The following is a 47,582-nucleotide window of genomic DNA, read 5'->3' as shown; positions in this document are numbered from 1 at the left end:
GCGAATGGTATGCTGTCAGATGCCAGCTCGCCATCATGTTCGATGATCGTTTCCCAATGGCCTGAAAAAGTGCCACCGCACAAAATTCTACACAGTCTCATGCATCTTGAGGTAAATATTAGTGATCAAGCCCCTTAAAAAAGCCGTATTGCCGGTTGCCGGCCTTGGCACCCGTTTCCTGCCCGCAACCAAGTGCGTGCCCAAGGAAATGCTCACCGTTGTCGACCGTCCGCTGATCCAGTACGCCATCGACGAAGCGCGTGAAGCCGGGATCGAGGAATTCTGCCTCGTGTCCAGCCGGGGCAAGGATTCCCTGATCGACTATTTCGATATTTCCTACGAACTCGAAGACACGCTGAAGGCCCGCAAGAAGACCTCGGCGCTGAAGGCGCTCGAAGCCACACGCGTGACCCCGGGGTCCATGCTGTCCGTGCGCCAGCAGGAGCCGCTTGGCCTTGGCCATGCCATCTGGTGTGCGCGTGAGTTCATTGGCAACGACCCGTTCGCCATCCTGCTGCCCGATGACGTGGTGCAGAGCGAGAAGTCCTGCATTGGCCAGCTGGTTGAAGTCTACAACAAGACCGGCGGCAACGTGCTGGCCGTGACCGAAGTGCCGCGCGAGCAGACCGGCAGCTACGGCATCCTCGATGTCGGCGCCGATGACGGCAAGACGGTTGAAGTCAAGGGCCTGGTTGAGAAGCCCGACCCCAAGGACGCGCCCTCGACCCTGTCGGTCATCGGTCGTTACGTGCTGACGGCGGACGTGCTCAAGCACCTCGCCAAGCTGGAAAAAGGTGCAGGCGGCGAAGTGCAGCTGACCGACGCCATGGCCAAGACCATTGGCCACGTGCCGTTCCACGGTTACCGCTACGAAGGCAAGCGCTTCGACTGCGGCAGCAAGCCGGGCTTCCTTGAGGCACAGATCGCCTTCGCCCTCGCGCGCGAGGACCTGGCGGGCGACGTGCGGGAATTCCTCAAAAAGTATAAATGAGCTTCAGGCACCATTTTGACCCCACAAGCCTGCGGGAATACGACATCCGCGGGATTGTGGGCGAAAGCCTGACGCAGGACGACGCCTATGCCATCGGCCGCACCTTCGGCTCCATGGTGGCACGGGCTGGCGGCTCGATCGTCGCCATCGGTTATGACGGACGCCTGTCATCCCCCGCCCTTGAGCGCGCGCTTGGGGCAGGGGCCATGGCATCCGGCATGACCGTACTACGCATCGGGCGTGGCCCCACGCCGATGCTCTATTTTGCCGCGACCACGCTGGGGGCCGACGGCGCGATTATGGTGACAGGCAGCCATAACCCGCCCGACCATAACGGCTTCAAGATGGTGCTCGGCAACAAACCGTTTTTTGGTGAACAGATCCGCGAACTGGGGCGACTGGCCGCAAGCGGCGATGTCGTGGCCCAGGCCACTGGCGCCACGCGCGATGTGAACGTGATCCCCGCCTATGTAGACCGCCTGCTGCGCGACTGGGACGGCACGGACCGCCCCCTTAATGTCGTGTGGGACAGCGGCAATGGGGCTGCGGGCGAAATCCTGTCGCTGCTGGTAAAAAAACTGCCGGGCCGACACCGCATTCTCAACGCTGAAATTGACGGCACTTTTCCCGCCCATCATCCAGACCCGACCGTTCTGGCCAACCTCGAGCAGCTTATCGCCGCCGTAAAGGAAGAGGGGGCTGATCTGGGCCTGGCCTTTGATGGCGATGCAGACCGCCTTGGCGTTGTGGACAATACCGGCACCGTGCTGTGGGCGGACCAGCTTCTGGTTGTGCTGGCGCGTGACATCCTGCGCGACCATGCAGGCGCCACGGTCATTGCCGATGTCAAGGCAAGCCAGACCCTGTTTGAGGAGATTGACCGCGCAGGTGGCACGCCACTGATGTGGAAGAGCGGACATTCCCCCATCAAGATGAAAATGGCCGAGACCGGCGCGCCGCTGGCAGGCGAAATGTCAGGTCATTTCTTTTTTGCCGATCGCTGGTACGGATTTGATGACGGGTTATACGCGGCACTCCGCCTGCTGGGCATCGTCTCGCGCCTCAAGGGCCCGCTCTCGGATGTGCGGCTGAGCCTGCCTGCTGCCGTTTCCACGCCGGAACTGCGCTTTGCCTGCGCTGATACCCGCAAATTCACGGTGATTGCCGAAGTGGCTGCGCGGCTGGAACGCAGCGGCGCACGTGTCTCCACCATTGACGGCGTGCGCGTGACCACGCCTGATGGCTGGTGGCTGCTACGCGCCTCCAACACTCAGGCGGTTCTTGTCGCCCGGGCGGAAGGAACGAGTGCTGTAGCGCTGGACCGGCTGAAAGCCGCGATCACGGCGCAACTGGAAGCCTCGGGGCTTAACGCACCCGATTTTTCCGGCATGCTCCCCCCGCACTAGATGCGCCGTTGCGGGGTTTGGTCGTAAAGATCCGGCACTGATCTTTTTATGTTCAGTCCGTTGCCAGAAAGCGGCGCAGGCCCAGCCCCTGCGGGCGCTCATGCAACACGGAAGGCTGGTAGGCGATGGAAATGATCTCATGCGCCTGCTGCCACACGGCCACGTCTTCTGCACGATCGGTCTGCACGGTGGTCACGCCACAGCGGAGCAGGAACTCGTACTGGTCAGGCAACGGCGTGCCGGTGGCCCGGATCTCGCCGGTAAAGGACAGATGCTCACGCAGGGCGCGGGCCTGCGTAAACGCCCGCCCATCGCGGAAGCTGGGGAAGGTCACCGCCACCAGTCCCAGCCTGGGCAGGGCAGGGCGCAGCACGGCCACGTCCACATCTGGCCCGATGGCAACACCAAGCGGCGCATCCTTCGGGCGGGCCAGCCCTTCCTCCAGCCGTTCAAGCGGCACGATCACAGCACCGGCGGGCAGGGCTTCGCCTGCGATGGCCTGCGCCCAGCGGTCTTCGGTCACATGACCATTTTCAAGCAGGGGCATAGACGGCATCCTTGAAGCTGGCGGCGCCAAGGCGCCGGTAGGTATCGATAAACGCCTCGCCTTCATTGCGAAGCACCAGATAGGTGTCGATCAGTCGGGCAATGGCATCGACCGTTTCATCCTCCGGCAGCGCCGGGCCGATGATCTGGCCAATCGCCACGTCGTTCTCAGCCGAGCCACCAAGGGTGAGCTGGAAGAACTCCTCGCCGCGCTTGTCCACGCCCAGAATGCCGATATGACCCGCATGATGGTGGCCGCAGGCATTGATGCAGCCCGAGATGTTGATCCGCAGGGTGCCGATGTTTTCCTGCAGCTCAGGGTTGGCGAAGCGCGCGCTCAGCTTCTGCGCAATGGGGATGGAGCGCGCATTGGCCAGCGCGCAGTAATCCAGCCCGGGGCAGGCGATGATATCACCCACCAGCCCGATATTGGGCGTGCCCAGCCCGGCACCATCAAGCCTGAGCCACAGGTCGCGCAGGCGGTCCTTGCGCACATGGCCCAGCACCACATTCTGCATATGGGTGACGCGGATCTCGCCAAACGAGAATTCATCGGCCAGATCAGCAATCAGGTCCATCTGGTCGGCGGTTACGTCACCGGGAATGCCACCATCGGGCTTGATGGACACCACCGCGCTGATGAAGCCTTCATGCCGGTGGGCATGGGTGTTGGTGCGCACCCAGCGGTCAAAGCGGGCATCGGCCTTACGGTCAGAGTCGAGCTTCTGTGCCGCATCAGCCGGCGCATCCAGATCAGGAATGCCAAAGCGTGCGCGAATGCCCTCCACAATGGCGGGTTCCAGCCGATAATCCGCGCGGTTCATCTGGGCGAATTCGGCATCGACCTTCTCGCGGAACTGCTCCACGCCCAGCGCCTGCACCAGGATCTTGATTCGCGCCTTGTACATGTTGTCGCGCCGCCCATAGGCGTTGTACACGCGCACCACGGCCTCAAGGTAGGCCAGCAGGTCTTCCTCGGGCAGGTCATGGCACAGGTGCACGCCAATGATGGGTGTGCGGCCAAGCCCGCCGCCTACGAACACGTCGAACACCGGCCTGCCATTCGGACCGGGATGGGCGACCAGCCCGATATCATGGAAGCGTGCGGCCACGCGGTCATGCGGGCTGCCGCTGATGGCAATCTTGAACTTGCGCGGCAGGAACGAGAATTCCGGGTGCAGCGTGGACCATTGCCGCAGGATCTCGGCGTGGATGCGCGGGTCGAGCAGTTCATCGGCGGCGGCGCCGGCAAACTCGTCGCAGGTCACGTTGCGGATGCAGTTGCCGCTGGTCTGGATGGCATGCATGTTAACGCCTGCCAGGCGCTCGAGGATATCGGGCGTATCCTCAAGCCGTATCCAGTTGAACTGGATGTTCTGGCGCGTGGTGAAATGGCCGTAATCGCGGTCATACGTGCGGGCGATATGGGCGAGTTCGCGCATCTGGTCCGCACCCATCATGCCATAGGGCACGGCCACGCGCAGCATGTAGGCATGCAACTGCAGGTACAGGCCGTTCATCAGGCGCAGGGGCTTGAATTCGTCCTCGCTCAGGTCACCCGCCACGCGGCGGCCCACCTGCTCGCGAAACTGGGCTACGCGCTGCGACAGGAAGGTGCGGTCAACCTCGTCATAGGCATACCGGCCAACCGGCTGGGTTGCGGTGTCAGTGGACATGGGGCGTCTCCACGGGGGCGAAATCAGGGTGCACGGTAGGCCCGAAGGCACGGATGCGCTCGCGCACGGTCAGGGGCGTGATCTTTGTGGCCTCAGGGTCAAGCTGCACGCCATAGATGCCCACCACCGTGCCTGCATCAGCCGCTACCTTGGCCTGCTTTATGGCATCTTCCACCGCTGCGTTGTCAAACACGCGGGCCTGGCTGATCACTTCCGACCAGCCCTGCGGCGCAAGCCACACGATACGGCCATCAAGCAGCCGGTTGGCGGTAATGACGCTGGCGCCGGTCATGTCCCGGCGGTTGTTCCTGACATCCACTTCTGAACTGATCCCTTCAGGCAACGGGCCTGTAACTGCCTCAACTGCTGTAAATGGGTGCGCGGTCCATGCCCGCGCACCCATTTTTTTCCAATCCGGTAATGCAATACCGGCATGCCTGCAACAGGGCGTGCCGGTCGCACTCATCAGGATGTCTGGCGCTGTGCCGTCGCATCAAGACGGATGGCATCCGTGATGTAGACCGCCAGACGGGCGGCTGTCTCATCACGTGAGGCATCGGTGGTCCCGACCCGCAGATCGGGCTTTTCCGGTGCCTCGTAAGGGGCATCCACGCCGGTAAAGCCTTCAATCTTGCCTGCGCGGGCAGCGGCATACAGCCCCTTGGGGTCGCGCTGCTCGCAGGTGGCCTGCGGCGTGTCGATGAAGATTTCATGGAAACCTTCGCCCACGATCTGCTGCGCCAGCGCACGGTCGGCCACGGTGGGCGAGATCAGCGCCACGATCACCACCTGTCCGCTTTCGGCCAGGATGCGGGCGACGGCAGCAGCACGGCGCACGTTTTCACGCCGGTCGGCTTCCGAGAAGCCAAGGTCCGCGCACAGCCCGGCGCGTAGCGTATCGCCATCGAGCACCGACACGTCAATGCCACGGGCAAACAGGCGGTTTTCCGCCTCACGCGCCAGCGTGCTCTTGCCTGCACCCGGCAGGCCGGTCATCCAGAACACGCCACCACGGTGCCCCTTGGCCTGTGCGCGGTCCCACAGCGATACGGCGCTGCCGGTGGGGTGGATGGCATTGCGGCCTGCAACACTCTCGGCCACCCCGATCAGCGGCGCTCCACCCACGATCTGCTGGTTGCGGTCCACCAGCACGCCACGCCCGTCGGCCGTGCCCGGCACGAACGGGTCGAACAGCATGGTTTCCGACACGGCCAGCGTAATCTCGGCAAAGCCTTCGGGCGGCACTTCCTCGGCGGGGTGTTCGGTCAGGTCTTCCAGCCGCACGACCGAGTCAATGGCAGCAACCGTGACCTGATGCTCGGCCGTGGCAAGGCGCAGCCTGAAGCTCTCGCCCACACGCAGCGGCTCCTGGCGCAGCCAGAACAGGCGGGTGCGGATGCGGGCTGCACGCAGCGGCGCGTGATCTGCGGGGAACAGGAAATCGCCCCGGTCGGGGATCACGTCCGGCTCAAGCGTTACGGCCACGGACTGGCCTGCAACGGCGGCCACCTGCGGGGCGGTGTGCCAGCTTTCGATGCTGGCGATGCGGGCCTTGGCGCCATGCACGCCAATCACCACCTCATCACCCACGCGGATGCGCCCGCGCTCGATGCGGCCCACCACGATGCGCTTGGTGTCAAAACGGTAGACATCCTGCACCGGCAGGCGCAGCGGCAGGTCAGCGCGTGACGAAGGGGCAGGGACGGCGGCCAGCGCTTCGGTCAGGGTCGGACCCTTGTACCACGGCATCTTGTCCGAGCGCGAGGCCATGTTGTCGCCTTCGCGCGCGGATGCAGGCACGAACACGGTCGGCTCGATTTCAAGCTGGTGCAGAAGGGCCGTGATATCGCGCTCGGCGGCCTCGATCTTCTTCTGGTCGTAGTTGAAGATATCGACCTTGTTCATGAACACGATCACATGCCGGATGCCGATCAGACGCAGCAGCATGGCGTGGCGGCGGGTCTGCTCCTGCGCGCCCTCATTGGCGTCAACCACCAGCACGGCGGCCTCGGCATCGGCCGCGCCCGTAATCATGTTGCGCAGGAACTGGCGATGGCCCGGCGCATCGACGATGACGAACTGGCGCTTGCCCAGCTTGAAGGGGATCCGCGTGGAATCAACGGTCACGCCCTGGTCGCGCTCGATCTGCAGGCTGTCGAGCAGGAAACTCCATTCAACCGTCAGTCCGCGCTTTTTGCTGGACTCGATGATCTGCGCCACGCGCCCTTCGGGCAGGCTGTCGGTATCATACAGCAGGCGACCGATCAGCGTGGACTTGCCGTGGTCGACATGGCCCACGATCACGATCGGGGTAGCGGCATCCTGCGGGGCAGGGGTCGGGATTGTATTCATTGTCTGTAACTCCGTCCTGTCCGCTCAGAGGTAGCCGGCCACGCGCAGGCGCTCGAAAGCATCCTCGGATTCATGGTCCATGGCGCGGCCCGCGCGCTCGGATGTGCGCGAGGTTTCGAGTTCGGCAATCACCTCGGCCACGGTCGAGGCATTGCTCTCGATCGGGCTGGTAATGTCCTGATCGCCCAGCGAGCGATAACGCTTGCCTTCTTTGGAGAAATACAGGTCAACCAGCGGAATGCCCTCACGCTCGATGTAGCGCCAGATGTCGATCTCGCGCCATGACAGCAGGGGGTGAACACGCACATGCACGCCCGCCTCGTGCGGGGTGGCGTACTGATCCCAGAATTCGGGGGGCTGGTTGCGCACATCCCATTTGTGGCCCGAGCCACGCGGGCTGAACACGCGCTCCTTCGCACGGGTAGCCTGTTCATCGCGCCGGATGCCCGCGATCACGCCTGCCAGCTTGTATTTGTCGATCATTGCGGCGAGCCCCGCGGTCTTGCGCGCGGCGGAACGGGCGGCAGGCGGCAGGGTGGGGTCGATTTCCTCTACCGGCGGGCAGTCACCGAGCAGCAGCTCCAGGTTCCACTTCTTGGTGTATTCATCGCGGAATTTGTACATTTCCGGGAATTTCTTGCCGGTATCGACATGCATGACCGGAAATGGCACGCGCCCGAGGAAGGCCTTGCGCGCCAGCCAGAGCATGACGTTTGAGTCCTTGCCCAGCGACCACAGCATCGCCAGTGGCTTCAGCTTGCGATAGGCTTCACGCAGAATGAAGATGCTCTGGGCCTCGAGTTGGTCGAGATCGTCCATGGAATTACAGACCTTCCGTAACAGGAAAGAAAACGGGGGAAACCGGCTGCCCCGGCGCGGGGGAAGCGGAAAGGGGGATCATGTGCCCTGCCTGGCAGGCTTGCGCATGTGTATGCCGCATTCGGTCTTGGCTTTTCCAGCCCAGCGGCCTTCACGCGGGTCGGCCCCCTCGGCCACGGGGCGCGTGCATGGCGCACACCCGATGGAAGGGTAGCCACGCAGCGTAAGCGGGTGGCGCGGCAGGTTGCGCCGCGTGATCTCGGCATCAAGTTCACGCGGCGTCCAGGCAATGAGCGGATTGAGCTTGATCTTGCCACCCGGCGCATCCTCGACCACGGGCAGGCCCTGCCGGGTGGCCGCCTGCGTGCGCTTGCGCCCCGTAATCCACGCATCGAACGGGATCATGGCTTCATCAAGCGGCTCGACCTTGCGCAGTGCACAGCAGGCATCAGGGTCGAAGGCCCACAGTTCGGCTGTCGGGTCGCGCTTTTCAAGCTGTGCGGGGTTGGGGTGCAGGTCGCGCACGTCACTCAGGCCCAGCACGCGGGCAAGTTCCTGGCGGTAGGCCAGTGTCTCGGGGAAGTGCTGCCCCGTTTCAAGGAACAGGACCGGCACGGCAGGATCGATTTCAGCCGCAAGGGCCAGCATCACAGCCGATTCCGCCCCGAAGGACGACACCACCGCAATCCGGCCGCGCAGCCGCGTCAGGGCGACACGCAGCACGTCGGATGCGTTTTCACCCGCCTGCTTCAGTTCAGCCACAATATCCGCATCGATACGCATAATCTTCCCCGCACCCGATTTACACTAGGTTATGGCGTTCTTTTCACGCCACACCTACTCTTGGTGGAGTGTAAAATCAAGGGAAAGGCATGATTTATACATATTCTGATGCGTATTCATATATGTCCCCCGGCAGGGCAGCAGCAAGGGGCGCCGCACGGCGGCTAACGGCTCATGAGCACTACGATATCACTGTTTTCAAGCATATGGCGCGTCACGCCGCCGAGGATCATCTGCCGCAGGCGAGAGTGGGAATATGCCCCCATAACCAGCATGTCTGCATTGAAATCATGGGCTGCGGCAAGCATGTCCTCGCCAACGGGGCGTGTATCACTCCCGAATTCGTGAATATTGGCTTCGATGCCATGCAGCGAGAGGAAAGAGCGCACATGCCGCGCCTCCGGCCCCGGGCGCTGGTAGGCGGGGCTGTAGAGGATGCACACCGCCTCCGCCCGGCGCAGCAGGGGCAGGGCGTGATGGATGGCCGATGCCGCCTCTGACGTGCCATTCCAGCCGATGCAGATGCGCTTGCCTACGGTGGGGGGCGCGACAGGTGGCGCAATGATGACCCCGCGCCCGCTTTCAAACAGGATGGCGTGCAGGGTCTCGGATGAGGAGACATCTCCTTCCGGGTTGGGCTGGCGCAGCACCACGATATCGGACAGCCGCGCCTGAAACGACACCACGCTGCGCGTATGCCCGCTATGGGCGATGAAACTGGCCGAAAGCGCATGCATGCCGCCCGGCGAAAGCGGAGAATCCACCGCCACGACAGGAATGTGCTCGCGGCGCGTAAAGGCGTCGAACAGGCCACGCACCTCATGCAGGCGTTCTGCGCTTTCCTTCATCGCGGTGGCAATCATGTCCTGCACCATCACGCCGGACATGCCTTCACCCACCAGGGGGCCGACTTCCTGCATGTCGGTGCCGACATGCAGCACGGCGAGATGGGCATCGAACATGCGCGCGATCACGCCACCTACATGCAGCGCACTCTGCGCGTGGCTTGCGCCACCAAGCGGCAGCAATATCCTACGCACACACATCTGATTGGCCCTCCTGATCCGTTTCCCGGGTATCCGCATGGGTAGCGTTGCAGGCACCCGTTACCGGGCAAAACGGATCAGGTGGCATTAAGTTCTGCCCTCAGGGATAAAGGCGTTCGGTCCGCCATCCGTCTGGCGTGCGCTCCCACACGGCGCGGTCATGCAGGCGGTAGGGACGGTCCTGCCAGAATTCAAAGTGCTGGGGCACGAGGCGGAAGCCGCTCCAGTTGGCAGGGCGCGGAATGACGGCATCTGGGTCCGGGTAGCGGGCCTCGAGGTCCGCCACCGCTTTTTCAAACACGGCGCGGTCCGCTAGCGGGTGCGACTGGTTCGAGGCAATGGCCCCGAGCCGCGACACCCGGCTGCGGCTGGCGAAATAGGCATCGGCCTCGGCAGGAGTAACGGGCTCGACCGGCCCTTCGATGCGGATCTGGCGGCGGATGCTTTTCCAGTGAAACAGCAGGGCGGCGTGCGGGTTGGCCTTCAGCTCGGCAGCCTTGCGGCTGTTGAGGTTGGTATAGAACACGAACCCCCGCCGGTCAGCGCCCTTGAGCAGGATCATCCGCACCGAGGGCCGCCCTTCGGCCGTGGCGGTGGCCAGCGCCATGGCGTTGGGGTCGTTGGGTTCATGGGCCGTGGCATCTGCCATCCAGGCCGTAAACAGGTCAAACGGGTCGGCGGCAAGGTCGATCAGGGGAGAGGTCATGGGCTCCGTCCGCTGGGTGTTCCGCGCGCACCGCCCGGCCGGGCGACAGGATGCGAAACATATGGAAACATAAGGTAAGTTACCGTGTGACAAATATTAGCTACAATTATAGCATTCGGCATCTTGTCCGAAACGGCAGCTTGTGCAACCACGAGGCCGAAATTTCATCCGTCATTTACCAGTTTAAGGATAGCAGCATGTCAGACGGCGCGCCCAAAATCGCCATCAAGGGTTCATTGATGAAAGGCAAGCGGGGCCTTGTCATGGGTGTTGCGAATGACCGCTCCATTGCCTGGGGCATCGCGCGCGCCGTGGCCGAGCAGGGGGGCGAACTGGCCTTTACCTATCAGGGCGAGGCGCTGGGCAAGCGCGTGCGCCCGCTGGCCGAGACCGTGGGCTCGACGCTGGTGCTGCCGTGCGACGTGACCGATGACGCCGCAATGGATGAAACCTTTGCCGCCATCGAGAAGGAATGGGGCAAGATCGACTTCCTCGTTCACGCCATTGGCTGGGCGGACAAGCAGTTCCTGCGCGGGCGCTATGTCGACACCCCGCGTGACGCCTTCCTCAAGGCGATGGATATCTCGTGCTATTCCTTCACCGCCGTCGCCCGCCGCGCCGCCGCCATCATGAACCCGAATGGCTCGCTGCTCACGCTCACCTATCTGGGCGCCGAGCGGGTCATGCCGCATTACAACGTGATGGGTGTGGCCAAGGCGGCGCTCGAGGCCTCGGTGCGCTACATGGCGGTTGACCTTGGTGGTGATGGCATCCGTGTCAACGGCATCTCGGCAGGCCCGGTCATGACGCTCGCGGCCAATGGCATCGGCGATTTCCGCTACATCCTGAAGTGGAACCAGTACAACTCCCCGCTCGAGCGCAACGTGTCGCTTGAGGAAGTGGGCGGGGCAGGGCTGTACATGCTGTCCGACCTCTCGGGCGGCGTGACGGGCGAGATCCACCATGTTGATTCCGGCTACCACATTGTCGGCATGAAGAACCCCACCGCGCCGGACATTACGGTCGCGGGCAACTGATCGCGGGAAGTCTGCCCTCATGTCGTACAATACTTTCGGCCACATGTTCCGTGTCACCACGTGGGGTGAAAGCCATGGCCCCGCCATTGGCTGCGTGATTGATGGCTGCCCGCCGCGCATTCCGCTGGATGTAGGCGATATCCAGCCCTGGCTGGACCGTCGCAGGCCCGGGCAGTCCAAATTCACCACCCAGCGCCAGGAGGCCGATCAGGTCGAGATCCTGTCCGGCGTGTTCGAGGGGCAGACAACCGGCACTCCCATCTCGCTGATGATCCGCAATACCGACCAGCGCTCGCGTGATTATGGCGATATCGCCACCCGCTACCGGCCCGGCCATGCCGATGTGGCGTATGACACCAAATACGGCATCCGCGACTATCGTGGCGGTGGCCGTTCCTCGGCGCGCGAGACGGCCATGCGCGTGGCCGCCGGTGCCGTGGCGCGCAAGGTGCTTGGCGCAGGCGTGCATATTCGGGGCGCCATGGTGCAGGTCGGCCCGCACGGTATCGACCGCGCGCGGCTGGACTGGGCTCAGGTGAATACCAACCCGCTGTTCTGCCCCGACCCGCAGGCGCTGCCGGTATGGGAGGCGTATCTTGCGGATATCCGCAAGAAGGGGTCGTCCATCGGTGCGGTAATCGAGGTGGTGGCCGAGGGCGTGCCTGCGGGCCTCGGCGCACCAATCTATGGCAAGCTTGATTCAGACCTTGCCATGGCGCTGATGAGCATCAACGCCGTCAAGGGCGTGGAAATTGGCGAGGGATTTGCCGCAGCCAGCCTGACGGGCGAGGAAAATGCCGACCCCATGCGCATGGAAAATGGCCAGCTCCGCTTCGCCTCCAACCATGCAGGCGGGGTGCTGGGCGGTATTTCAACCGGCCAGCCGCTGGTGGCCCGGTTTGCGGTCAAGCCCACGAGTTCGATTCTGACACCTGTTCCTTCCGTCACGCGGGAAGGGGAGAATGTGGACGTGATGACAAAAGGGCGGCATGACCCCTGCGTTGGCATCCGCGCCGTGCCGGTAGGCGAGGCGATGATGGCCTGCGTACTGGCCGATCACCTGCTGCGCCACAGGGGGCAGGCGGGAAGCTAGGCTTCCCACCCCGGCTGTTCAGCCCTTCAGCTTCGCATCCAGCGTGATGGTCGCGTTGAACAGCTTGGAGACCGGGCAGCCCGCCTTTGCCTTTTCGGCCAGTTCCTTGAACTGCGCTTCGGTCGCACCGGGAATCTCGGCTTCCAATGTCAGTTTTGCATGGGTGATGGCGAAGCCCTCGCCCTGCTTGTCGAGCACGATCTCGGATTTCGCATCAAGCGACTTGGCCGTAAGCCCCGCGCCACCAAGAATGCCCGACAGCGCCATGGCAAAGCATGCCGCGTGGGCGGCACCGAGCAGCTCCTCGGGGTTGGTGCCGGGCTTGTCCTCGAAGCGGGTATTGAAGCCGTAGGGCTGGTTCCTGAGCACGCCGCTCTGGGTCGAGATTTCGCCCTTGCCGTCCTTCAGGCCGCCTGACCAGTGGGCTGTAGCAAATTTCGTGATCGCCATTGCGGTTCAGTCCTTTATGCAGTTGCAGTACGGGCGCATCCGGCACCCGGGGTGACGGTTATCCCTAGCACTGGGCAACCGGCCCGTGGCCCCAAAGTTGCATCACGATGCATTCGCCGCCTGTTGGGGTCTTGCAATATGCGCCCAAAACGGCCATATCCCGCCACGGCCCCACGTTGGGGCCAATTCGCACGTGAAGCCGAGACCTCTGGTGTCCTTGCAATACAGGGCGTGCTTCACGGAGGATAAACCAGATATAAGGATCTAGCCGACATGGCGATGCCTGAATTCACCATGCGCCAGCTGCTCGAGGCCGGCGTGCACTTCGGTCACCACACCCGCCGCTGGAACCCGCGCATGGCGCCGTACCTGTTCGGCGTGCGCAACCAGGTCCACATCATCGACCTGCAGCAGACCGTTCCCATGCTGGACCGTGCGCTCAAGGCGATCCGTGACACCGTGGCCGGTGGTGGCCGCGTGCTGTTCGTGGGCACCAAGCGCGCTGCCGCCGACCAGGTGGCCGAAGCCGCCAAGCGTTGCGGCCAGTATTACGTCAACCATCGCTGGCTTGGCGGCATGCTGACGAACTGGAAGACCATCACCGGTTCGATCAAGCGCCTGCGCGGCATTGACGAGATGCTGGAAAACGGCACCCAGGGCCTGACCAAGAAGGAAGTCCTGGACATCACCCGTGACCGCGAGAAGCTTGAGCGTTCGCTCGGCGGCATCAAGGAAATGGGCGGCCTGCCGGACATCCTGTTCGTGATCGACACGAACAAGGAAAAGCTGGCGGTTGAAGAAGCCAACAAGCTGGGCATCCCGGTTGTGGCCGTTCTGGACAGCAACTCCGACCCGCGTGGCGTGACCTTCCCGATTCCGGGCAACGACGACGCCATCCGCGCCATTGCGCTGTATTGCGAGCTGGTTTCGTCCGCCGTGCTCGATGGCATCTCCGCCGAGCTGGGTGCATCGGGCGAGGACTTCGGCGCGTCCGAGGAACTGCCGGTTGACCCCGCCGTGGAAACGGCCGTGACGGAAGCCGCCGCTAGCGCGGAATGAAAACGGGCGCCGGCGTGGCCCTGGCCCGCTGGCGCAACTGACACAGCAAGGACACGCCCCGCCCGCTTGCGGGGCGTGCGCCTGTCGTGAGGAGTATCAGCATAATGGCGCAAATTACCGCAGCGCTCGTCAAGGAACTTCGTGAGAAGACCGGCGCGGGCATGATGGACTGCAAGAAAGCCCTCAACGAAGCCGAAGGCGATATCGAGGGCGCGATCGACTGGCTGCGCAAGAAGGGCCTTTCGGCTGCTGCCAAGAAGTCCGGCCGTGTAACGGCTGAAGGCCTTGTGGGCGTGGCGCAGACTGATCTGAAGGCCGCCATGGTCGAGATCAACGCCGAGACAGACTTTGTTGCCCGCAACGAGCATTTCCAGAACTTCGTGTCCGAAGTGGCGCATGCCGCCCTGAGCGTGGGCGACGATCTGGAAAAGCTGAAGGCTGCCGTGCTGAAAAGCGGCCGCAGCGTTGCCGATGAACTGACGCACCTGATCGCCACCATTGGCGAGAACATGTCCATCCGCCGCGCACGCGTGCTGAGCGTGCCCTCGGGCGTGGTCGCCACCTACGTGCATGGCGCGGTCAACCCCGGCCTGGGCAAGATTGGCGTGCTGGCTGCTGTTGAGGCCCCCACCGCCAGCGAAGCGCTGGAAGACCTGGGTCGCCGCATCGGCATGCATGTCGCCGCCACCCGTCCGGCAGCGCTGGATGTGGACAGCGTTGACCCGCAGGCGCTTGAGCGCGAGCGCGCGGTGCTGGTGGAGCAGGCCAAGGCTTCGGGCAAGCCCGATGCCATCATCGAGAAGATGGTCGATGGCCGCATCCGCAAGTTCTACGAAGAAGTGGTGCTGCTCGAGCAGGTCTGGGTGCATGATGGCGAAAGCCGCGTGCGCAAGATCGTTGAGAAGGCAGGCGCCAAGCTGAAGGGCTTCGAGCGCTTCCAGCTCGGCGAAGGCATCGAAAAAGAAGACAACGACTTTGCCGCTGAAGTGGCGAAGGCCGCCGGCAACTGATCACGTTGCCGGTTTCCGGTTTTCTTTTAACAAGGGCGGGGGCTTCCTGATGGAATGGGAGGCACCCGCCCTTGTGCTTTCTGCCGCACCCTATGGCGAGGGCAGCGCCATCGTGCATGTGCTGACGGGTGAGCACGGCCTCTATCACGGTCTGGCCCGTGGCGGTTCATCAAGCCGGGGGCGCGCGGTCTGGCAGACCGGCAATCTGGTGCGCGCGCGCTGGGTAGCGCGGCTGTCCGAGCAACTGGGCAATATCTCGGCCGAGGTGGTACATGCCTCGGCCGCGCGTATCCTCGATGAGCCGCTGCCGCTGGCCATGCTGGCCTCGCTGTGCGCGCTGGCCGATGGCTGCCTGCCCGAGCGTGAACCGCACCCCGCCATATTCCAGGGGCTGGCCAGCCTGCTGGCGCGGATCAGCCTCGACCCGCAATGGGCGGTGGCCGGGGCCATGCCCGAAATCGTGCGCTGGGAACTGATGCTGCTGTCCGATCTTGGCTTTGGCCTTGATCTCGGTCGCTGCGCCCTTGGTGGCCCTGCTGATGACCTGCGCTGGGTCTCGCCCCGCACAGGGCGCGCGGTATCGGATGCACGGGCAGGGGAATGGCGCCAGCGCCTGCTGCCGCTGCCCGGTTTCGTGCTTCATCCTGATGAAGTTGGCACGCCCACGGACTGGTATGATGGCCTGCGTCTGACAGGGCATTTCCTGCAACGCGATGCGTTTGGCCAGCGCCACCGCCCGGTGCCCGAGGCGCGTGGCAGGCTGCTCGACCTGATCGCACGCGAGGCCGATATTGCGCCGCCGGAGCCCCCGGCGGAAGCAACACCCACCCCGCCCGGCTGATACACCATTGGACAAACCGTAAAGTTTCGCTATCTGTTCACCTGCGGGAGGAAGATTGCATGCCTGTGGACCCAACAGTCGGCCATATTGAAGATACCAAGCTGGCCGATGCGCTGAGCCAGCGCTACCTGGCCTATGCCATGTCGACCATCATGTCGCGCTCGCTGCCCGATGTGCGCGACGGGCTGAAGCCCGTGCACCGGCGCATGATCTACGCCATGCAGCAGCTCAAGCTTGACCCCACGGCAGGGTTCAAGAAATGCGCCCGCGTGGTGGGTGACGTGATCGGTAAATACCACCCGCACGGCGATGCCTCGGTCTATGAGGCGCTGGTGCGGCTGGCGCAAGATTTTGCCGTGCGCTATCCGCTGGTGGAAGGGCAGGGCAATTTCGGCTCGATCGACGGCGATAACGCCGCCGCCATGCGGTACACCGAATCCCGCCTGACCGCCGTGGCCAAGGCCCTGCTTGAAGGCATTGACGAGGACAGCGTCGATTTCCGCCCCACCTATGATGGCGAGGAGCAGGAGCCGGTCGTGCTGCCTGCCGCTTTCCCCAACCTGCTGGCCAATGGGGCGGCAGGCATTGCCGTGGGCATGGCAACCTCCATTCCGCCGCATAATGTGGGCGAGATCTGTTCCGCCGCCCTCGCGCTGATCCGCAAGCCATCCACCACCACCCTCGACCTGCTTGAACACATGCCGGGACCGGACTTTCCCACCGGCGGGGCCATTGTGGAGGATCGTGACGCCATCGCCCGTGCGTATGAGACGGGGCGCGGTTCCTTCCGCATCCGTTCGAAGTGGGAGGTTGAGCAGGGCCGGTTCGGCACATGGCAGATCGTGGTGACCGAGATCCCGTATCAGGTGCAGAAATCGCGCCTGATCGAGCAGGTGGCCGATCTGATGGAGCAGAAAAAGCTCCCGCTTCTGGCTGACATCCGCGATGAAAGCACGACCGATATCCGCCTGGTGCTCGAGCCCAAGTCACGCGGCATCGAACCCGCCGTGCTGATGGAAACACTGTTCCGCGCCACCCAGCTTGAAAGCCGTTTTGGCCTGAACATGAACGTGCTCGGCGCCGATCAGGTGCCCGGCGTGCGTAGCCTGAAAGAGGTGCTGCAGGCCTGGCTCGACCACCGCCACGACGTGCTGCTGCGCCGCAGCACCAACCGGCTGCAGGCGGTCAACCGGCGGCTCGAAATTCTTGATGGCTTCCTCGCGGTCTATCTCAACCTTGATGAGGTCATCCGCATCGTGCGCGAGGAGGATGACGCGAAGGCAGCCCTCATGGCGACCTTCAGCCTGACGGAACTGCAGGCTGACTCCGTGCTCAACATGCGCCTGCGCAGCCTGCGTCGGCTGGAGGAAATGGAAATCCGCGCCGAGCACGCCAGGCTGAGCGCGGAAAAGCAGTCCCTGCAGGACCTGCTGGCGCAGGAAGGGCTGCGGTGGAAGCGCATTGCGGCTGAAATCAGGGATATCCAGAAGAACTTTGGCAGTGGCGCGCTCGGCGCCCGGCGCAGCACGCTGGCCGAACCGCCGCCCGAGATCGATGTGGAAGCGGCATTACCGGTCGAACGTGATCCGCTGACGGTCATCCTGTCGCAAAAGGGCTGGATCCGCACCGTGCGCGGCCATGGGCAGGACCCGCAGGCCCTCAAGTTCAAGGAAGGCGACGGGCCGGGCATGGCGGTGGAATGCCACAGCAACGACCGGCTGTGCGTATTTGCCACCGATGGCCGCGCCTTTACGCTGCGCGTGGCCGACCTGCCGCGTGGCCGGGGCGATGGCCAGCCGCTGCGCCTACTGATCGACCTGTCGAATGATGAGGACATCATCACGATGTTCCCGGTTGATGACAGCGCAAAACGCCTGCTGGCCTCAAGTGCCGGGCGCGGCCTTGTCGTGGCGGAATCGGCCATGACGGCGGAAAAGCGCACCGGCAAGCAGATCCTGAACCTCAAGGAAAACGAAAGCGCGCTGGTCTGCGCACCCGCAGGCGGCGATCATGTGCTGGTCCTGGGGCAGAACCGGCGCATGCTGGTCTTCCCGCTCGACCAGTTGCCGGAAATGACCCGCGGCCTTGGCGTGATCTTGCAAAAATACAAGGAAGGCGGCCTGCGCGATGCGGTGGTGTTTACGGCGGCCACAGGTCTGCCCTGGCCAGACCCCAACCGCACCCGCTCCTTTGCCGATGTGAAGGAGTATGTCGGCAAGCGCGCCGATACCGGCAAACAGGCCCCCGCCTGGGCGACCCGCAAGCCAAAGAACTGAAAAAAGAGAAACTTCAGGGAACGCCGCCTTTCATTCAGAAGGCGGCGTTCGGAAACTTTTACTTTCCATCAGTATCTGATTGCGGCGGATGGAACAGGTCATCCGGCAGGAAGGCACTATCCTGTGGCTGCCTGGCATCAGGCTGGCTCAGGTCAAGGTCATGCCAGACACCGCGCGTCATGATCTGGGCGGGGCGGAAGCGCGCCTTGTAGGCCATCTTGTGGCTCTCGCTGATCCAGTAGCCCAGATACAGGTAGGGCAGGCCCAGCGCGCGGGTATATTCAATCAGGTGCAGCACCGCGAACGTGCCCAGCGAATGCGACGGCATGTCGGGATCAAAAAAATCATAAACGGCGGAGAGCCCGTCATCAAGCTGGTCCACCAGCGCCACGCAGACCAGGCGGCCGGCTCCATCACGGAACTCGAGCATGAAGGTCTCGACCGTCGTGTCCTCGATCATGGCGCGGTAATCGGGGAAGGTCATGGAGGCCATGTCGCCTCCATCATGCCGGGTAGCCTGATAGGCACTGAACAGGTTGAACTGCTCGGGTGTGGCATGGGGGGGCACGCGTGCGCTGCATAGCCCGTTATTGCGCCCGAGCACGCGGCGCTGCGTGCGGCCGGGCGCAAAGCGGGCCACCGGCACGCGGATGGGCGTGCACGCCGTGCAGTTGGCGCACACAGGGGCATAGGCGATGGTGTGGCTGCGCCTGAACCCCGCGCGTGACAGGCGGTTATGGAACGGCACGGCCTCAGGGCCGCCAATTTCGGTCACGACCTTGCGCTCCATGCGCCCCGGCAGATAGGGGCAGGGCATGGGGGCGGTGGTATAGAACAGCTGTGGATGCCGTGGCGATGTGTAGGTCATGCGCTCTTCACCAGCCGGAAAACGGAATAAAGGCAGCCCCGCAAACCGGAAAGACAGACTGCCCGTATGCTTATACGGTTATCATATCTTCCCGGTTGCAGGCATCAACTATCCGGCGATGGGCAAAAGGGCGTTTTCAGGCCGGATCAGGCGCGCAGCAGGCGGGCGGCGTCGAGCGCGAAGTAGGTCAGCACGCCATTGGCGCCCGCGCGGCGGAAGGACATCAGGCTTTCCAGTATCACGCGGTCACGGTCGAGCCAGCCGTTCTGTATGGCGGCCATCAGCATCGCGTATTCGCCCGAGACCTGATAGGCGAAGGTCGGCACCGCGAATTCCCGCCGCACGCGCTCGATCACATCCAGATACGGCATGCCGGGCTTGACCATCACCATGTCGGCCCCTTCGCGCAGGTCCTGCGCCACTTCGCGCAGGGCTTCATCGCTGTTGGCGGGGTCCATCTGGTAGGTTTTCTTGTCACCCGTCAGCAGTCCGCCCGAGCCCAGCGCATCACGGAAGGGGCCGTAAAAGGCGCTGGCATACTTGGCGGCGTAGGACATGATGCGGGTATTGACCAGCCCGCTGGCATCAAGTGCCGTGCGAATGGAGCCAATGCGCCCGTCCATCATGTCGGATGGGGCAATGATATCGATGCCCGCCGCCGCCTGATTGACCGCCTGCTTGACCAGAATCTCGACCGAGGGGTCATTGACCACGTAGCCATCCTCGATCAGCCCGTCATGGCCGTGGCTGGTATAGGGATCGAGCGCTACATCGCCGATCAGCCCGATTTCAGGGAATTCCTTTTTCAGCAGGCGGGCGGCCCGGCACATCAGGTTGTCGGGGTTGGTGGCCTCGGTCCCGGCCTCGTCACGCAGGGTGGTGGGGGTTATGGGAAACAGGGCGAGGGCCGGGATGTCAAGCTTCGCTGCCGGTTCCACATGGGCGGCCAGCCTGTCAAGGCTGACACGCTGCACGCCGGGCATGGAGGCCACGTCGGTGACGGAGTTGGTGCCCTCGGTCACGAAGAGCGGCCAGATCAGGTTATCGGTCGAAAGCGTGTTTTCACTAACCAGCCGCCGGGTGAACCGGTCATGCCGGTTACGCCGCAGCCTTACATGGGGAAACTGACCGATGCTCATCCAATCCAACTCCAGTGAGGTAAGGGGAGCCCGACTATGATCCGCCGGCCGCCTCCTGCCAAATGATGATGCGGTAACACTTACTCCCGGTTCTGCATGGCAGGCATGTCGTGGCCCAGCCTGCTGTGCCGCATGCCATACAGCCCGTAAACCACCAGCCCGATGGCCAGCCATACCACCAGCCGCAGCCAGGTCAGCCCATCAAGCGAGACCATGACCGCGAGGCAGCAGACAATGCCCGCGATGGGCACGATCATGCCGCCGGGCACGCGGAACACGCGCGGGCGATCGGCCTCACGCACGCGCAGCACCATCACGCCCACGCATACGATGACAAAGGCCAGGAGCGTGCCGATCGAGGTCATATTGGCCAGTTGCGTAATGGGCAGGAAGGCGGCCATGATCCCGGTCACCACCATGAAGAACAGGTGGCAGGCCACCGGCGTGCCCCAGCGCGCATGGGTGCGGCCAAACATGGGCGGCAGCAGCCCGTCGCGCGACATGGCGAAGAACACCCGGCTCTGCCCCAGCAGCATGAGCAGCATGACCGACAGGAACCCGCATATCACCCCCACCTTGACGGCGGCCTTGAGCCAGCCAAAGGGGGTCTGGTCGATGGCGGTGGCGACGGGGGCCGCATCGCCTGCAAGGTCGTGGTAATTGACCAGCCCCGTGAGCACGAACGAGAAGCTGATATAGACCAGCGTGCAGATAGCCAGCGTGCCCATAAGCCCGATGGGCATGGCGCGGCCGGGATTGCGGGTTTCCTGGGCCACGGTGGAGATCGCGTCAAACCCCAGATAGGCAAAGAAGACCAGCCCCGCCGCGCGCATGATGCCCGACAGCCCGTAATGCCCGAATTCACCCGTGTTGGGGGGGATGAAGGGCGTGTAGTTCGCGGTTTTGATATAGGGCAGGCCAAAACCGATTACGGCGGCGATGATGACCAGCTTGGCCACCACGATCACGCCGTTCAGCCGCGCGGATTCGGAAATGCCGCGCATGAGCAGGACGGAAAGGGCGACGATGATGAACACGGCGGGCAGGTTGGCCAGACCATGCACCGGCTGGCCATCGACCATGCCCACCACCTCGAAGGGCGAGGCCATGAAGCGGGGATCTATATGGATGCCCCAGCCCTCAAGCAGCGAGCGCATGTAACGCGCCCAGCTGACCGATACGGCGGAAGCGCCGACCGTATATTCCAGCACAAGATCCCAGCCGATAATCCAGCCCGCAAGCTCGCCCAGCGCGGCATAGGCATAGACATAGGCGCTACCCGCCGAGGGGATCATGCCCGCAAGCTCGCCGTAGCACAGCCCGGCAAAGGCGCAGGCGATGGCCGCCACCGCGAAGGACAGGATCACCGCAGGCCCGGCATTGTTGCCCGCGGCGATGCCGGTCAGCGAGAACAGGCCCGCCCCGATGGTGCCGCCCACGCCCAGGGTCAGCAGGCTGCCAATGCCCAGAACACGTTTCAGCCCGGCGTCAGGCAATGGGGCGCCGACGGGCAGCCTGCGCAGCAGGGCGCGCCTGATGTCCGTGCTCATGAGGTCACACCTGTCATGCCGTGGGTGGGTGCATGGGAGGGAACAACAGTCAAATCAGCCTCTCTCGGTCATTTTGGCGTTGTCTAAACGCCACGATATGGCGCACATAGCAGGCCTGTCCCCATAGGTGTCATGTCCGTTTGCCCAGCCGGAAATGACAGATGATAATTTGATGGAGAACCATACCGGTGTCGGACCCTATCAGCCAGAGTGACCTCAAGCAGTTTTTCCGCGCCCCCCTGACCGAAGCCGACCCCGATGTCGCCGCCATGATCGAGGCGGAACTGGTGCGTCAGCGCGATGGGATCGAACTGATCGCCAGCGAGAACATGGTCTCGGCCGCTGTCATGGCAGCCCAGGGCAGCGTGCTGACCAATAAATATGCCGAAGGCTATCCCGGTCGCCGCTATTATGGCGGCTGCGTGGAAGTGGACAAGGTCGAGACCCTGGCCATCGAGCGCGTGAAAAAGATGTTCGGCGCCGAATTCGCCAACGTGCAGCCCCATTCCGGCGCCAACGCCAACCAGGCGGCGTTCATGGCCATGGTCCAGCCGGGCGATACCGTGATGGGCATGAGCCTGGCCGCCGGTGGCCACCTGACGCATGGTGCGGCTCCCAACTACTCGGGCAAGTGGTTCAACGCCGTGCAGTACGGCGTGCGCAAGGAAGATGGCCTGCTCGACTACGAGGAAATGGAGCGCCTGGCGCGCGCTGAAAAGCCGAAGCTGATCGTGGCCGGTGGCTCCGCCTATCCGCGCATCATCGACTTCGCCCGCTTCCGCGCCATTGCCGATGAGGTCGGGGCGTTCCTGATGGTGGACATGGCGCATTTCGCGGGTCTCGTTGCCGCCGGGCTGTATCCCTCGCCGGTGCCGCATGCGCATGTCGTGACCTCGACCACGCACAAGACCCTGCGCGGCCCGCGTGGCGGCCTGATCCTGACCAATGACGCCGCTCTGGCCAAGAAGATCAACTCCGCCGTGTTCCCCGGCCTGCAGGGCGGCCCGCTCATGCATGTCATCGCGGGCAAGGCGGTAGCCTTTGGCGAGGCGCTGCGTCCCGACTTCAAGACCTATCAGGAAGCCGTGGCCTCCAATGCCCGCATCCTGGCCGAAACACTGGTCAAGGCTGGCTTTGACATCGTGACCGGCGGCACCGACTGCCACCTGATCCTTGTTGACCTGCGCCCCAAGGGGGTTACGGGCCGTGCCGCCGAGCGTGCGCTCGAGCGCGCGGGCATTACCGCCAACAAGAACGCCATTCCCTTCGACCCCGAAAAGCCTGCCGTCACCTCGGGCATCCGCCTCGGCAGCCCGGCGGCTACCGCGCGTGGCTTTGGCGCAGCCGAGTTCCGTGAAATCGGCCTGATGATCGATGAAGTGCTGACCGCCCTTGCCAAAACACCGGGTGAGGAAGGCTGTGAGAAGACGGAGCAGGCCGTGCATGCGCGCGTCAAGGCGCTGTGCGCCCGCTTCCCCATCTACGCCTGAACAGTGAGGCAGGCCTGCCCCGGTAGCCAGCCCGGGGCGGGCCTTACTCCGGGCCGCCCGCTGCCCGTGCGAAGCGCACCGCCGTATGTCCACGCGCGGGGCGCAGGTTGGGCATGACCAGCATGCACCGGTCATAAGGCGTGCGGATCTCGTCACGTCCGTCATGGGCGACAAGCGTGCCTCGTGCAGGCAGAACCTGCCCGCCACGGAACGGGGCCACGAAACGGAACGCGCCGGTACGCGCCGTCACCACATTCGTCACCACCATATCACGTCGTGGCACGGGCGTGCCGGTGGTGGCCGCCGGCAGGCCACAGCATGGCCCGATCAGGGACATAACAGCCTGCATGGCGCGGCTCACCGTGCTTTCATGCCAGTGCTGTCCGGCCTCCAGAAGGCAGGCGGCGGCAGGGCCATCACCGCTGAAGCGGGGATGGTCGATCAGCCTGCATCCACTCCGGTGCCCCTGATCGGCAACCGTCGTGCCCACGCCATCCACCCGTCGCGCCATCTGCCGCCCCGGCGCGGAAAGTCCGGACAGGACCAGCGGATCCCCTGGCCACAACATGGAATGCAGGTCGAGCAGCCTGTCCGCCGTCAGGATAACGGGCAGCAGCACCCGCGCGCGGTCGACTTCATGCGCGTTGCGGGTACTGTCCAGCGTGGCGGGCGACCAGACGCGGTTCATGTCTTCCTCTACGCAGCGTGCCCTTACGGGGTCACCTGGATCGAAGAGGTCCATGGCCTCGGGGTTGGCGAATACGAAGGACAGGCGGCCCGAACGCGGGCGGATGCGTGCGCGCAGCAGCCGGTCGAGCACGATCGCGCCCGAGAACTCATTGCCGTGGATCAGGCTGACACACACGATATGCGGCCCCGGCCTGCGCCCCTCGTAATGCATGACGCCGGGTATGCCGCAATTGCCTTTCCGCCATGGCGCAATGTCGGGCGGTGTGAGGTCAATGCGCCATCGGGGCAGGGGCTGGACTGGCGGCGGCAGGCGGTCAAGAAACGGGGTGGGGCGCGTCACGCGCACCGGCAGCGGCGTTTCATCCGGCCCGTATGTCATGCCCCGCGCAGCCCGTCGTGGCGCGGTCTGGACCTCTCACGGTGCAGGCCAGAAACATGCATGACATCGTGGTTCATCATGCCAGCAGTTTATCCGGCCCGCCTGCCACGGCAAGGCCACCACGGCACCCCGGGCATGACAAATGCATGACGGCGTGCAGGCTTACTCCGGCAGTGTTGCGATACGGATACGCTGGCCGGTCAGGCGTTCGATATCCTTCAGCGCCTGCCGCTCCTCGGGCGCGCACAGGGCCACGGCCATGCCGCGCCGGCCCGCGCGCGCCGTGCGGCCGATGCGGTGCACATAGGCTTCGGCAGGGGTAGGAATATCGTGGTTGATGACCAGGGCGATGTCATCAATATCGATTCCACGCGCCATCACGTCGGTCGCCACCAGCACGCCCACGCGGCCCTGACGGAAATCACGCAGCATGCGCTCGCGCCGGGCCTGCGAATGATCGCCATGGATGGCGACGGCGGGCGTAAGCGCCGAGACCGCGCGGGCAATGGCATCCGCCTCCTGCCGCGTGCGCACGAAGATCATCACGCGCTGCATGCCATACTGCCGCAGGCAGGCCAGCGTTGCCTCCGCCTTGTGGCGCATCGGCACGAAAATGGCATATTGCGCGATGCGGGGCGCGGGAGCCTGTTCGGCTGCCATGCTCACGCGCACGGGCTTGTGCAGCAGGCGGGCCGCAAGCTCGGCCATGGCGGGCGGCATGGTGGCCGAAAAAAGCAGCGTCTGGTGGCGTGGCGGCAGGGTGGCGGCCAGGGCCAGCATGTCCTCGGCAAAATTGGGGTCGAGCATGCGGTCGGCTTCATCGAGCACGAACTGCGTAATGCTGGACAGGTCCAGCTCGCCACCCCGGGCAAGGTCGATCACCCGCCCCGGCGTGCCAACCACGATGGCGACTCCCTCGGCCAGCGTTTTAGCCTGTGCTGCGCGCGCCGTGCCGCCTGTGGCCTGTAGCGCGCGCAGGCCGCTGCCACGGGCAAGGCCACGCAGCACGCCCGCCGTCTGGCCCGCAAGCTCGCGCGTGGGCGAGAGCACAAGACAGCGCACGCGGCTGTTATCGGCACTGTCATCCGCACCATCGCCCTGCATCAGCGCGGACAGGAGCGGGGCCGCGAAGGCAATGGTCTTGCCGCTGCCGGTGCTGGCAAGGGCCTCCACGTCCCGGCCCGCCATGATGGGGGGAATGACCGCGTTCTGGATCGCGGAAGGTTGGTGCAGGCCCATACGGGCCAGTGCGGCCACCACGCGGCCATCAAGCCCCATGCCGGAAAATGTCGGTTCTGTCTCGCTCATTGCTGCCCCATAGCGCGGGTAAGCCCGCGACAAAAGGGGCAGGGCATTGACGGCCTGCCCCATGTCCCGCCAGATGGGCGCATGCAAGCCCCTTTACGCCCCGCAACCATTATCGCGCCAGACCTTGCGGGCATGCGTTCGCAAACCTTTGGCCTGGCCCAGCGCGCGGGTCTTGCGCCTGAACTGCACGCCCTGGCGCCACGCGGCCTGTGGCGGCACATGCCCGCCGCGTGGTGGCCCGCGCCCCTGCGCGCCATCAGGCCGCTTGGCCTGCCCGATACGTATCGCGACAACCCGGTCATCACCATAGGCGGCAGCGGCGGCGCGGTGGGGGCGGCGCTCCGGCGCGAAGGTGCATGCGTGATTCAGGTGCAGAATCCACGTCTTTCACCCGCGCGGTTCGATCTGGTCATTGCCAACCACCATGACCGGCTGCGTGGCCCCAATGTCGTGCTCACGCGCACCGCACTGCATGGTGTGACCCCGGCGCTGCTGGCGCAGGCCCGGCAGGAATGGCGACCCCGCCTGGCGCACCTGCCACGCCCGCTGGTGTCTGTGCTGGTGGGAGGCGGCAACGGGCGCTTCCGCCTTGGCCCGGCAGAAGGAGCCGCCCTGGCAGGCGAACTGGCGGCCATGATGCAACGTGACCATGTAGGCATTGCACTCACGCCCTCGCGCCGCACCGACCCTGCCGTGTGCCATGAACTGCAACGCGCCTTTGCAGGCCCCGATGCGTGGGTGTGGGACCAGACCGGCCCCAACCCCTATCTCGGCCTGCTGGCCTGTGCCGATGCGATCGTGGTGACGATGGACAGCGTTTCCATGGTATCGGAAGCGGTAGCGACGTCGGTGCCCGTGATGGTGGCGGCACTGCCGGGCCGGTCGCGGCGCATCGGGCATTTTTTGCGTGAACTGGAACATGCTGGCCGCATCCGCCCCTTTGCCGGGCGGCTGGAAACATGGGGGGTAACTCCCCTTGATGATACCGAACTGGCGGCGCAGGCCGTGCGGCATTACTGTGGCCTTCCCTCCGTAGCCTGATCACCCTCCCGCCCGCACCGAAGTGGAACAAGACGGCACCCATGCTTAGCATTCGTACCTTTGACCCGCGCACCGGCGGCAACATGGCCTACCGGGCCCTGACCCATCCGCTCGCCGCCGAAAAACTGGCCGTGCTGAACCGCGAACTGGCCAAAGCCGACCCCATCGCGATTTATGACCCGCATGGCATGGTTGAAACCATTCTGCCCCTGCTGGGCACGCCCATACAGGTGGCAGGGTTATACACCCATGATTCGCTCAAGGTCGGGCAGACCTGCCACGGGCAGAAACTGCGCGCGCTGGCTGACCTGCCCGCCAGCACGGCCACGACCGTATGGGCGCTGGATTTTGAATCCGCCACCATGGAAAACCGTCTGGCGGACCTCATGCCTCCGGGTGGCACGCTGCACACGCTGGCGTCGATACGCCTGCCGCGGGATATGCTCTCGGTCGGGCATCACTATCTTGACCGGCTCAATTTCGGCACCAATTTTGCTTTCTTTCGCGAAACGGAGGAATTCTCCACCCGCCTGGTCACGGCCAATTACTGGGCCCGCTATGGCGCGCGCGCGGTCAGGCTATGGTTGCGGCTGTTCGATGAAAGCGGCACGGTGCTGCACACATGGGAGCAGCCCGTGCCACAGGGAGAGCAGGCCATCATTCTCGACAGCGCCGAGATCCGCCAGCGCTTCTGCCTGCCTGCATTTACCGGCCAGCTTTTCATCCATGCCATCGGCATCGCGGGGCATGACGTGGTGAAATACGCCTTGGAAACACGGGGCAGGGGCACGAATGCCAGCCTGTCGGTCACGCATGACGCCAATGCCTGGCCTGCCAACCGCTACGCCAACCTGCCAGCCCCCACACCGGGCGAAGACGTGGTGCTGTGGGTGCAAAACAGCCACGACCTGACCATTCCCGCTGGCGCCATGACGCTGAACCGCATGGGATGTGACGAACAGGTGGCCATTGACCAGACACTGGCCCCATACCAGACACTGGCGGTGCATCTGCGCGACATGCTGCCCGATCTGGCCTGGCCCGCGCAGGTTGAATTCCGTGCAGGCGGGTATGTGGTGCGCCCGCGCTATGAGGTGACACGGGCTGCCCGCACCCGCATCGCGCACCTGAACGTGCAGCGCGCCGACCTTCAGCCTGACCCCGGTATTGCCAAGCTGGACCCACGTTTCTTCGGGCGGGGCTATCTGCTGCCTTTCCCCGTGCCCGACCCGGCACGCTACCGCACGCTGGTCGTGCCCGCCCCCATGACCGAAAGCCTGACAAGCCTGCCCGTGCGCGTGGATTGCTTTGACCGGCGCGGGCAGGGCGGAGCCACGCAGTTCATGGGTAATCTTGGCCGTGACCATGCCAGCATGCTTGATGTCGGCACGCTTGCAGGCGGGGCTGGGCATGCCGAACTGGTCTATGACTTCCGCGATGGCGGGCAGGCCGATGGCTGGCTGCATGCCCTGATCCGCTATGAGGACCGCGCAAGCGGCCATGTGGCCGAGACCAGCTTTGGCGCGCATATCTTCAACACCGCCATGACCTATCGGGGGGAGCCACAATCCTATGCCGGGCCGCCACCGGGGCTTTCCACAAGGTTGTTCCTGACGGCAGCACTGCACGAACCCTACAGTTTCTGCATGCTGATCTATCCGGCATCGGGGCTGTGGCATGTGGTGTCCGATACGCGGCTTTCGCTCCATGCGGCACACGGCGCAGTCATGGCGGAGGAACACCTCGCCATTCCCCGGTCCGGCTCCTGCGAAATCTGGCCGCATGAGGTCTTCGGGCGTGCTGCGCTGGAAATTGCGGGTGAGGGAGCCTATGTCATCATCCGTGACACGACCTGCCGCCTGTTTGGCTATCATGGCCGCAGGACCGGAGACGGACGGTTTTCAATCGACCATATGTTCGGGTTCTGACCGGGCCGTCATAGTGGGTGGGCAGGCCTTGCCCACCTGACCGGCCCATATGCAACAAGCCGGTCCATGACCACCATGGAGGAAGACCGACCGCACCATGATCGTACAGGACACCAATTTCTTCTGTGACATGCCGCAGGACATGAAATACCTGCGCGACCGCAACCCGCCGCAGAATTTTCTTGAGCAGAACATGATCTTTGTCCTGCCCGAGCGGCTGCGCAAGTTCCGCCGCAACCTGTTTCATGTCCGGCGCACGGAGGCGGACGCCACCGTATACGCGCCACTGTTCAGGGTGCGCTGCATAACCGAACGCGAGCCGGTGCCGGAAGGGTATGACGGGCCGTTTGATGTTTTTCCATTCTACACCAACCCCACCCGCAAACGCCGCCGTACGCTCGATTACTATGTGCTGTTCCTGTTTCAGGACAAGCTGTCCTACGTCAAATGCCGCGATGCGTTGGGGCAGGTGCCGTAGGGTTTCTTTGGTTTTCAAAGCTTTTTGAAAAAAAGCTTTACCAAAAACTTTTATTTTTCAGAGGATTGGCACAATACGGCCAGTCCGACCTTACCGTAACGCGCTGCATGGACCACACCCGTCGTGACGGGCGCTATAATGCATTATTTTATGCTTATATTTTAAGGAATAAGGCCGGATGGTGGGTGCGACAGGGATTGAACCTGTGACCCCCGCCGTGTGAAGGCGATGCTCTACCGCTGAGCTACGCACCCATCCGCTTCGGTGGGGCTTATTTAGTCCAGCCAGAGGGGGTGCGCAAGAGGGAAAAATCGCTTTCGGGTTATTTTCCACCCGCGCGGCGGAAGCGGTAGGCCAAAGCCTCGGCAATATGGCCACGTTCCACATCGGGCTGCGCGCCCAGATCGGCTATGGTGCGGCCCACGCGCAGCAGGCGGGTGAAGCCACGGGCGGAAAGGCGCATTTTTTCAGCGGCCTGCACGGCAAAATCACGCGCTGGCGTGGTTATGCGGAAATCATCGGTCGAAGCCTCGGCGTTACGGGCTTCGCCCTGACGGGCCTGCTGGCGGGCGACCGCCTCGCGCACGCGGGCTGCCACGATGGCGCTGGCCTCGCCACCCCTGAGTTCGGCAATGCGGCTTAAAGGCATCGGTTCGACATGCACGGTCATGTCCAGCCGGTCGAGCAGCGGGCCGGACAGGCGGGCCTGATAATCCTCGCCACAGCGCGGCGCCTTGCGGCATTCCTGTGCAGCATCGCCCAGATAACCGCATTTGCACGGGTTCATGGCCGCAATCAGTTGAAAGCGGGCAGGGTAGGTGACATGAGCGGCGGCCCGGGCGATGGAAATGCTGCCGGTTTCCATCGGCTGGCGTAGCACCTCGAGCGCTGAGCGACCAAATTCAGGCATTTCATCCAAAAACAGCACGCCACGATGCGCCAGGCTGACCTCGCCGGGCCTTGCCCGCGCGCCGCCACCACTCAGGGCAGCGGGGCTGGAGGAATGATGCGGATCACGGAACGGCGGACGGCGCACGGGCTGGCCATCCTTCAGCAGGCCGCCAATGCTGTGGATGCGGCTGATCTCCAGCATTTCAACAGGGGTCAGGTCGGGCATGATGCCGGGCAGGCGGGCGGCCAGCATGGATTTGCCAGCACCCGGCGGCCCGACCATAAGCAGCGAATGGCGGCCCGCGGCTGCGATTTCCAGCGCGCGGCGCGCGGTTTCCATGCCGCGGATATCAGCAAGGTCGGGCAGGGCGCTCAGGTCTTCATCCGCAATGGGAGGCAGTTCGACCGGCTCGATCACCTGCTGGCCGCGAAAATGGTTGAGCAGTTCGGGCAGAGAGCGGATGGCGAGGATATCCATGTCTTCACTGGCCCAGCGGGCCTCCACGCCCTGGGCTGCGGGGCAGATCAGCCCGAGCGACAGGCTGGCCGCCGTCATGGCGGCGGGCAGCACGCCACAGACCGGGTTGACGCCGCCATCAAGCGACAGCTCGCCCAAAGCCGCATAACGCTGCGCCATGTCACCCGACAGCAGCCCCATGACGACAAGCAGGGCGAGGGCGATGGGCAGGTCGAAATGCGATCCTTCCTTCATCAGGCTGGCGGGCACCATGTTGACCACGATGCGCCTGGCAGGCAGCGCAAGCCCCATGGCCGACAGCGCCGCGCGCACGCGCTCACGCGATTCATTGATCGCCTTATCGGGCAGGCCCACGATCAGAAAGGATGGCAGGCCAACGGAAAGCTGGACCTCGACTTTGACAGGAACGGCCTCGATGCCGGAAAATGCAAAACCGCAGATCGATGCGAGCGCCGTATCAGTCATGGATGAATGATGCCGGATTGCGAACGGCTTGGCCATTATGGAACATGACGAAACCGGCCGGATTATGGGCCTGGCCTCTTTCACTCATAATTTGTTGGCATAATATTTCTTATAAAACTTTCAGATGTGCGAGGAAGAAGGTGCCCATGATCTGGCCTGCCTGTCTTCGCCATCCCATTCCGGCTGTGCGGTTTTGTGCACATTACTGTCCCAGCCAGCCACGTCGTACATCGTGTGGCCGATGCGCCACGGTGATGCGCCGCGCGGACACGGCGCATCACTTTCACCCTTCCCTTAAGCGTCGTGGAACATGTCGAGATCGCCAAAGCGCGTGAACTCACCTTCGAAGAACAGGTTCACCGTCCCTGTCGGGCCATGACGCTGCTTTTCCAGAATCAGCTCGGCGCGGTTATGGGCCAGATCCATCTTGCGCTGCCATTCCTCCATCGCAGTCTGGTACTTGTCTACTGAGTCGTAGGAGGTTTCCTTGGGCTGGCGCTGCTGGAGGTAGTACTGGTCGCGATAGACGAACATCACCGCATCGGCGTCCTGCTCGATCGAGCCGGATTCACGCAGATCCGACAGCATCGGCCGCTTGTCTTCCCTGCTCTCCACCTGGCGCGACAGCTGTGACAGCGCAATGACCGGCACCGACAGTTCCTTGGCCAGCGCCTTGAGCCCCTGCGTAATCATGGAGATTTCGAGCACGCGGTTGTCAGCCTTGGTGCCGACCGAGGGCCGCATGAGCTGCAGGTAATCGACCACCACGAGGCTCAGCCCCTTGGTGCGCGCCAGCCTGCGGCAGCGCGTGCGCATGGCCGAGAGCGTGATGGCGGGCGTATCGTCAATATGCAGCGGCAGTTGCGACAGTTCGCGGCTGACCTGCACAAAGCGGTCGAATTCCTTCTGCACCAGTTCGCCACGGCGAATTTTCTCGCCCGAGACGCTGGACTGCTCGGACAGGATACGGGTGGCCAGCTGCTCGGCCGACATTTCCAGCGAGAAGATGGCCACCGAGCCCTTGGGCTTGGCATCATCCTCGGCATCACGCGCGGCCTGCATGAGCGAACGCGCGGCGGAAAACGCGATCTTGGTGGCGAGCGCCGTCTTGCCCATGGCGGGGCGCCCGGCCAGAATCAGCAGATCGGATGGGTGCAGGCCACCGGTTTTCTTGTCGAGGTCACGCAGCCCGGTGGTCAGGCCCACCACGTCGCCATCGCGGTCAAAGGCGTGCTGGGCAATCTTGACCGCATCGGCCAGGGCGCGGTCAAAGGACAGGAAGCCGCCATCCTGCCCCTTCTCGGTGGCCAGGCGGAACAGTGCTTCCTCGCTGGCGGCGATCTGGTCGGGGCCATCAAGGTCGGGGCGCGCGCCAAAGGCGTTGTTCACCACGTCCTGCCCGATATCGATCAGCTGGCGGCGGATCCAGGCATCATGGATCACGCGCCCGTAGTCAGCAGCGTTGATGATGCCGACCATCGATGTCAGCAGCTTGGCCAGATAGGCCGTGCCGCCTACGGGGTCGAGCACGCCGGTGTTCTGGAAATAGATGCGCAGCGTGACCGGATCGGCCAGCTTGCCTTCTTCGATATGCTGCGAAATCGCATCATAGATCTTCCCGTTGATCTCATCGGCAAAATGCGCGCCGGTCAGGAAGTCGGAAACACGATCATAGGCCTTGTTGTTGGTCAGCAACGCGCCCAGCAGCGCCTGCTCGGCCTGCAGGTTGGCAGGCGGCAGGCGCTGCGACACGCCAAGGAGCGAGTCCGGCTGGCGGGACTCAGCGGAGGGAGGATTCTGGATGGTATTCACCCCTTCCTTCTATCCGATCAGATGGCTGCGCCGGAAGAGATGATTATGCATGACCGCGCCAGCAGGCCACCCTCTCCCGCGTGGCATAATAAAAAACATGTTTTCCACCCGGCTGCGGATCAGCGCACGGGGTAGCGCGATTTTTGCCCATGCCCCGCGGGCGGACAGGCGCCAGACACCCGTGAAGGCGGGTTGCCGCATGGGTCTTTTCTGATTAGGCGTCGAAAAATCCTTTCCGTGGAATATGGTCATGACCCCACTTAACAACACCTCCCTGCCCCACCTGCCGCCCGAGATCGTGGTGCCTGCCTATGACCGCAGCAAGGTAACGCCCGGCATCGCGCATATCAGCGTTGGCAACTTTCATCGTGCTCACCAGGCCGTCTATATCGACCGTGTGCTCGCGCGGGCTGGCCAGGCGGGCTGGGGCCTGCTGGGCGTCGGCCTGATGGAAACCCCTCACGAGGCGCTCAAAGCGCAGGACATGGAAGCGCAGGATGGCCTGTATTCCCTGACCGAATGCGCCCCCGACGCGCCAAACGAGGTGCGCGTGATCGGCTCCATTACGGAGTATATGTACGCCCCCGCCGACCGGGCCGCCACCATCGCCCGCATCGCCGACCCCGCCATCCGCATTGTCAGCCTGACCGTAACCGAGGGCGGCTACTATATTGATGAAAACGGCGTCTTTCCCCTCGATCACCCCGTCATTGCCGAAGACCTGAAGCGCGACGTGCCGCACACGGTATTCGGCCTGCTGACCGAGGCGCTGCGCCAGCGGCGCGAGAGTGGTGCCGGTCCGTTCACCATCCTGTCGTGCGACAACCTGCCCCAGAATGGCCATGTGGCGCGCGCGGCCTTCCTCGGCTGGGCGCGGGCGCGTGACGCGGAGCTGGCGCAGTGGATGGAGGAGAACGTCACCTTCCCCTGCACCATGGTGGACCGCATAACCCCTGCCGTGCACCCCGAGGATGTCAAACGCCTTGATGCCGAAAGCGGGCTGGATGACCGTATCCCCGTTTTCTGCGAAGATTTCATCCAGTGGGTCGTCGAGGACAAATTCTGCGCAGGCCGCCCGGAACTCGATGCCGTGGGCGTGCAGTTTACCGATAATGTCGAGCCCTATGAGGCGGTGAAGCTGCACATGCTCAATGCCTCCCACTCGCTGCTCGGACTTTCGGGCGTGCTGTCGGGCTACCGGTTTGTCAGCGAGATCATGCTCGACCTGAACGAGGTCTCGCTCGTCGAGCAGTATCTGGCCTTTGATGCCGAACCCCTGCTGCATGCGCCCCCGGGCATGGCGCTGAGGGACTATGGCAGGCGGCTGCTGCACCGTTTCCGCAACAAGGCGATCAGCGACCAGTTGCTGCGCATTGCCTTTGACAGCACCTCCAAGCTGTCCATGTTCATCAAGAGCACCGCCATGGGCGTGATCGACCATCACCGCCCGGTGGAGCGCATCGCCTTCGTGGTTGCGTGTTATGCGGAATATTTACGCGGGCGTGATGATAAAGGCACAGTCTATGATGTGATCGAGCCTCACCTGACTGATGAAGACCGGCTCAGGGCGGCCTCGGCACATCTTGAAGATGCGCTGGACATGACCGCCTTTGCAGGCTGGGATCTGCGGGAAAGTGCGGTTTTCGTGCAGCGCTACCTGGCGTTGCGCCAGTCCGTTCGTGACCGGGGAACCCATGCCACATTGCGCGAGGTTGTATCCACCGGGGAATAGTCATTCAGGGAGGAAACCAACCCCCTGAAATATTACGACACACGATTTATTCATAAAGTTTGGGCTTGACCTGATGACGTGTCCTACGTTTTCTCATTGAAAATGTTCGGATTGTATCACGGTAATCAGGAAAACTTATGAATAGCCTTATACGCTCGGCTCCCCTTCTCGCTGCGGCCATTGCCGTCTGCGCCCTGACAGGTCTCTACCTGCTGGGAGGCGGGCTATGGCTGTGTCTCATCGGCGGCTCCTTTTATTATGTTGTCGCCGGTGTGCTGCTGCTGGCCACGGCCGTGCTGCTGTTACGGCGGCAGGCCATGGCGCTTACGGTCTATGCCGTGCTCCTGCTCGGCACGATGGTATGGGCGGTGCAGGAAGCCGGGTTTGATTTCTGGGCGCTGGCCCCGCGTGGGGATATTCTGGTGCCCATCGGCATCGTGCTTGCCCTGCCGTGGGTCACACGCCACCTGCACCCTGCCGGCCCCGCCACCCGTCTGCCCCTGTTCGGTGCGATTGCCGCCGCAGTGGTTGTGGTTGGCGCCGCCCTGACGCAGGACCCGCAGGATATCGCGGGCAACCTGCCGCCCGTGGCGCAGAACGCCCCCGAGCCGGGCGATGCCCACCAGATGCCCGATGAGGACTGGCAGGCCTATGGCCGCACGCAGTTCGGTGACCGGTTCTCTCCGCTCAAGCAGGTCAATGCCAGCAATGTCAGCAAGCTGAAGGTGGCCTGGACGTTCCGCACCGGCGACCTGCGCGGCCCCAATGACCCCGGTGAAATCACCGATGAGGTCACGCCCATCAAGATCCGTGATACGCTCTACCTGTGCACCCCCCACCAGATCCTGTTCGCGCTCGATGCGAAGACCGGCCAGCAGCGGTGGAAGTTTGACCCCAAGCTGGCCTACAACCCCACCTTCCAGCACCTGACCTGCCGTGGCGTGTCCTACCATGAAGACAGGGCGGATGACGCACAGGCGGCGGATGGGGCAGCCAGCCCGGTCGAATGCGCGCGCCGCATTTTCCTGCCCACCAATGATGGCCAGCTTTTCGCGCTTGATGCTGCAACCGGTGCGCGCTGCGCCAGCTTTGGCAATAATGGCGTGGTGAACCTGCAGGATGGCATGCCGGTCAAGACGCTGGGCTTTTACGAGCCCACATCCCCCCCGGTCGTGACCGATACCACCGTGATCGTGTCCGGCGCCGTGACCGACAACTATTCCACGCATGAGCCTTCAGGTGTGACGCGTGGCTTTGACGTGCATACCGGCGCGCTGAAATGGGCGTTCGACCCGGGCAATCCCGACCCGAACGAGATGCCGTCCGAGCACCACACTTTCGTGCCCAACTCCCCCAATTCGTGGATCACGTCATCCTATGACGCCAAGCTCGACCTGATCTACATCCCCATGGGCGTACAGACACCCGATATCTGGGGCGGCAACCGTGGTGCGGATGCCGAGCGCTATGCAAGCTCCATCGTGGCGCTGAACGCCTCCACCGGCAAACTGGTCTGGTCCTACCAGACCGTGCACCATGACCTGTGGGACATGGATATCCCAGCCCAGCCCAGCCTGGTCGATATCCGCAACGAGCAGGGCGAGATCATTCCCACCCTGTATGCCCCGGCCAAGACCGGCAACATCTTCGTGCTCGACCGGCGCAACGGCCAGCTCGTGGTGCCCGCCCCCGAGCGCCCCGTGCCGCAGGGAGCAGCGCCGGGCGATCATCTCTCGCCCACGCAGCCCTTCTCGCAGCTGACCTTCCGCCCCAGCAAGCTCCTGACCGATGCCGACATGTGGGGCGGCACGATGTATGACCAGCTGGTCTGCCGCATCATGTTCCACCGCCTGCGCTATGATGGCACGTTCACGCCGCCTTCACTGCAGGGCACGCTGGTCTTCCCCGGCAATCTGGGCATGTTCGAATGGGGCGGACTTGCGGTTGACCCCGTGCGCCAGATCGCGATTGCCAACCCCATCGCCATTCCGTTCGTATCCAGGCTGATCCCGCGCGGACCGAACAACCCGGCAACCCCTGACAAGTCCCTGCCCTCGGGCTCAGAAAGTGGCGTGCAGCCGCAGTTTGGCGTGCCTTATGGTGTGGACCTCCATCCGTTCCTCTCGCCGTTTGGCCTGCCGTGCAAGCAGCCCGCCTGGGGCTACATGTCGGGCATCGACCTGCGCACCAACAAGATCGTGTGGAAGCACCGCAACGGCACGATCCGTGACAGCGCACCGCTGCCCCTGCCCATCAAGATGGGCGTGCCCAGCCTTGGCGGTCCGCTCACCACGGCAGGCGGCGTGGCCTTCCTGACCTCGACGCTCGATTACTACATCCGCGCCTATGACGTGACGAACGGCCAGGTGCTGTGGCAGGACCGCCTGCCCGCCGGTGGCCAGTCCACACCCATGACCTATGCGGTCGATGGCAAGCAGTACATCGTTACCGCCGATGGCGGCCACGGCTCGTTTGGCACCAAGCTTGGCGACTACATCGTCGCCTACAGCCTGCCTGACGGAAACTGAGGCCCGCGCCGGGGAAGGATTTTCTCCTTCCCCGGCTTGACATTGCCCGTCACATCTATATTCATCTGTATATAGATGCTGCTCAGACAGGCCACCCTGCAAACCATTATCCACGGTTTTGCAGGGATTTCCCGCATTAAGCAGGAAATCAAATAAGTCTTATCATCGCTTTGATCTTACGCGCGCCCGAACGGCTTGATTAGGAAACGGTAATACTAAAGTTTCCGCCGTGGCGCCGATGTTCCCGCACATCCGGCAGTTCCGGTGCTTCGGAGGGGGCGCAATGTTGCGCCGCCTCCTGTGTTTCGCGCCATGACGGCACTGGAACCGGGCGGATGATACGGGGTGATATGATGACTTTCACAACCGCGAGAACATCGTGATTAAACGTATTGCAGCAGCGATTGTGGGGATCGGTGTCGCCGGTGGCGTCGGGTTCCTGGCCTATGCATGGTATCCGGCCATTGCGCCGGTTGCACCGCCTCCTCCCTCCACCTTCTCCGCCGCCCAGATCGAGCGCGGGCGCGTGCTGGCCGCTGGCGGCTACTGCGCGGAGTGCCATACCCGCACCGATGGCGTGCGCGGCGTCGAGCTTGCAGGTGACTACAAGATGGATACGCCCTTTGGCGCCATCTTCTCCTCCAACATCACGCCCGACCCCGAGACAGGCATCGGCCACTGGTCGGAAGCCGCCTTCAAGCGCGCCATGCGCAAGGGCATCTCGCGTGATGGCACGCAGCTCTTCCCCGCCTTCCCGTTCGATCACTTCACGCACATGACGGATGAGGACATCGACGCGGTCTATGCCTTCCTCATGACGCGTGCGCCGGTGCATTCGGTCAAGCGTGACAACACGGTAGGCTTCCCCTTCAACATCCGCCTCGAGCAGGCGGGCTGGAAACTCCTGTTCCTGCATGAAGGGCCGCTCAAGAACAATCCGGCCCAGGATGCCGAGTGGAACCGTGGCGCGTACCTCGCCGAGGGCCTGAGCCACTGCTCGGCGTGCCACACGCCGCGTAACCTGATGGGGGCTGAAAAGGCCAGCGCGCCTTATGATGGCGCCCCGGTCGATAACTGGATCGCCCCCCCGCTCAACGAGCATAACCCGACCCCTGTGGTCTGGACCGAGGACGAGTATTTCAAATACCTGCGCTTTGGTTCCGCGCCGCTGCATGGCAGTGCGGCGGGCCCGATGTCCCCCGTGGTGCATGGCGGCCTGAGCGAGATGCCGGAATCCGACGTGCATGCCATCGCCCATTACCTGGCCGAGATCGATCACGCCTCAACCCGTGTCAGCCAGGACCCCAAGGCCCTTGCATGGGCCATGAAGGCCTCGATGAAGGATCTGGTCGGCCCGCAGGTCAACCCGAACGCCAAGCTCTATGCCGGCGCCTGTGCCGCCTGCCACGCCAATGCCGGCCCGCAGCCGGTTGAAGGCCGCCCCGACCTCGCGCTGAACAACGCGCTGTGGCTCGATGAGCCGACCAACCTGTTCCAGGTGATCCTGCGCGGCATTGGCACGACGGAAGGCATTTCCACGGTGTCGATGCCCAGTTTCTACCATTCCTTCTCGGATGCGGACCTTGCCCGGCTGGCAACCTACCTGCGCGCCACGCGCACGACCCTGCCGCCGTGGAGCGATCTGGAAAAGAAGGCCGCCGAAGTGCGCAAGACCCTGCCCACGCCGCCTGTCGCGTCGTCCCATTGAGCTGAAAGACGGAGCTAGAACATGACGACCTTTCGCCTCAATGGACGAGACGTAACCGTTGACGTGCCGGATGATACACCCCTGCTGTGGGTCATCCGTGATGAAGTTGGCCTGACCGGAACAAAATTCGGTTGTGGCATCGGCATGTGTGGTGCGTGCACCATCCATATCGGTGGCCGGGCCACCCGCTCGTGCGTGACGCCAGTCAGCGCGGCAGAAGGTGCCGACATCACCACGATCGAAGGCATCGACCCCGAGGGTAACCACCCCGTGCAGCAGGCCTGGCGCGAGATCCAGGTGCCGCAATGCGGCTACTGCCAGTCCGGGCAGATCATGCAGGCCGTGAGCCTGCTGAAGGATTACCCCTCTCCCACGGATGAGGAAATCGATGCCGTCATGGCAGGCAGCCTGTGCCGGTGCATGACCTATATTCGCATTCGTGAGGCCATCAAGAAGGCCGCGGCCAACGCACGCGGAGATGCATCAAATGGGTAGATTAAACCGCTTCCGCCTGGGCAAGGATGGGCGCCGTGAGCAGACCAGCCTGTCGCGTCGTGGCTTTCTTGTCACCTCGCTTGGCGCCGGGGTCATGTTCGGCTTCGCGCGTCCGGCTGCGGCCAACCAGATTTTCCCGCTCGACAGGGCGCTGCCGGGTGATGGCGCGTTCGAACCGACCATCTGGTGCTCGATTGCGCCCGATGGCGAGATCACGGTCAACATCATCCGCGCGGAGATGGGCCAGCATATCGGCACCGCCCTCGCCCGCATCATTGCGGACGAGATGGAAGCCGACTGGAGCAAGGTCCGCATCAACTACGTGGACACCGACCCCAAATGGGGCCTGATGGTGACCGGCGGCAGCTGGTCGGTGTGGATGACATGGGACGTGTTTCGCCAGGCTGGCGCCGCAACCCGCACCGCGCTGGTCGAGGAAGCCGCCCGCCTGCTTGGCACGACACCTGACAGGTGCACGGTGGCCAATGGCATCGTGTCGGCTGGCACCAAGCAGATCAGCTTTGGCGATATCGTGGCCAAGGGCCATCCGTCGCACTCCTTCACGCCTGAGGAAATGGCCAAGCTGCCGCTCAAGCCCGCGAGCGAACGCCGCCTGATCGGCAATGCCGAGATCAAGGCGCTGGACATTCCGGCCAAGACCAACGGCACCGCCATCTATGGCATCGACGTCAAGGTGGAGGGCATGGTCTATGCCCGCCCCAAGATGCCGCCCACCCGTTATGGCTCGAAGGTGCGCTCCGTTGATGATACGGACGCCAAGAAGATCAAGGGCTATGAGCGCTACCTGATCATCGAGGATCCGTCCGAGGTGGTACAGGGCTGGGTCGTAGTGCTGGCCAGGACCTACAGCGCCGCCATCCGCGCGGCGGATGCGCTGAAGGTTGAGTGGACGCCGGGCGAGACCATCCACACATCCGAGGCGGACATTCAGGACCGTGGCCGCGAGCTGATCAAGAACAGGGATGGCGGCGTCTACATCTTCAATGATGACGGCGTGGACCAGGCCTTCAGCAGCGCGCATACGGTCATGGAGCAGGAATATACCTGCGCATCCGTGCTGCACTACCAGCTTGAGCCGACCAATGCCGTCGCCTTCGAGAAGGACGGCGTGTACGAAATCCATGCCGGCAACCAGTGGCAGAGCCTGATCCTGCCCACGCTGGCCAAGGCGCTGCAGGTGCCCGAGAGCAAGGTGATCCTGCGCAGCTACCTGCTTGGCGGGGGCTTTGGCCGCCGCCTCAACGGTGACTACATGATCCCCGCCGCCCTCGCCTCCAAGGCGCTTGGTGGCAAGCCGGTCAAGCTGATCCTGACCCGCTCGGACGACATGCAGTTCGACTCCTTCCGCTCGCCTTCCGTCCAGCGCGTGCGCATGGCGTTTGATGGCAGCGACAGGATCACGGGCATGGACTACCAGGCCGCCGCGGGCTGGCCCACGGGCGTGATGGCGCAGGCCTTCATGGAAAAGGGCGTGGACGGCAAGCCTTATGACCAGTTCGCCATTGCCGGTGGTGACCACTGGTATGAGGTTGGGGCCTTCCGGGTGCGCGCGCTGCGCAATGACCTGGCGGAAAAGACCTTCCGCCCCGGCTGGCTGCGTTCGGTCAGCCCCGGCTGGACCAGCTGGGGGATCGAGTGCTTCCTCGACGAGGTCGCGCACCGCCAGAAAAAAGACCCCGCCCAGTTCCGCCTTGACCTGCTGACCGCACAGGGCCGCAACAAGGGCGAAGCGCCGGATTCCGTGGGCGGCGCGCTGCGCCAGGCCGCCGTTGTCCGCCGCCTGATGGAAAAGGTGAACTGGGGCAAGACCACCCTGCCCAAGGATACCGCATTCGGTCTGGCCACCACGGCGGGGCAGGAACGCGGCATGCCGACCTGGATCGGTTGCGTGGCGCAGGTGCATGTTGACCGCAGCACCGGCGTGGTCACCTGCCAGAAGCTGACCATCGTGGTCGATGCGGGCACCGTGGTTGACCCCGATGGCGCCAAAGCCCAGACCGAGGGCGCGGCGCTGTGGGGCCTGAGCATGGTCCTGTTTGAGAACACGGAAATCGTGAACGGCATGCCCGTGGACCGGAACCTGAACACCTATACCCCGCTGCGTATTGCCGATACGCCGGAGATGGACATCGAGTTCCTGCCCAGCACCGAAAAACCCATGGGTCTTGGTGAGCCGGGCACGACGGTGGTGGGGCCTGCCATTGGCAACGCCATCTTCAACGCCGTGGGCGTGCGCCTGCGCCATATGCCGGTGCGCCCGGCCGATGTGCTGCGCGGATTGCAGGGAAGCTGATCTCTAGCACCCGGATGCAATGAAAAAGCCCGGCATGCGCCTGCATGCCGGGCTTTTTTAATGGCCTGCGCGATATGCGGCGCGCCCCTCAGCCGCCGGGACGCATGCCCATGCAGGCAGCCAGAATCGCCACGAAGCACAGCTCCGCCAGGCAGATGACAAACCACTGCACCGTCATGTAGCCCCGTGGCATGGCGCCCTGCCGCCAGGCCACACGCTCCACCACGATTGTGGCTGCAAACCCCGCGATCAACGTCATGAGACCGGCGAGTTCCTGCACGGTGGCGGCGCATAGCCCGATCCAGCCAATAAAAGCCGGCAGGCCGCCAAGTACGAGCCGCAGGTTGGTCAGGCGCTGCGTGCCGCCAGCGGGTATGATGTCAGGCTGCTCCAGCGCCATACCCCAGTGCACCGCGCCGAGGAAAGACAGCATCACCGCGCCATAGCCCACGGCAGCGGTCAGCAGGCGCGGGGTGTGGTCGGGTGAAAGGAACAGGATCGCGCAGGTGCAGCCAAACAGTGGCAGCAGGCTGGCCAGTGCGGTAACTATGGCAAGCAGCGGCAGGCGTTTCACGGCAGGTTCTCCTAATATCTTGTGCTGTGTGCATAGCCTACTCTGGCATGATGCGTTGCATCTGTTATCGTGGAGGAGGATATGCGTGCCGGTGGCATGCGGTATCCCCATAATGTCAAATCTGAGGAAACAGATACCATGAGCGCCATTATCGATATCATCGCCCGCGAAATTCTCGACAGCCGGGGCAATCCCACCATCGAGGTGGATGTTGAACTGGCATCGGGCGCCAAGGGCCGCGCTGCCGTGCCGTCAGGCGCTTCAACCGGCGCGCATGAAGCCGTGGAACTGCGTGACGGCGACCCCAAGCGCTATGGCGGCAAAGGGGTGCTCAAGGCCGCGGCCAATGTCGAAGGCGAAATCCTTGAAGCATTGCAGGGCGTGGAATCGACCGATCAGGTCGCCATTGACGAGGCGATGATCGACCTTGACGGCACCCCCAACAAGGCCCGCCTGGGTGCGAACGCCATTCTTGGCGTGTCGCTCGCGGTAGCCAAGGCGTCGGCGGAAGAACTCCAGACCCCGCTCTACCGCTACGTGGGCGGCGTATACGCCCGCACCCTGCCCGTGCCGATGATGAACATCATCAATGGCGGCCAGCATGCTGATAACCCGATCGATATTCAGGAATTCATGATCCAGCCCGTGGGCGCCCCCACGGTCACGGACGCCATCCGCATGGGATCTGAAATCTTTGCCCAGCTCAAGAAGAGCCTGTCGGGCGCTGGCTACAACACCAATGTGGGCGATGAAGGCGGATTTGCCCCGGCGCTGAAATCAGCGGATGAAGCGCTTGGCTTCATGATGCGCGCGGTCGAGGCGGCAGGCTACAAGCCGGGTGATGACGTGACCTTCGCCCTCGATTGCGCGGCCACCGAGTTCTACAAAAATGGCCGTTACGAACTGGCAGGCGAGGACAAGAGCCTCGATGCCGCCGGCATGGTTGCCTATCTGGCCGATCTTTCCGCCCGCTACCCCATCATCTCCATCGAGGATGGCCTTGCGGAAGACGACTGGGAAGGCTGGGCTGAACTGACCGCCAATCTGGGCCACAAGCTGCAACTGGTGGGGGATGACCTGTTTGTGACCAACCCCGACCGCCTGCGCCGGGGCATCAAGGCGGGCGTGGCCAACTCCCTGCTGGTCAAGGTCAACCAGATCGGCACGCTGAGCGAGACGCTCGAAGCCGTGCAGATGGCCCAGCATGCGGGCTACACGGCCGTGATGAGCCACCGCTCGGGCGAGACGGAAGACAGCACAATCGCCGATCTGGCGGTTGCGACAAATTGCGGGCAGATCAAGACCGGCTCGCTGTCGCGCTCCGACCGCACGGCAAAATACAACCAGCTGATCCGTATCGAGAACGAACTGGCCACGGCGGCGCGCTATGCCGGGCGCACGATTCTCAAGAACGGGTGACATGCTGCTCCGGGCGGGTTAAGCCCGTCCGGATTGAGAATACGGAAAGGGGAAATGGAGTGCAGGTAGTCAAGATCGCGAAACGTGTGATGCGGGCGACCATTCCCCCTGCCCTGTTCATCGGGCTGACGGCCTATTTTGGCTGGAACGTCATGCGCGGCGAGCATGGGCTGCACAGCTACGCCACGCAGTTGCACCTGCTTGATGAGGCCCACGCCGCCCAGAAGGACGCCACGGCCGAGCAGGAAGTGTGGCTGCGCCGCGTGCGCGGCCTCAAGGAAGGCGCGCTCGACACCGATCTGCTCGATGAACGCGCCCGCTCCATGCAGAACCTTGCGCGCCAGGACGAGATTGTCGTGCCTTACGCGGAACATGACCATCTGTACTGAAACGGCTGGCGGCTCAATTCTCTTAAAATGGTGAAGCTTTTTTCAAGATGCTTCACCAGATGCTGCCGGTCCGAAAAAAAGTGGTGGTACCTGGAAAAACTTTTGCCCCGATGGGCCACAGATACAAAAAAACCCCGGCGGAAAACCTGCCGGGGTTTTTTCATCTCCACAAGTCGGGAGATTATTTGATCTTCGCTTCGCGGAAGGCCACGTGCTTGCGCGCGACGGGGTCATATTTCCGCAGTTCCATCTTGCCAGTCTGGGCGCGGGCATTCTTCTTGGTCACATAGAAGTAGCCCGTGTCCGCCGTGGAGACGAGTTTGATCTGAATGGTGTTGCTCTTGGCCATGATATCCTCAGCACTGCTCCGCCGCTGCTGGAACACTCAGGTGCAGCAGTGGTTCAAGTTGGCGGAAAATGCGCATACACAAGGCTCAGGTCAAGCGCCTTGACCAATATTTCTGCTGGAATCGCCCCAGAATGGCAAAAAAAATGGAGTGCCGTGCCCGATGTTGAGTGTAGCGCAAGCCCGTGAGCGGATTCTGGAAGGGGTTTTCCCCCTGCCAGCCGAGGTCGTGGCCCTGACCGATGCCTGTGGGCGCGTAAGCGCGGCCCCCATCATGGCGGGGCTGTTCAACCCGCCAGCCGATGTTTCGTCCATGGATGGCTACGCCGTGCGTGCGGCGGATCTTTCGGCGGGCGGAGTAACGCTTGCCTGCATTGCCGAGGCCCCTGCGGGCCACCCCTTTACCGGCACGGCTGGCCCCGGGCAGTGCGTGCGGATTTTTACCGGCAGCGTCATGCCCGCAGGCACGGATGCCGTGCTGATACAGGAGAATGCGCAACGCGAGGGCAGCAGCGTGCACACCACGCACACGCTGGCGCCTGGCACCTATGTGCGCCGCAAGGGGCAGGATTTTGCAGCGGGGCAGATGCTTGCGCCCGCAGGCCAGAGACTGTCGGCACGCGATGTGGGGCTGGCGGCAGCGGCCAACAATGCGTGGGTGCAGGTTGCCCGCCGCCCGCGCGTGGCCATTGCCGCCACGGGCGATGAACTGCTCCTGCCCGGCAGCGCCATTGGTGCGGGCCAGATCGCCAACGCCAATACCCCCATGCTTGCCGCCCTGCTGCGCGCCGTGGGCGCCGAGCCGGTCATGCTGCCGGTACTGCGCGATGACATGGCCGATGTGGCAACGCTGGAGCGCATGATTGATGGCGTGGACATGCTGCTGACCGCGGGCGGGGCCAGCGTGGGCAGCCACGACCTGGTGCGGCGCGGGCTGGAACAGGTGGGGCTTGAAACCGATTTCTGGAAGATTGCCATGCGGCCGGGCCGCCCGCTGATGTCGGGCCATCTGGGCCGCCTGCCCTTTATCGGCCTGCCAGGCAACCCGGTTGCGGCATTCGTGTGTTCCATCGTGTTCGTGCTGCCCGCCCTGCGGCGCATGGCCGGGCTGGCACAGGCCATCGAACCGCCGGTCCAGGCCATCCTTGGCTGCGACGTGCCGGAAAACGACCAGCGTATGGACCACCTGCGCGCAACCCTTGCACATGATGCGCAGGGCCGCCTGGTGGCAACGCCCTTCCCCGTGCAGGATTCGGCCATGCTGCACGTGCTGGCGCAAAGTCAGGCGCTCGTGCTGCGCGCGCCGCATGCGCCAGCAGCCCGCGCGGGCGATGCATGCGCCGTGATCCGTATCGATCACGTCTTTGCATAGGCCGGAATGCCGGTTGACGCGAAAGGGGGAACCAATATAGAACACGGAACAGGTTTTTGATTTGTTCCATAGCGTTTCCGCATCGGCGGCGCTGCTCACGGCAAAAGGACATGCGGCATGCTCACCAAGAAACAACATGAGCTTTTGCTGTTTATCGATGGTCATCTGCGCCGCACGGGCTTTTCCCCCTCCTTCGATGAAATGAAGGATGCGCTCGGCCTGCGCTCGAAGTCTGGCATTCATCGCCTCATTTCGGCGCTGGAGGAGCGTGGGTTCCTGCACCGCAGGCATCATCGGGCCCGTGCGCTCGAGATCCTGCGCCTGCCCGATATTGATGCGCCCCCGCCCCGCCCTGCCGATTCGCCCCAGCCCGCGCCGGATCTGCCCGCCCCCGAGATGCCCGGCGCGGTAATGGACGTGCCTTTCGTGGGGCGTATCGCCGCAGGCAATCCCATCGAGGCCATAACCCCCGAGACCACCCGCATCACCGTGCCCGCCGACATGCTGGGCAAGGCCAGCCATTACGCGCTGGAAGTAACGGGCAACTCGATGGAGGAAGCCGGTATTCTTGATGGTGACATGGTCATCATCCGTGAGCAGAACCATGCAAACGATGGAGAGATCGTAGTGGCGCTGATTGATGGCGATGAGGTGACCCTCAAGCGCATCCGCCATCAGGGGAACGAAATTGCGCTGATCCCGGCCAATAGTGCCTATGATACCCGGGTTTTTCCGGCGGGGCGTGTGTACATACAGGGCACGCTGGCAGGCCTGATCCGCCGCTATTAAAGGTTACGGCCCGCTGCCAGCCTGTAAAAAATCAGTAAGTGTTTTGGGGAGCCGCCTTTTTTCAAAAAGGCGGCGTTCTCATGACTGCACGATGTCACGCCACGGTGGCAGCAGGGCCGCGAGTTGCGCCACCGCTTCCGGCCCCATGGGGGTTATGGGCGGGAACTGCGCCAGAATACGGACCTGCCCGTGGCGTATGATGGCATCACGCCCCACGGGTTCGAGCGGACCGTTCAGGATCACGCCTGCCACATGCAGCCCGCGCGCGCGCAGGGCGGCAAGGCTGAGCAGCGTGTGGTTGATCGTGCCCAGCGTGCTGCGCGCAACCAGCACCACAGGCAGCGCGAGCCGCACCATCAGGTCGATCATCAGGTAATCGGGCGCAATCGGAACAAACACGCCCCCCGCTCCTTCCACCACCACCGGACCTGCTGAGGGATCGTGACGTGGCAGGGCGATGGCAGCGGGGTCAATGCGGGCATTGGCCTGCCGGGCCGCGTCCTCGGGCGAGAGGGAAGCCCCAAAACTCGCCGCGGACGGATAAAGCCGCGTGGCATCAGGGCCGGCCAGGTGGCGCAGGCTCATGCTATCGGATGGCGCATCATCCGTGCCGCTCTGCAGGGGCTTCCAGTAAGCGGCGTTCCAGGCCCGCACCAGGGCGGCCGAAGCTACGGTCTTGCCAACATCCGTATCCGTACCGGTCACAAACACGCCGGGCCATGGCCTGCGATGGAACAGCCCGTACGCCACGTGATACGATATGGCAAAAGGCGCATCCGCCGCGCCTGCCGCAGCCAGTACGCGCCGCAGGCCATCCGTCTGGGGAACGTCCGTATGGGTTGCGCCAATAGCGCGGAGCTCGCGCACGAAGGCCAGTGGTGAAGCAGGCGTATCGATGATTTCAGCGTCTTGCCACAGGCCTGCGCCACAATCCGGCCATTCAGCCTGCAGTTTCGTGCAGGACGGATAATTAGCCATGGGGCATACCCTGCCCACGGCCTGATAGGCCGTTCGCCATTGGCGAAAGCTGTCCGCGCACAGGGTTGCCAGCGCCATGTGCCCCCCCGGCACCAGCAGCCGGGCCAGTGCGGCGAGTGCCGCCTTGCGGTCGGTAAACCACTGCATGGCCAGGCTGGAGCAGATCAGGTCGAACGGGCCGGTCAGATCTGGCGCCTCGCCATCCATGCGGTGCAGCACAAGCTGGTCATCATCGGGCATGCGCCGGGCAAGGCGTTGCAGCATGCCAGGGGCGATATCGGTGGCGGTGATATGGGCCTGCGGGAACAGGCGGCGCAGTTCACGGGTCAG

Annotated in this window: 40 protein-coding genes and 1 tRNA gene (1 of these 41 only partly in view); 21 read left to right on the top strand and 20 right to left on the bottom strand. The window is 63.7% G+C overall.

What is annotated here, in order from left to right:
• Window positions 1-121 precede the first annotated feature (121 nt).
• Both galU and pgmG read left to right on the top strand, forming a co-directional pair.
• The gene (gene galU, locus CDI09_RS08965; protein ID WP_061271764.1) at window positions 122-991 is read left to right on the top strand and encodes a UTP--glucose-1-phosphate uridylyltransferase GalU; all 870 of its coding nucleotides are present in this window, start codon (window positions 122-124) and stop codon (window positions 989-991) included.
• Window positions 988-2,397, top strand: a complete 1,410-nt coding sequence (gene pgmG / locus CDI09_RS08960) for a phosphoglucomutase/phosphomannomutase PgmG (protein ID WP_078524028.1) — start codon at window positions 988-990, stop codon at window positions 2,395-2,397. Before galU ends, pgmG begins: the two co-directional genes overlap by 4 nt.
• Window positions 2,398-2,449: 52 nt before the next feature.
• Here pgmG and CDI09_RS08955 read toward each other — a convergent pair whose 3' ends face one another.
• The 8 genes from CDI09_RS08955 to pdxH all read right to left on the bottom strand — a co-directional run bounded on the left by CDI09_RS08955 (window position 2,450) and on the right by pdxH (window position 10,325).
• Window positions 2,450-2,944 (bottom strand): DUF934 domain-containing protein, encoded by a 495-nt coding sequence (locus CDI09_RS08955; RefSeq protein ID WP_078524030.1) that lies wholly within the window; start codon window positions 2,942-2,944, stop codon window positions 2,450-2,452.
• Window positions 2,931-4,619: a nitrite/sulfite reductase gene (locus tag CDI09_RS08950; protein WP_078524032.1), complete on the bottom strand. Its 1,689-nt coding sequence runs from the start codon at window positions 4,617-4,619 to the stop codon at window positions 2,931-2,933. The genes CDI09_RS08955 and CDI09_RS08950 overlap by 14 nt, the downstream gene beginning before the upstream one ends.
• The gene (locus CDI09_RS08945; protein WP_078524033.1) at window positions 4,609-4,938 is read right to left on the bottom strand and encodes a DUF2849 domain-containing protein; all 330 of its coding nucleotides are present in this window, start codon (window positions 4,936-4,938) and stop codon (window positions 4,609-4,611) included. The genes CDI09_RS08950 and CDI09_RS08945 overlap by 11 nt, the downstream gene beginning before the upstream one ends.
• Window positions 4,939-5,084: 146 nt before the next feature.
• Window positions 5,085-6,971: an adenylyl-sulfate kinase gene (gene cysC, locus CDI09_RS08940; RefSeq protein ID WP_078524035.1), complete on the bottom strand. Its 1,887-nt coding sequence runs from the start codon at window positions 6,969-6,971 to the stop codon at window positions 5,085-5,087.
• Between the two features lie 24 nt (window positions 6,972-6,995).
• The gene (gene cysD / locus CDI09_RS08935; RefSeq protein ID WP_061271758.1) at window positions 6,996-7,790 is read right to left on the bottom strand and encodes a sulfate adenylyltransferase subunit CysD; all 795 of its coding nucleotides are present in this window, start codon (window positions 7,788-7,790) and stop codon (window positions 6,996-6,998) included.
• A 78-nt stretch (window positions 7,791-7,868) separates the two neighbouring features.
• Window positions 7,869-8,573: a phosphoadenylyl-sulfate reductase gene (locus CDI09_RS08930; protein WP_078524037.1), complete on the bottom strand. Its 705-nt coding sequence runs from the start codon at window positions 8,571-8,573 to the stop codon at window positions 7,869-7,871.
• 164 nt (window positions 8,574-8,737) lie between these two features.
• Window positions 8,738-9,619, bottom strand: a complete 882-nt coding sequence (locus CDI09_RS08925; protein WP_078524038.1) for a universal stress protein — start codon at window positions 9,617-9,619, stop codon at window positions 8,738-8,740.
• Window positions 9,620-9,719: 100 nt separating this feature from the next.
• Window positions 9,720-10,325, bottom strand: coding sequence for a pyridoxamine 5'-phosphate oxidase (gene pdxH / locus CDI09_RS08920; protein ID WP_078524039.1), 606 nt, complete (start codon window positions 10,323-10,325; stop codon window positions 9,720-9,722).
• 197 nt (window positions 10,326-10,522) lie between these two features.
• On the opposite strand from pdxH, the gene fabI reads away from it, so the two are divergent.
• Both fabI and aroC read left to right on the top strand, forming a co-directional pair.
• Window positions 10,523-11,362 (top strand): enoyl-ACP reductase FabI, encoded by an 840-nt coding sequence (gene fabI / locus CDI09_RS08915; RefSeq protein WP_061271755.1) that lies wholly within the window; start codon window positions 10,523-10,525, stop codon window positions 11,360-11,362.
• A 19-nt stretch (window positions 11,363-11,381) separates the two neighbouring features.
• Complete coding sequence (gene aroC / locus CDI09_RS08910; protein WP_078524041.1) at window positions 11,382-12,455, top strand: chorismate synthase; 1,074 nt, start codon at window positions 11,382-11,384, stop codon at window positions 12,453-12,455.
• Window positions 12,456-12,473: 18 nt separating this feature from the next.
• On the opposite strand, the gene CDI09_RS08905 is transcribed toward aroC, so the two are convergent.
• Window positions 12,474-12,905: an OsmC family protein gene (locus CDI09_RS08905; protein WP_078524042.1), complete on the bottom strand. Its 432-nt coding sequence runs from the start codon at window positions 12,903-12,905 to the stop codon at window positions 12,474-12,476.
• A 273-nt stretch (window positions 12,906-13,178) separates the two neighbouring features.
• Between CDI09_RS08905 and rpsB the strand changes: the two genes are divergently transcribed.
• The 4 genes from rpsB (at window position 13,179) to parC (ending at window position 18,091) form a co-directional block, all read left to right on the top strand.
• On the top strand, window positions 13,179-13,964 hold the full coding sequence (rpsB, locus tag CDI09_RS08900; RefSeq protein ID WP_061271752.1) for a 30S ribosomal protein S2: 786 nt from the start codon (window positions 13,179-13,181) through the stop codon (window positions 13,962-13,964).
• Window positions 13,965-14,068: 104 nt separating this feature from the next.
• Complete coding sequence (gene tsf, locus CDI09_RS08895) at window positions 14,069-14,974, top strand: translation elongation factor Ts (RefSeq protein ID WP_078524044.1); 906 nt, start codon at window positions 14,069-14,071, stop codon at window positions 14,972-14,974.
• 49 nt (window positions 14,975-15,023) lie between these two features.
• The gene (recO, locus tag CDI09_RS08890) at window positions 15,024-15,815 is read left to right on the top strand and encodes a DNA repair protein RecO (RefSeq protein WP_078524046.1); all 792 of its coding nucleotides are present in this window, start codon (window positions 15,024-15,026) and stop codon (window positions 15,813-15,815) included.
• A gap of 59 nt (window positions 15,816-15,874) precedes the next feature.
• A complete protein-coding gene (gene parC / locus CDI09_RS08885; RefSeq protein ID WP_078524048.1) occupies window positions 15,875-18,091 on the top strand; it encodes a DNA topoisomerase IV subunit A in 2,217 nt (738 codons plus the stop codon).
• Between the two features lie 58 nt (window positions 18,092-18,149).
• On the opposite strand, the gene CDI09_RS08880 is transcribed toward parC, so the two are convergent.
• The 3 genes from CDI09_RS08880 to CDI09_RS08870 form a co-directional block, all read right to left on the bottom strand.
• Window positions 18,150-18,959, bottom strand: coding sequence for an arginyltransferase (locus CDI09_RS08880; protein ID WP_078524050.1), 810 nt, complete (start codon window positions 18,957-18,959; stop codon window positions 18,150-18,152).
• 146 nt (window positions 18,960-19,105) lie between these two features.
• The gene (gene hemB / locus CDI09_RS08875) at window positions 19,106-20,098 is read right to left on the bottom strand and encodes a porphobilinogen synthase (protein WP_078524051.1); all 993 of its coding nucleotides are present in this window, start codon (window positions 20,096-20,098) and stop codon (window positions 19,106-19,108) included.
• Between the two features lie 80 nt (window positions 20,099-20,178).
• A complete protein-coding gene (locus tag CDI09_RS08870) occupies window positions 20,179-21,648 on the bottom strand; it encodes an amino acid permease (protein ID WP_167370160.1) in 1,470 nt (489 codons plus the stop codon).
• Window positions 21,649-21,848: 200 nt separating this feature from the next.
• Here CDI09_RS08870 and glyA point away from each other — a divergent pair, with 200 nt between their 5' ends.
• The gene (gene glyA, locus CDI09_RS08865) at window positions 21,849-23,138 is read left to right on the top strand and encodes a serine hydroxymethyltransferase (protein ID WP_205836684.1); all 1,290 of its coding nucleotides are present in this window, start codon (window positions 21,849-21,851) and stop codon (window positions 23,136-23,138) included.
• Between the two features lie 43 nt (window positions 23,139-23,181).
• On the opposite strand, the gene CDI09_RS08860 is transcribed toward glyA, so the two are convergent.
• Both CDI09_RS08860 and CDI09_RS08855 read right to left on the bottom strand, forming a co-directional pair.
• On the bottom strand, window positions 23,182-24,207 hold the full coding sequence (locus tag CDI09_RS08860; RefSeq protein ID WP_078524054.1) for a M14 family metallopeptidase: 1,026 nt from the start codon (window positions 24,205-24,207) through the stop codon (window positions 23,182-23,184).
• A gap of 162 nt (window positions 24,208-24,369) precedes the next feature.
• Window positions 24,370-25,485 (bottom strand): DEAD/DEAH box helicase, encoded by a 1,116-nt coding sequence (locus CDI09_RS08855; protein ID WP_078527619.1) that lies wholly within the window; start codon window positions 25,483-25,485, stop codon window positions 24,370-24,372.
• A gap of 111 nt (window positions 25,486-25,596) precedes the next feature.
• Between CDI09_RS08855 and CDI09_RS08850 the strand changes: the two genes are divergently transcribed.
• From CDI09_RS08850 to CDI09_RS08840, 3 genes are all read left to right on the top strand, one after another.
• Entirely contained in the window at window positions 25,597-26,556 is a 960-nt protein-coding gene (locus tag CDI09_RS08850) for a mitochondrial fission ELM1 family protein (protein WP_078524056.1), read from the top strand.
• 41 nt (window positions 26,557-26,597) lie between these two features.
• Window positions 26,598-28,484 (top strand): hypothetical protein, encoded by a 1,887-nt coding sequence (locus CDI09_RS08845; RefSeq protein WP_167370161.1) that lies wholly within the window; start codon window positions 26,598-26,600, stop codon window positions 28,482-28,484.
• 97 nt (window positions 28,485-28,581) lie between these two features.
• Window positions 28,582-28,962: a hypothetical protein gene (locus CDI09_RS08840; protein WP_078524058.1), complete on the top strand. Its 381-nt coding sequence runs from the start codon at window positions 28,582-28,584 to the stop codon at window positions 28,960-28,962.
• 179 nt (window positions 28,963-29,141) lie between these two features.
• On the opposite strand, the gene CDI09_RS08835 is transcribed toward CDI09_RS08840, so the two are convergent.
• The 3 genes from CDI09_RS08835 to CDI09_RS08825 form a co-directional block, all read right to left on the bottom strand.
• Window positions 29,142-29,216, bottom strand: a tRNA-Val gene (locus tag CDI09_RS08835).
• Between the two features lie 68 nt (window positions 29,217-29,284).
• Complete coding sequence (locus CDI09_RS08830) at window positions 29,285-30,796, bottom strand: YifB family Mg chelatase-like AAA ATPase (protein WP_078527623.1); 1,512 nt, start codon at window positions 30,794-30,796, stop codon at window positions 29,285-29,287.
• A gap of 294 nt (window positions 30,797-31,090) precedes the next feature.
• On the bottom strand, window positions 31,091-32,608 hold the full coding sequence (locus CDI09_RS08825) for a replicative DNA helicase (protein WP_078524059.1): 1,518 nt from the start codon (window positions 32,606-32,608) through the stop codon (window positions 31,091-31,093).
• Between the two features lie 250 nt (window positions 32,609-32,858).
• Here CDI09_RS08825 and CDI09_RS08815 point away from each other — a divergent pair, with 250 nt between their 5' ends.
• The 5 genes from CDI09_RS08815 to CDI09_RS08795 all read left to right on the top strand — a co-directional run bounded on the left by CDI09_RS08815 (window position 32,859) and on the right by CDI09_RS08795 (window position 41,385).
• Window positions 32,859-34,340, top strand: a complete 1,482-nt coding sequence (locus CDI09_RS08815; protein WP_078527624.1) for a mannitol dehydrogenase family protein — start codon at window positions 32,859-32,861, stop codon at window positions 34,338-34,340.
• Window positions 34,341-34,477: 137 nt separating this feature from the next.
• On the top strand, window positions 34,478-36,868 hold the full coding sequence (locus tag CDI09_RS08810) for a glucose/quinate/shikimate family membrane-bound PQQ-dependent dehydrogenase (protein WP_110571259.1): 2,391 nt from the start codon (window positions 34,478-34,480) through the stop codon (window positions 36,866-36,868).
• Between the two features lie 379 nt (window positions 36,869-37,247).
• Window positions 37,248-38,576, top strand: a complete 1,329-nt coding sequence (locus CDI09_RS08805; RefSeq protein WP_078524064.1) for a cytochrome c — start codon at window positions 37,248-37,250, stop codon at window positions 38,574-38,576.
• A gap of 21 nt (window positions 38,577-38,597) precedes the next feature.
• Window positions 38,598-39,071, top strand: a complete 474-nt coding sequence (locus CDI09_RS08800) for a (2Fe-2S)-binding protein (RefSeq protein ID WP_061271735.1) — start codon at window positions 38,598-38,600, stop codon at window positions 39,069-39,071.
• Window positions 39,064-41,385 (top strand): xanthine dehydrogenase family protein molybdopterin-binding subunit, encoded by a 2,322-nt coding sequence (locus CDI09_RS08795; protein WP_078524066.1) that lies wholly within the window; start codon window positions 39,064-39,066, stop codon window positions 41,383-41,385. The genes CDI09_RS08800 and CDI09_RS08795 overlap by 8 nt, the downstream gene beginning before the upstream one ends.
• Window positions 41,386-41,473: 88 nt before the next feature.
• Here the strand turns inward: CDI09_RS08795 and CDI09_RS08790 are convergent, their stop codons facing one another.
• The gene (locus CDI09_RS08790) at window positions 41,474-41,959 is read right to left on the bottom strand and encodes a DUF3429 domain-containing protein (RefSeq protein WP_078524067.1); all 486 of its coding nucleotides are present in this window, start codon (window positions 41,957-41,959) and stop codon (window positions 41,474-41,476) included.
• Window positions 41,960-42,097: 138 nt separating this feature from the next.
• Here CDI09_RS08790 and eno point away from each other — a divergent pair, with 138 nt between their 5' ends.
• On the top strand, window positions 42,098-43,378 hold the full coding sequence (gene eno / locus CDI09_RS08785) for a phosphopyruvate hydratase (protein WP_078527626.1): 1,281 nt from the start codon (window positions 42,098-42,100) through the stop codon (window positions 43,376-43,378).
• Between the two features lie 59 nt (window positions 43,379-43,437).
• Window positions 43,438-43,767, top strand: a complete 330-nt coding sequence (locus CDI09_RS08780; RefSeq protein ID WP_078524068.1) for an FtsB family cell division protein — start codon at window positions 43,438-43,440, stop codon at window positions 43,765-43,767.
• Between the two features lie 181 nt (window positions 43,768-43,948).
• Here CDI09_RS08780 and rpmG read toward each other — a convergent pair whose 3' ends face one another.
• The gene (gene rpmG / locus CDI09_RS08775; RefSeq protein WP_007400522.1) at window positions 43,949-44,116 is read right to left on the bottom strand and encodes a 50S ribosomal protein L33; all 168 of its coding nucleotides are present in this window, start codon (window positions 44,114-44,116) and stop codon (window positions 43,949-43,951) included.
• 160 nt (window positions 44,117-44,276) lie between these two features.
• Between rpmG and CDI09_RS08770 the strand changes: the two genes are divergently transcribed.
• Together CDI09_RS08770 and lexA are read left to right on the top strand one after the other, a co-directional pair.
• A complete protein-coding gene (locus CDI09_RS08770) occupies window positions 44,277-45,485 on the top strand; it encodes a molybdopterin molybdotransferase MoeA (RefSeq protein WP_078524070.1) in 1,209 nt (402 codons plus the stop codon).
• A gap of 117 nt (window positions 45,486-45,602) precedes the next feature.
• Window positions 45,603-46,274 carry a transcriptional repressor LexA gene (lexA, locus tag CDI09_RS08765; protein ID WP_078524071.1) on the top strand — a complete coding sequence of 224 codons (672 nt, stop codon included), beginning with the start codon at window positions 45,603-45,605 and terminating at the stop codon, window positions 46,272-46,274.
• Window positions 46,275-46,352: 78 nt separating this feature from the next.
• Here lexA and bioD read toward each other — a convergent pair whose 3' ends face one another.
• A protein-coding gene (bioD, locus tag CDI09_RS08760; protein ID WP_078524073.1) for a dethiobiotin synthase crosses the window boundary here: on the bottom strand, window positions 46,353-47,582 show its 3' portion. Its footprint extends 168 nt past the window's final position; only the last 1,230 of its 1,398 coding nucleotides appear in the window; its start codon lies beyond the right edge, outside the window; the stop codon is at window positions 46,353-46,355.

Origin of the sequence: Komagataeibacter nataicola (assembly GCF_003207795.1) — a bacterium.
Classification (GTDB): domain Bacteria; phylum Pseudomonadota; class Alphaproteobacteria; order Acetobacterales; family Acetobacteraceae; genus Komagataeibacter; species Komagataeibacter nataicola.
This window is presented reverse-complemented; position numbering and strand designations above follow the sequence as displayed.

Excerpts from the sequence above, each read along its gene's own strand:
- CDI09_RS08810 (WP_110571259.1), top strand. The coding sequence starts at position 34,478 with ATGAATAGCCTTATACGCTCGGCTCCCCTTCTCGCTGCGGCCATTGCC.
- pdxH (WP_078524039.1), bottom strand. The coding sequence starts at position 10,325 with ATGACCTCTCCCCTGATCGACCTTGCCGCCGACCCGTTTGACCTGTTT.
- lexA (WP_078524071.1), top strand. The coding sequence starts at position 45,603 with ATGCTCACCAAGAAACAACATGAGCTTTTGCTGTTTATCGATGGTCAT.
- CDI09_RS08860 (WP_078524054.1), bottom strand. The coding sequence starts at position 24,207 with ATGACATACGGGCCGGATGAAACGCCGCTGCCGGTGCGCGTGACGCGC.
- CDI09_RS08840 (WP_078524058.1), top strand. The coding sequence starts at position 28,582 with ATGATCGTACAGGACACCAATTTCTTCTGTGACATGCCGCAGGACATG.
- rpsB (WP_061271752.1), top strand. The coding sequence starts at position 13,179 with ATGGCGATGCCTGAATTCACCATGCGCCAGCTGCTCGAGGCCGGCGTG.
- CDI09_RS08905 (WP_078524042.1), bottom strand. The coding sequence starts at position 12,905 with ATGGCGATCACGAAATTTGCTACAGCCCACTGGTCAGGCGGCCTGAAG.
- rpmG (WP_007400522.1), bottom strand. The coding sequence starts at position 44,116 with ATGGCCAAGAGCAACACCATTCAGATCAAACTCGTCTCCACGGCGGAC.
- fabI (WP_061271755.1), top strand. The coding sequence starts at position 10,523 with ATGTCAGACGGCGCGCCCAAAATCGCCATCAAGGGTTCATTGATGAAA.
- CDI09_RS08845 (WP_167370161.1), top strand. The coding sequence starts at position 26,598 with ATGCTTAGCATTCGTACCTTTGACCCGCGCACCGGCGGCAACATGGCC.
- recO (WP_078524046.1), top strand. The coding sequence starts at position 15,024 with ATGGAATGGGAGGCACCCGCCCTTGTGCTTTCTGCCGCACCCTATGGC.
- cysC (WP_078524035.1), bottom strand. The coding sequence starts at position 6,971 with ATGAATACAATCCCGACCCCTGCCCCGCAGGATGCCGCTACCCCGATC.
- CDI09_RS08830 (WP_078527623.1), bottom strand. The coding sequence starts at position 30,796 with ATGACTGATACGGCGCTCGCATCGATCTGCGGTTTTGCATTTTCCGGC.
- pgmG (WP_078524028.1), top strand. The coding sequence starts at position 988 with ATGAGCTTCAGGCACCATTTTGACCCCACAAGCCTGCGGGAATACGAC.
- CDI09_RS08955 (WP_078524030.1), bottom strand. The coding sequence starts at position 2,944 with ATGCCCCTGCTTGAAAATGGTCATGTGACCGAAGACCGCTGGGCGCAG.
- CDI09_RS08870 (WP_167370160.1), bottom strand. The coding sequence starts at position 21,648 with ATGAGCACGGACATCAGGCGCGCCCTGCTGCGCAGGCTGCCCGTCGGC.
- aroC (WP_078524041.1), top strand. The coding sequence starts at position 11,382 with ATGTCGTACAATACTTTCGGCCACATGTTCCGTGTCACCACGTGGGGT.
- CDI09_RS08800 (WP_061271735.1), top strand. The coding sequence starts at position 38,598 with ATGACGACCTTTCGCCTCAATGGACGAGACGTAACCGTTGACGTGCCG.
- CDI09_RS08850 (WP_078524056.1), top strand. The coding sequence starts at position 25,597 with ATGCAAGCCCCTTTACGCCCCGCAACCATTATCGCGCCAGACCTTGCG.
- CDI09_RS08950 (WP_078524032.1), bottom strand. The coding sequence starts at position 4,619 with ATGTCCACTGACACCGCAACCCAGCCGGTTGGCCGGTATGCCTATGAC.
- cysD (WP_061271758.1), bottom strand. The coding sequence starts at position 7,790 with ATGGACGATCTCGACCAACTCGAGGCCCAGAGCATCTTCATTCTGCGT.
- CDI09_RS08930 (WP_078524037.1), bottom strand. The coding sequence starts at position 8,573 with ATGCGTATCGATGCGGATATTGTGGCTGAACTGAAGCAGGCGGGTGAA.
- tsf (WP_078524044.1), top strand. The coding sequence starts at position 14,069 with ATGGCGCAAATTACCGCAGCGCTCGTCAAGGAACTTCGTGAGAAGACC.
- CDI09_RS08815 (WP_078527624.1), top strand. The coding sequence starts at position 32,859 with ATGACCCCACTTAACAACACCTCCCTGCCCCACCTGCCGCCCGAGATC.
- parC (WP_078524048.1), top strand. The coding sequence starts at position 15,875 with ATGCCTGTGGACCCAACAGTCGGCCATATTGAAGATACCAAGCTGGCC.
- CDI09_RS08880 (WP_078524050.1), bottom strand. The coding sequence starts at position 18,959 with ATGACCTACACATCGCCACGGCATCCACAGCTGTTCTATACCACCGCC.
- hemB (WP_078524051.1), bottom strand. The coding sequence starts at position 20,098 with ATGAGCATCGGTCAGTTTCCCCATGTAAGGCTGCGGCGTAACCGGCAT.
- CDI09_RS08795 (WP_078524066.1), top strand. The coding sequence starts at position 39,064 with ATGGGTAGATTAAACCGCTTCCGCCTGGGCAAGGATGGGCGCCGTGAG.
- CDI09_RS08925 (WP_078524038.1), bottom strand. The coding sequence starts at position 9,619 with ATGTGTGTGCGTAGGATATTGCTGCCGCTTGGTGGCGCAAGCCACGCG.
- CDI09_RS08770 (WP_078524070.1), top strand. The coding sequence starts at position 44,277 with ATGTTGAGTGTAGCGCAAGCCCGTGAGCGGATTCTGGAAGGGGTTTTC.
- eno (WP_078527626.1), top strand. The coding sequence starts at position 42,098 with ATGAGCGCCATTATCGATATCATCGCCCGCGAAATTCTCGACAGCCGG.
- CDI09_RS08855 (WP_078527619.1), bottom strand. The coding sequence starts at position 25,485 with ATGGGGCTTGATGGCCGCGTGGTGGCCGCACTGGCCCGTATGGGCCTG.